This window comes from Streptomyces sp. SID14515, from assembly GCF_010548505.1.
In the GTDB taxonomy this organism is placed as follows: Bacteria; Actinomycetota; Actinomycetes; order Streptomycetales; family Streptomycetaceae; genus Streptomyces; species Streptomyces caviscabies.
Window position 1 is genome coordinate 54487 of sequence record NZ_JAAGMH010000034.1, and the last position, 57671, is coordinate 112157.

The 57671-nt window shown below is 71.5% G+C and carries 48 protein-coding genes and 2 tRNA genes (1 of these 50 running past the window's edge); 12 read left to right on the forward strand and 38 right to left on the reverse strand.

The annotated features are described in order from the left end of the window. Both dnaJ and hrcA read right to left on the reverse strand, forming a co-directional pair. Nucleotides 1-330, reverse strand: the beginning of a protein-coding gene (gene dnaJ, locus G3I54_RS06505; RefSeq protein WP_103510146.1) for a molecular chaperone DnaJ. The gene continues 813 nt to the left of window position 1, outside the view; only the first 330 of its 1143 coding nucleotides appear in the window; its start codon is at nucleotides 328-330; its stop codon lies off the left edge, out of view. Continuing rightward, the gene (gene hrcA, locus G3I54_RS06510) at nucleotides 331-1347 is read right to left on the reverse strand and encodes a heat-inducible transcriptional repressor HrcA (protein ID WP_030585444.1); all 1017 of its coding nucleotides are present in this window, start codon (nucleotides 1345-1347) and stop codon (nucleotides 331-333) included. It abuts the gene before it with no gap. 174 nt (nucleotides 1348-1521) lie between these two features. On the opposite strand from hrcA, the gene G3I54_RS06515 reads away from it, so the two are divergent. From G3I54_RS06515 to G3I54_RS06525, 3 genes are all read left to right on the forward strand, one after another. Continuing rightward, nucleotides 1522-2253: an MBL fold metallo-hydrolase gene (locus G3I54_RS06515; protein ID WP_164612039.1), complete on the forward strand. Its 732-nt coding sequence runs from the start codon at nucleotides 1522-1524 to the stop codon at nucleotides 2251-2253. A gap of 83 nt (nucleotides 2254-2336) precedes the next feature. Continuing rightward, complete coding sequence (locus tag G3I54_RS06520) at nucleotides 2337-3155, forward strand: DUF3097 domain-containing protein (RefSeq protein WP_164612041.1); 819 nt, start codon at nucleotides 2337-2339, stop codon at nucleotides 3153-3155. A gap of 166 nt (nucleotides 3156-3321) precedes the next feature. Next, nucleotides 3322-6198: a hypothetical protein gene (locus G3I54_RS06525; protein WP_164612043.1), complete on the forward strand. Its 2877-nt coding sequence runs from the start codon at nucleotides 3322-3324 to the stop codon at nucleotides 6196-6198. Between the two features lie 15 nt (nucleotides 6199-6213). On the opposite strand, the gene hemW is transcribed toward G3I54_RS06525, so the two are convergent. Then, nucleotides 6214-7455 (reverse strand): radical SAM family heme chaperone HemW, encoded by a 1242-nt coding sequence (hemW, locus tag G3I54_RS06530; RefSeq protein WP_164612045.1) that lies wholly within the window; start codon nucleotides 7453-7455, stop codon nucleotides 6214-6216. Between the two features lie 31 nt (nucleotides 7456-7486). Next, nucleotides 7487-9553, reverse strand: coding sequence for an ATP-binding SpoIIE family protein phosphatase (locus tag G3I54_RS06535; protein WP_164612047.1), 2067 nt, complete (start codon nucleotides 9551-9553; stop codon nucleotides 7487-7489). Between the two features lie 244 nt (nucleotides 9554-9797). Between G3I54_RS06535 and G3I54_RS06540 the strand changes: the two genes are divergently transcribed. Further along, on the forward strand, nucleotides 9798-10436 hold the full coding sequence (locus G3I54_RS06540) for a dihydrofolate reductase family protein (protein WP_164612049.1): 639 nt from the start codon (nucleotides 9798-9800) through the stop codon (nucleotides 10434-10436). Nucleotides 10437-10606: 170 nt separating this feature from the next. On the opposite strand, the gene G3I54_RS06545 is transcribed toward G3I54_RS06540, so the two are convergent. Together G3I54_RS06545 and lepA are read right to left on the reverse strand one after the other, a co-directional pair. Then, nucleotides 10607-12496 carry a long-chain fatty acid--CoA ligase gene (locus tag G3I54_RS06545; protein ID WP_164612051.1) on the reverse strand — a complete coding sequence of 630 codons (1890 nt, stop codon included), beginning with the start codon at nucleotides 12494-12496 and terminating at the stop codon, nucleotides 10607-10609. Between the two features lie 255 nt (nucleotides 12497-12751). Beyond that, nucleotides 12752-14626, reverse strand: coding sequence for a translation elongation factor 4 (gene lepA / locus G3I54_RS06550; RefSeq protein WP_164612054.1), 1875 nt, complete (start codon nucleotides 14624-14626; stop codon nucleotides 12752-12754). Between the two features lie 227 nt (nucleotides 14627-14853). Here lepA and rpsT point away from each other — a divergent pair, with 227 nt between their 5' ends. Further along, the gene (rpsT, locus tag G3I54_RS06555; protein WP_030077886.1) at nucleotides 14854-15120 is read left to right on the forward strand and encodes a 30S ribosomal protein S20; all 267 of its coding nucleotides are present in this window, start codon (nucleotides 14854-14856) and stop codon (nucleotides 15118-15120) included. Nucleotides 15121-15528: 408 nt separating this feature from the next. Here the strand turns inward: rpsT and holA are convergent, their stop codons facing one another. Beyond that, nucleotides 15529-16515: a DNA polymerase III subunit delta gene (holA, locus tag G3I54_RS06560; protein ID WP_164612057.1), complete on the reverse strand. Its 987-nt coding sequence runs from the start codon at nucleotides 16513-16515 to the stop codon at nucleotides 15529-15531. Between the two features lie 83 nt (nucleotides 16516-16598). On the opposite strand from holA, the gene G3I54_RS06565 reads away from it, so the two are divergent. Continuing rightward, nucleotides 16599-16844 carry a hypothetical protein gene (locus G3I54_RS06565; protein ID WP_164612059.1) on the forward strand — a complete coding sequence of 82 codons (246 nt, stop codon included), beginning with the start codon at nucleotides 16599-16601 and terminating at the stop codon, nucleotides 16842-16844. A 66-nt stretch (nucleotides 16845-16910) separates the two neighbouring features. Here the strand turns inward: G3I54_RS06565 and G3I54_RS06570 are convergent, their stop codons facing one another. Then, nucleotides 16911-17792 carry a YceI family protein gene (locus tag G3I54_RS06570; RefSeq protein WP_164612061.1) on the reverse strand — a complete coding sequence of 294 codons (882 nt, stop codon included), beginning with the start codon at nucleotides 17790-17792 and terminating at the stop codon, nucleotides 16911-16913. A 209-nt stretch (nucleotides 17793-18001) separates the two neighbouring features. Then, nucleotides 18002-18901 (reverse strand): arylamine N-acetyltransferase, encoded by a 900-nt coding sequence (locus G3I54_RS06575; protein WP_164612063.1) that lies wholly within the window; start codon nucleotides 18899-18901, stop codon nucleotides 18002-18004. 109 nt (nucleotides 18902-19010) lie between these two features. Between G3I54_RS06575 and G3I54_RS06580 the strand changes: the two genes are divergently transcribed. Beyond that, a complete protein-coding gene (locus G3I54_RS06580) occupies nucleotides 19011-19469 on the forward strand; it encodes a pyridoxamine 5'-phosphate oxidase family protein (protein ID WP_164612065.1) in 459 nt (152 codons plus the stop codon). A 92-nt stretch (nucleotides 19470-19561) separates the two neighbouring features. Here the strand turns inward: G3I54_RS06580 and G3I54_RS06585 are convergent, their stop codons facing one another. The 5 genes from G3I54_RS06585 to leuS all read right to left on the reverse strand — a co-directional run bounded on the left by G3I54_RS06585 (nucleotide 19562) and on the right by leuS (nucleotide 28295). Next, entirely contained in the window at nucleotides 19562-22120 is a 2559-nt protein-coding gene (locus G3I54_RS06585) for a ComEC/Rec2 family competence protein (protein WP_164612124.1), read from the reverse strand. Between the two features lie 47 nt (nucleotides 22121-22167). Further along, a complete protein-coding gene (locus G3I54_RS39320) occupies nucleotides 22168-23358 on the reverse strand; it encodes a ComEA family DNA-binding protein (RefSeq protein WP_239144259.1) in 1191 nt (396 codons plus the stop codon). Between the two features lie 132 nt (nucleotides 23359-23490). Continuing rightward, nucleotides 23491-24336 (reverse strand): DegV family protein, encoded by an 846-nt coding sequence (locus G3I54_RS06595; RefSeq protein ID WP_164612067.1) that lies wholly within the window; start codon nucleotides 24334-24336, stop codon nucleotides 23491-23493. Nucleotides 24337-24466: 130 nt separating this feature from the next. Continuing rightward, complete coding sequence (locus G3I54_RS06600) at nucleotides 24467-25285, reverse strand: hypothetical protein (RefSeq protein WP_164612068.1); 819 nt, start codon at nucleotides 25283-25285, stop codon at nucleotides 24467-24469. 136 nt (nucleotides 25286-25421) lie between these two features. Further along, nucleotides 25422-28295, reverse strand: coding sequence for a leucine--tRNA ligase (gene leuS / locus G3I54_RS06605; RefSeq protein WP_164612070.1), 2874 nt, complete (start codon nucleotides 28293-28295; stop codon nucleotides 25422-25424). Nucleotides 28296-28825: 530 nt separating this feature from the next. Here leuS and G3I54_RS06610 point away from each other — a divergent pair. Together G3I54_RS06610 and G3I54_RS06615 are read left to right on the forward strand one after the other, a co-directional pair. Further along, the gene (locus tag G3I54_RS06610; RefSeq protein ID WP_164612072.1) at nucleotides 28826-30457 is read left to right on the forward strand and encodes a hypothetical protein; all 1632 of its coding nucleotides are present in this window, start codon (nucleotides 28826-28828) and stop codon (nucleotides 30455-30457) included. After that, on the forward strand, nucleotides 30454-32031 hold the full coding sequence (locus G3I54_RS06615) for an NADH-quinone oxidoreductase subunit NuoF family protein (protein ID WP_164612074.1): 1578 nt from the start codon (nucleotides 30454-30456) through the stop codon (nucleotides 32029-32031). Before G3I54_RS06610 ends, G3I54_RS06615 begins: the two co-directional genes overlap by 4 nt. Nucleotides 32032-32127: 96 nt before the next feature. Here the strand turns inward: G3I54_RS06615 and G3I54_RS06620 are convergent. From G3I54_RS06620 to G3I54_RS06640, 5 genes are all read right to left on the reverse strand, one after another. Further along, nucleotides 32128-32200 (reverse strand) — tRNA-Ala (locus tag G3I54_RS06620). A 132-nt stretch (nucleotides 32201-32332) separates the two neighbouring features. Further along, complete coding sequence (locus G3I54_RS06625) at nucleotides 32333-32566, reverse strand: hypothetical protein (RefSeq protein WP_003969224.1); 234 nt, start codon at nucleotides 32564-32566, stop codon at nucleotides 32333-32335. Nucleotides 32567-32569: 3 nt separating this feature from the next. Further along, entirely contained in the window at nucleotides 32570-32758 is a 189-nt protein-coding gene (locus G3I54_RS40125; protein ID WP_343240278.1) for a hypothetical protein, read from the reverse strand. A 205-nt stretch (nucleotides 32759-32963) separates the two neighbouring features. Beyond that, nucleotides 32964-33320, reverse strand: a complete 357-nt coding sequence (locus tag G3I54_RS06635) for a nuclear transport factor 2 family protein (RefSeq protein WP_164612076.1) — start codon at nucleotides 33318-33320, stop codon at nucleotides 32964-32966. A gap of 39 nt (nucleotides 33321-33359) precedes the next feature. Continuing rightward, nucleotides 33360-34106 carry an SDR family oxidoreductase gene (locus tag G3I54_RS06640; RefSeq protein ID WP_164612128.1) on the reverse strand — a complete coding sequence of 249 codons (747 nt, stop codon included), beginning with the start codon at nucleotides 34104-34106 and terminating at the stop codon, nucleotides 33360-33362. Between the two features lie 162 nt (nucleotides 34107-34268). Here G3I54_RS06640 and G3I54_RS06645 point away from each other — a divergent pair, with 162 nt between their 5' ends. After that, complete coding sequence (locus G3I54_RS06645) at nucleotides 34269-34763, forward strand: helix-turn-helix domain-containing protein (protein ID WP_164612078.1); 495 nt, start codon at nucleotides 34269-34271, stop codon at nucleotides 34761-34763. 56 nt (nucleotides 34764-34819) lie between these two features. Here G3I54_RS06645 and G3I54_RS06650 read toward each other — a convergent pair. From G3I54_RS06650 to G3I54_RS38880, 7 genes are all read right to left on the reverse strand, one after another. Then, nucleotides 34820-34892: transfer RNA gene (locus G3I54_RS06650), tRNA-Ala, on the reverse strand. Nucleotides 34893-35053: 161 nt separating this feature from the next. Beyond that, a complete protein-coding gene (locus G3I54_RS06655) occupies nucleotides 35054-35707 on the reverse strand; it encodes a histidine phosphatase family protein (protein ID WP_164612129.1) in 654 nt (217 codons plus the stop codon). Further along, entirely contained in the window at nucleotides 35704-36135 is a 432-nt protein-coding gene (rsfS, locus tag G3I54_RS06660) for a ribosome silencing factor (protein ID WP_006124372.1), read from the reverse strand. The genes G3I54_RS06655 and rsfS overlap by 4 nt, the downstream gene beginning before the upstream one ends. A 137-nt stretch (nucleotides 36136-36272) precedes the next feature. Next, nucleotides 36273-38075, reverse strand: coding sequence for an LCP family protein (locus tag G3I54_RS06665; RefSeq protein ID WP_164612080.1), 1803 nt, complete (start codon nucleotides 38073-38075; stop codon nucleotides 36273-36275). Nucleotides 38076-38094: 19 nt separating this feature from the next. Next, complete coding sequence (gene nadD / locus G3I54_RS06670; RefSeq protein WP_030077827.1) at nucleotides 38095-38712, reverse strand: nicotinate-nucleotide adenylyltransferase; 618 nt, start codon at nucleotides 38710-38712, stop codon at nucleotides 38095-38097. 37 nt (nucleotides 38713-38749) lie between these two features. Further along, complete coding sequence (locus tag G3I54_RS38875; protein WP_032786345.1) at nucleotides 38750-38911, reverse strand: hypothetical protein; 162 nt, start codon at nucleotides 38909-38911, stop codon at nucleotides 38750-38752. An 84-nt stretch (nucleotides 38912-38995) separates the two neighbouring features. After that, on the reverse strand, nucleotides 38996-39148 hold the full coding sequence (locus G3I54_RS38880) for a hypothetical protein (protein WP_003969217.1): 153 nt from the start codon (nucleotides 39146-39148) through the stop codon (nucleotides 38996-38998). Nucleotides 39149-39258: 110 nt separating this feature from the next. Between G3I54_RS38880 and G3I54_RS06675 the strand changes: the two genes are divergently transcribed. Continuing rightward, nucleotides 39259-40407 (forward strand): M48 family metallopeptidase, encoded by a 1149-nt coding sequence (locus G3I54_RS06675; protein WP_164612082.1) that lies wholly within the window; start codon nucleotides 39259-39261, stop codon nucleotides 40405-40407. Here the strand turns inward: G3I54_RS06675 and G3I54_RS06680 are convergent. From G3I54_RS06680 to rplU, 12 genes are all read right to left on the reverse strand, one after another. After that, nucleotides 40328-41470 (reverse strand): hypothetical protein, encoded by a 1143-nt coding sequence (locus G3I54_RS06680; RefSeq protein ID WP_164612084.1) that lies wholly within the window; start codon nucleotides 41468-41470, stop codon nucleotides 40328-40330. The genes G3I54_RS06675 and G3I54_RS06680 overlap by 80 nt on opposite strands. 261 nt (nucleotides 41471-41731) lie before the next feature. After that, nucleotides 41732-42319 (reverse strand): hypothetical protein, encoded by a 588-nt coding sequence (locus tag G3I54_RS06685; RefSeq protein WP_164612086.1) that lies wholly within the window; start codon nucleotides 42317-42319, stop codon nucleotides 41732-41734. 137 nt (nucleotides 42320-42456) lie between these two features. Then, nucleotides 42457-43740, reverse strand: a complete 1284-nt coding sequence (locus tag G3I54_RS06690; protein ID WP_164612087.1) for a glutamate-5-semialdehyde dehydrogenase — start codon at nucleotides 43738-43740, stop codon at nucleotides 42457-42459. Nucleotides 43741-43889: 149 nt separating this feature from the next. Next, the gene (locus G3I54_RS06695; RefSeq protein WP_164612089.1) at nucleotides 43890-44381 is read right to left on the reverse strand and encodes a hypothetical protein; all 492 of its coding nucleotides are present in this window, start codon (nucleotides 44379-44381) and stop codon (nucleotides 43890-43892) included. Nucleotides 44382-44509: 128 nt separating this feature from the next. Next, nucleotides 44510-45664: a glutamate 5-kinase gene (proB, locus tag G3I54_RS06700; RefSeq protein ID WP_343240279.1), complete on the reverse strand. Its 1155-nt coding sequence runs from the start codon at nucleotides 45662-45664 to the stop codon at nucleotides 44510-44512. A 152-nt stretch (nucleotides 45665-45816) separates the two neighbouring features. Next, complete coding sequence (locus G3I54_RS06705) at nucleotides 45817-48585, reverse strand: CDP-glycerol glycerophosphotransferase family protein (RefSeq protein ID WP_164612091.1); 2769 nt, start codon at nucleotides 48583-48585, stop codon at nucleotides 45817-45819. Nucleotides 48586-48766: 181 nt separating this feature from the next. Further along, nucleotides 48767-50005, reverse strand: a complete 1239-nt coding sequence (locus tag G3I54_RS06710; protein ID WP_164612093.1) for a glycosyltransferase family 2 protein — start codon at nucleotides 50003-50005, stop codon at nucleotides 48767-48769. A gap of 177 nt (nucleotides 50006-50182) precedes the next feature. Next, nucleotides 50183-52318, reverse strand: coding sequence for a hypothetical protein (locus G3I54_RS06715; RefSeq protein WP_203685592.1), 2136 nt, complete (start codon nucleotides 52316-52318; stop codon nucleotides 50183-50185). Nucleotides 52319-52543: 225 nt separating this feature from the next. Next, nucleotides 52544-54043: a bifunctional cytidylyltransferase/SDR family oxidoreductase gene (locus G3I54_RS06720; protein WP_137235694.1), complete on the reverse strand. Its 1500-nt coding sequence runs from the start codon at nucleotides 54041-54043 to the stop codon at nucleotides 52544-52546. A gap of 489 nt (nucleotides 54044-54532) precedes the next feature. Further along, complete coding sequence (gene obgE / locus G3I54_RS06725; RefSeq protein WP_103537936.1) at nucleotides 54533-55969, reverse strand: GTPase ObgE; 1437 nt, start codon at nucleotides 55967-55969, stop codon at nucleotides 54533-54535. Nucleotides 55970-56113: 144 nt separating this feature from the next. Beyond that, nucleotides 56114-56371 (reverse strand): 50S ribosomal protein L27, encoded by a 258-nt coding sequence (rpmA, locus tag G3I54_RS06730; RefSeq protein WP_164612097.1) that lies wholly within the window; start codon nucleotides 56369-56371, stop codon nucleotides 56114-56116. A 14-nt stretch (nucleotides 56372-56385) separates the two neighbouring features. After that, complete coding sequence (gene rplU, locus G3I54_RS06735) at nucleotides 56386-56706, reverse strand: 50S ribosomal protein L21 (protein ID WP_003969204.1); 321 nt, start codon at nucleotides 56704-56706, stop codon at nucleotides 56386-56388. A gap of 314 nt (nucleotides 56707-57020) precedes the next feature. On the opposite strand from rplU, the gene G3I54_RS06740 reads away from it, so the two are divergent. Further along, a complete protein-coding gene (locus G3I54_RS06740) occupies nucleotides 57021-57617 on the forward strand; it encodes an acyltransferase (RefSeq protein WP_164612099.1) in 597 nt (198 codons plus the stop codon). The last annotated feature ends 54 nt before the right edge of the window (nucleotides 57618-57671 follow it).

Genomic DNA, 57671 nt, shown 5'->3' on the forward strand with positions numbered 1-57671 from the left:
CGAACGGGGCCCGCGCTGCGCGGCGTTGCCGAAGAACGCGTCCATGATGTCGGAGAAGTTGCCGAAGCCGCCGGCTCCGAAACCGCCCGCACCGCCGCCGCCTCCGCCGTTCGCGGAGAGCGGGTCGCCGCCGAGGTCGTAGACCTGCTTCTTCTGCGGGTCCGAGAGCACCTCGTAAGCGGCGTTGATCTCCTTGAACCGCTCCTGGGTCTTCGGGTCCGGGTTGACATCCGGGTGCAGCTCGCGGGCGAGCCGACGGAATGCCTTCTTGATCTCGTCCTGAGATGCGTCGCGGCGCACGCCGAGTACGGCGTAGTAGTCCGTGGCCACTTACGACTCCGCCAGGATCTGTCCGACGTAACGTGCCACTGCGCGTACCGCTCCCATCGTTCCGGGGTAGTCCATGCGGGTCGGTCCGACCACGCCGAGTTTGGCGACTGCCTCGTCGCCCGAACCGTAGCCGACCGCGACGACGGACGTGGAGTTGAGCCCCTCGTGGGCGTTCTCGTGCCCGATCCGTACGGTCATGCCCGAGTCCGTCGCCTCACCGAGCAGCTTCAGCAGGACGACCTGTTCCTCCAGTGCTTCCAGCACCGGCCGGATCATCACCGGGAAGTCGTGTCCGAAGCGGGTGAGGTTGGAGGTGCCGCCGATCATCAGCCGCTCCTCCGTCTCCTCGACCAGGGTTTCGAGGAGGGTGGAAAGGACGGTGGAGACCGTCCCCCTGTCCTCGCTGTCGAAGGATTCCGGCAGCTCCTGCACCAACCGCGGGACATCCGCGAAGCGGCGTCCGACGACCCGGCTGTTGAGCCGGGCCCGCAGATCCGCGAGCGATGCCTCGCCGAACGGCGCAGGGCAGTCGATCATACGCTGTTCGACCCGGCCGGTGTCCGTGATCAGGACGAGCATCAGCCGGGCGGGGGCGAGCGCCAGCAGCTCCACGTGCCGCACCGTCGAGCGGGTCAGCGAGGGGTACTGCACGACGGCGACCTGCCGGGTCAGCTGCGCGAGCAGCCGCACGGTCCGGCCGACCACGTCGTCGAGGTCGACCGCGCCGTCGAGGAAGTTCTGGATGGCCCGGCGCTCGGGCGAGGACAGCGGCTTGACGCCCGCGAGCTTGTCGACGAAGAGGCGATACCCCTTGTCGGTGGGGATGCGCCCCGCGCTCGTGTGCGGCTGGGCGATGAAGCCCTCGTCCTCCAGCACCGCCATGTCGTTGCGGACGGTGGCCGGAGAGACCCCCAGCCGGTGCCGCTCGGTCAGCGCCTTGGAGCCGACGGGCTCCTCGGTGCCGACATAGTCCTGGACGATGGCGCGCAGCACTTCGAGTCTGCGTTCGCTCAGCATCGCGCACACCTCCAGCTGTGTCTCTCCGGATCTCTCCGGTGTCCGGCTGGCACTCGGTGCGTTCGAGTGCCAGCAATCCCGTCGTCAGTGTACGGGGGTGGGGTGGGGCCGGGGCAAGGGCGACCGGCCACGCTCCCACGAGACCGCGCAGGTCGTTGCCGATAGCGTCGTGGTATGGACGTCGCTTGGGAAGACTTCGGCTGGGAGCGGTTGGGCAACGGTATCGGCAGGCGGCGGCTCCCGGGCTGGGACGCCACCGCCGGGCTGGTCGCCGGGCCGGACGGGGTGCTGCTGTACGACACGGGCGCGACCCTGCGCGAGGGCGTGGAGCTGCGCCGGCAGGCGGAGGCACTGCTCGGGCGGAGGGTGACGCATATCGCACTGAGCCACCCGCACTTCGATCATGTGCTGGGCACCGCCGCGTTCGCCGGGGCGCAGGTGTACGGGGCGGTGGGCGTCGGGGCGCTGCTGCGGGACGGGGCGGAGCAGCTGTGCGCCTCGGCGGTGCGCCACGGGGTCACGGAGGACGAGGCGGCCCGGTCGGCGGACACGCTGGTGGCCCCGCACCACGAGGTGTGCGGCGACTGGACGCTCGATCTGGGCGGCGGCCGTCAGGTGCTGCTGGCGAACGTGGGTCCTGGGCACAGCGGCCATGACCTCGCGGTGCTGGTGCCGGGTTCGGACGGCGGGCCTCCGGTGGTGTTCTGCGGTGATCTGGTGGAGGAGTCGGGCGAGCCGCAGGCCGGCTCGGACGCGATCACCTCGCGCTGGCCGGCCGCGCTGGAGCGGCTGCTGGCGCTGGGCGGCGAGGACGCGCTGTACGTGCCGGGGCACGGGGCCGTGGTGGACGCGGCCTTCGTCCGGGCGCAGCGGGCGTCGCTGGAAGAGCGGTTCGCGGTGGCGTGACGCCTGCGGGTGCGACACCTGCGGGTGTGACACCCGTGACGGGTGACGCCCGCCGGCGCGGGTACGGCGAATATCGTCGTGCCATGCGCAGCTACCAGCCGGACCTGACCCCGCCGTGGAAGAGGTCCGCCCCCGTGCCCGAGGTGCCCGCCGAACCCGATCTGGTCGTGGAGGAGGTCGCCACCGGCTTCTGCGGGGCGGTGATCCGCTGCGAGAAGACGGCCCAGGGTCCGACGGTGACCCTGGAGGACCGGTTCGGCAAGCACCGGGTGTTCCCGATGGAGCCGCGCGGCTTCCTGCTGGAGGGCAAGGTCGTCACGCTGGTGCGCCCGGGCCCCGGCGGTCCCGTGCGCCCCACCCGTACGGCTTCGGGTTCGGTGGCGGTGCCCGGGGCGCGGGCCCGGGTGGCGCGGGCCGGGCGGATCTATGTGGAGGGCCGGCACGACGCGGAGCTGGTGGAGCGGGTGTGGGGCGACGACCTGCGGATCGAGGGCGTGGTCGTGGAGTACCTGGAAGGGGTGGACGACCTTCCGGCGATCGTCGGGGAGTTCGCGCCGGGGCCCGACGCCCGGCTGGGGGTGCTGGTGGACCATCTGGTGCCCGGTTCCAAGGAGTCCCGGATCGCCGAGCGGGTGACCGGTGACCATGTGCTGGTGGTGGGGCATCCGTACATCGACGTGTGGGAGGCGGTGAAGCCGTCCTCGGTGGGGATCGACGCCTGGCCGGTGGTGCCGAGGGGGCAGGACTGGAAGACCGGCGTGTGCCGGGCGCTGGGGTGGCCGGAGAACACCGGGGCGGCCTGGCAGCACATCCTGTCGAAGGTCCGCAGCTACAAGGACCTTGAACCCCAACTGCTGGGCCGGGTGGAGGAATTGATCGACTTCGTCACCCTTCCGGACTGATGTCCCCGGGCTGAGGCCGGCCCATCCCGGATGATCATGTGCCGATCCCTGTGAATGTCTGCGCCCCACACGCACCATCGGTTATTGAGGGGGGAGAACGGGCAGGCGGTTCACGGGCCGAAGGTTCGAGGGAGCCGAAGGGTCCACGGGGGAAGGACGCGGGGCGATGGGGCGCGAGGTCTGGCGGGACAGTGCGGACAACGAGGCGGCCTCGGCCGTCTTCCACCTGATGCAGCAGCTGATCGACCGCTACCGGGTCAACCGGCCGGTGATGCCGCTCGTGGTGGCCCAGGCGGCGGACGCCGGGGCCGGGCCGGAGATCGACGCCCGGGTGGAGCGGGTCGTCCACCAGGTGCACCGGGCCAACGAGTTACGACGGGTGCCGGTGCGGCTGCTGGACGGCGAGGGGGCGACGCCGTACGAGGCGGCGCTCGACATGGTGCGCACGCTCTCCGAGAAGCCGTGGGAGACCCGCGAGAACACCCAGTACAAGACCTTCTCCTTTCCCCGCTCCCGGTTGCTCGGGGCGATCGAGCAGGCCACCGCGGCGGTGGTCGAGCAGTCGCACGGCAACACCTCCGAGGTGCGCGAGGAAAGGATTCTGGAGCAGCTGAGCCGGCTGCGCTGGCGGTCCGGCCGGCCGCGCCGGGGCAGCTGGTGGGAGTCGCTGCGGGAGTCGGTGCGGCCCGAGACGTTCGTCGGCGCGCTCTTCATCGCCCTGCTCAGCGTGCTGCTCGGCGAGATCGACTGGCTGCTGACGGCCCTGGTGGCGGCCGTCGCGCTGCTCGGGCTCGCCGTGGTGGGCCTGGCGAGCCGGGCCGCGCCGCCGCTGCTGTGGCTGCGCCGGGCCAGCCGCTGGTTCGCCACCACCTCGTCCCTTGCCGCCTCCAGCACCGGCTATCCGTCGGACGGCTGGTCGTGGTTCTCGCCGAGCGGTTCCTGGCGGGTGATCCGGGCGCGGGCGGCGGCGGTCGCGGAGCGGGTGGCGGACGCGGGGGCGGGCGACGAGCACGCGCGCCAGTTCCATCTGGAGCTGCGGGTGCAGGCGCTGCTGGAGGACCTGCGGCACAACTACCGCCCGCACTCCCTGGACTGGCGGCGCAGCAAGCGCACGGTCCCGCCGGTGGTGTTCCTGCCCCGGGCCACCCAGGACAACGGCGGCATCCTGCTGATCAACGCGATCAACAACGTACGGTCGCGGCGCAGCGAGGTCGATCCGCTGCTGCTGCTCGCCTCGCTGCCGGCCTCCGAGATCATGCGGCACACCCCGCCGCTGCCCCCGGAGCGGCCGGGTCCGGGGGCGTCGGCCGGTTCCTCCGGGGCGCGGGCCCGCTACGAACGCTGGGTCGACGATCTGAGTCTGGGCCAGTCGCCGGTGGCGGCGGCGACCCTGGCGTGGGTGCTGCTGCTGCCGCTGTCGACGGAGAAGCTGACGCATGAGCACGCGTACGCGCAGCTCGTCACCCACCGGGTGCGGCGGACCTGGGCGTGGTGGGTGATGTCGCGGGCGAGCGTCGCCGTGGTCGTCGTGGGCTCGCTGCTGGGGGCGTTCCTGTGGGCCGGGCACTGGCGCGATACGTACTGCCACGGCCCGCTGACCGACCGCAACACGGACGCGATCTGGGCCGGGGAGGGGGACGACCGGGAGTGCGTGGGGGTGGCGACCGCGCCCGAGGTGCTCTTCGCGCGGGGCAACGACCTGGAGCTGAACGGGGCCGGCAAGGGCATCACCTTCGAGCGGATCGAGCAGGAGATCCGCGCCGAGAACGCCGACATCGCGCCGGGTGACGCCTATGTGACGGTCGTGTACGCCGGTCCGCTGACCGCCACGGGCAAGGACCGGGAGGCGACCCGCAAGGGCCTGGAGGAGCTGACCGGCGTCTACCTCCAGCAGCGGGCGGTGAACAAGACCGTGGGCCGGTCGGTGAAGCTGCGGGTGCTGACCGCCAACGGCGGCGAGGACATGCTGCGGCAGCTCACCGCCGTACGGAAGATCATCGAGGTGGCCCGGCGGGACCCGTCGGTGGTCGGGGTGGTCGGTCTCGGGCGCAACACGTACGAGAGCGACGACGCGACGCGGCTGCTGCGCGACGCCGGGCTGCCGCTGGTGAACACGACGAACTCCAGCGGCGAGCTGCCCCGCCGGTTCCCCAACTACTTCGGCCTGGCGGCGACGGACGCGGAGCAGACGTACGCGCTCGGGCTGGTCGCCCGGCAGGTCGCGAAGGGGCTGGACCGCCCGCACGCGATCGTGCTGTCGCGCGGGGACCGCAACGGGGACCTGGACCGGTACACCGCCGAGCAGCGGGCCGCGGGCAAGGAGATGCTGCGGTCGTCGGGCTTCTCGCTGGGCCGGGACGTGGCTTACGACCTCGCGGGCGGGGCGAGTCTGAACGCCCCGCTGACCACCATCTGCCAGGCCGAGCGGGTGCCGGACGCGCTGTATTTCGCGGGGCGGGTCGAGGACGTGCCGACGCTGATGGCGGGCCTGTCGGGCACCACCGGGTGCTCGGACCGTCGGATGACGGTGTTCACGGGGGACGATCTGACGAAGGGCACCTTCGACGACAGCACGTCGATCGCGGCCAACGTCACGCTCTACCACAGCTCCCTCGCCCCGCTGGACCGGGGAAAGAACCTCGGCTTCTACGGCGACGCGTACCGCACCCTGCGGGCCCTGCACCCGGAAGGGGAGGTCACCGCGCTGGTCTCGGGGCGTCCCGCGTACGAGGACGAGCTGTTCGCCAGCGGGCAGACCGTCATCTCCTACAGCGCGACGGCCGCGCTGTACGACGCCGCGGCGCGCGGCGACAAGCGCCGGAGCGCGGCGGAGACCTGGGCCACGCTGCACACGGTGGACCTCAACAACATGCCCACCGGGACGATCTCGTTCAGCCGGGCGAAGTCCTCGGTCTCGGACAATGTGCACGGTCTCAACATCGTCAAGGTGGTCCGGCCGGGGCCGAGCGCCGAGCGGACCCTGGTGTGCGGCAAGCCGGCCGGGGTCACACCACCGCTGACGGCGAAGGACTGCAAGCCGTGAGGCGGCCCGTCCGGGTCAGTCGACCAGGTCGCGGACGACGGCGTCGGCCAGGAGCCGCCCGCGCAGGGTGAGGACCGCGCGGCCCTCGTCGTACGGTTCCGGGTCCAGCAGCCCGTCGGTCAGGGCGCGGCGGGAGGCGGCGAGGCCGTCGGGTTTGAGGAGGTCCAGCGGGCAGCCGTCGCGCAGCCGCAGCTCCAGCAGGATCCGCTCGACCCGGCGGTCCTCGTCGCTCAGCACCTCGCGGCCCGCGCCGGGCGAGCGGCCCTCGGAGAGCGCCTGGGCGTACGCGCCGGGGTGCTTCACGTTCCACCAGCGCACGCCGCCGACGTGGCTGTGGGCGCCGGGGCCCGCGCCCCACCAGTCGGCGCCGCGCCAGTAGAGCTCGTTGTGCAGGCAGCGGCCGGCCTCGGTGGTGGCCCAGTTGGAGACCTCGTACCAGTCGAAACCGGCGGCGGCGAAGGCCTCGTCCGCGATGAGATAGCGGTCGGCGTGCGCGTCGTCGTCGGTCATCGGGATCTCGCCGCGCCGGATGCGGCGGGCGAGCTGGGTGCCCTCCTCGACGATCAGGGCGTACGCGGAGACATGGTCGGGGCCCGCGCCGATCGCGGCGTCCAGGGTGGCCCGCCAGTCGTCGTCGGACTCGCCGGGGGTGCCGTAGATCAGGTCGAGGTTGACGTGGTCGAAGCCCGCCGCGCGCGCCTCGGCGACACAGGCCTCGGGGCGGCCGGGGGTGTGGGTGCGGTCCAGGATCTTCAGGACGTGCTGCTTGGCGCTCTGCATGCCGAAGGAGACCCGGTTGAAGCCGCCCTCGCGCAGGGCCGCGAGGTAGGCCGGATCGACGGACTCCGGATTGGCCTCGGTGGTGATCTCGGCATCCTCCGCGAGCCCGAACTCCTCCCGGATCGACGCCAGCATCCGTACGAGATCGGCGGCGGGCAGCAGGGTGGGCGTGCCGCCGCCGACGAAGACGGTGCGGACCGGGCGCGGGTCGTCGCCGAGGACCTTGCGGGCCTGGCGGACCTCCTCGATCAGGTGGGCGGCGTAGTTGTCGCGGGAGGCCAGCGCTCCGCCGGAGCCGCGCAGCTCGGTGGCGGTGTAGGTGTTGAAGTCGCAGTAGCCGCAGCGGGTGGCGCAGTACGGCACGTGCAGATAGAAGCCGAGCGGGCGGTCGGCTGCGCCTTCCAGGGCGTGGCGGGGCAGCGCCCCGTCGTCGGGCACGGGCTCACCATCGGGCAGTACGGAAGGCATACCGACCATTGTCGCTCGCCGCGGAAGCGTATTGCTCCGCTCACTCCGCGTGCAGCACCAGCAGGGCCACGTCGTCGTCCGGCGGCTGCTCGGCGAACTCGTGGACCGCCCGCCGGATCCGCTCGGCGGTGGCCTCGGCGGGCAGAGCGGCGCACCCGGCCAGCACCCGGGCCAGCCCGTCCCCGTCGTCGAACATCAGCGGGCCCGACCGCCGCTCGGTCACCCCGTCGGTGACGCAGAGCAGGGTGTCCCCGGGCGCGAGGTCGAAGGTCTGGCTCTCGTACGCCACGTCCTCGACGACCCCGAGCAGCACCTGGGGCTCGGCGGCCGGGCGTACGGAGCCGTCGGGGCGCAGCAGCAGCGGCAGCGGGTGTCCGGCGCTGGCCACCGTGCAGCGGACCCCGCCGTCCGGGAGCGGCACGACCTCCCCGTACAGCAGAGAGAGGAAGCGCGACTGGGTGCCGTCGTGGAGCTGCTGGCCCCCGGCGGCGGCGACCATCAGGGCGGCGGCCTCGGCGGCCTCCATGGCGTCGTCGAGGAGCAGCCGGTTCAGCCGGTCCAGGACCTCTCCGACGCCGAAGCCCTCGCGGGAGAGCAGCCGCAGCCAGGGGCGGGCGAGGCCGGTGACGACGGCGGCCTCGGGGCCCGAGCCCTGGACGTCGCCGAGGACGAAGCACCAGCGGTCGCCGGGGCACGGGAAGATGTCGTAGAAGTCACCGCCGACCACTCCGTCGTCGCTCGGTTCGTAGACGAGGGCGCTGGTGACGCCGGGGATCTCGGCGACCTTGCTGGGGAGCAGGCCGCGCTGGAGGATCCGGCTGATGGTGGCCTGCCGGGTGTAGGCGCGGGCGGCGCCGACGGCGAGCCCGAGGCGGCGGACGAAGTCCTCGATCAGCGAGGCGACGGCCTCCGGCACCTGGGCGACGCCCTCACGGCCGACGAGCACGGTCCCGAGGGCCCGGCCGCCCGCGGTGATCCGGAACGCGAGCGCGGCCCCGTCCCGGCCGCCGGGGTGCGGAGGCGGGGGCGGTGCGGGGTTCCCGTCGGCTTCCGGGGTGCCGGGGTGCGGGTCCGCGGTGCCGGAGGCCGGGCCCGGGGTGCCGGGGTGCGGGCCCGGGGTGCCGGGGTGCGGGTCCTCCTGGCCCTGCTGGGCGGGCCAGGGCACGGGGACGGGCACCGGGCCGGAGCCCGCCCCGGCGGGGAGCTTGAGGGGGGCCTTCTCCAGGGCGGTGCGCAGCGGCTCGGTGCCGGTCTCGTCGCTGTGCCAGACCCGGGCGAGCCGGGGTTCCGCGGCCGGACCGCCGCCCTCGGTCTCCAGCCAGATCGCGCACCAGTCCGCCAGCCGGGGCACCAGCAGCTGGCCCGCTATGGCGGCCACCAGGTCCTCGTCGAGCTGCCCGGCGAGCAGGTCGGAGGCCTCGGCGAGGAAGGCCGGGGCGCCCCGGCTGTCCCAGACCGCGTCGTCGCGCTCGGTGCGCCGGGCGGCGGGGGCGAGGATCTCGGCGGCGCGCAGACCGCGCCGGAGGGCCTCTCCGTCGGGCGGGGAGGGCGGGGCGCTCCAGTCGTCGACGGGGAGGCGGGCCCAGACGGTCTTGAGGCCGGTGCGGTAGGTGATGCCCCAGGAGTCGGCGAGGGTGGCGACGAGCTGGAGGCCCCGGCCGTACTCGGCGGGGTCGGGCAGCTCCCCCGCGACCGCGCCGGCCGGCTCGGCGCCCGGGCCCGGCTCGTCGCCGCTGACCGGGCGGGCCGGGTGGTGGTCGGTGACCTCCAGGACGAGGGCGGCCGTCGGCTCGTCGTCGCCGCCCTCCTCCTCCAGCCTGAGGACCAGGTCGACCGTGGTCCCGGCGTGCACCACGGCGTTGGTGACCAGCTCGTTGGTGACGGTCACGGCGTCATCGGCCAGCCGGTCGCTGAAGCCCACGGCGGCGGGCACCCCGAGCCCGGTCCACTCGGCGAGCGCGGCGCGCACGAAGCGGCGGGCGGCGGACGGGGCGAGGGGTATGCCGGGCAGGCTGGTGCGGCTGGCCAGGCGCGGGCCGTGCGCGTACCCGGCACGGGTGGTGCCAGGACGCTGCACGGTGTCCCGCTGCAAGGGAATGGGCGCCACGGTGCGGCTCCTACGGTCCGACGACACCGACAGAGTGACAGACCGACCGCATCCATAAGCACCGAGTTACCGAAGTGAGCAGAAAATCGAGCAGATTCGAACGCAAGGCTTCGGGAAACTTGACGCTTCGGAAAATCGGAACCGGTGCGGCCGGGCGCGACAGGAACCCTCCGTCGCAGCGATGAGCCCGCGGGCGTCCGCGGGTCTACCCCTTGAGAGACGACCGACTCACCGGGAGCACGCCATGGGCCTCATCCACATCGAGCTGTTCGCGACCCTCGACCTCGTCGGGCAGGCGCCCGGCGGCCCCGACGAGGACCCGGTGGGGTTCCCGTTCGGCGGCTGGCAGGCGCCGCTGCTGGACCAGGTCGCCGGGGCGCAGGTCGGCCAGGCGTACGAGGGTACGGACGCCCTCCTGCTCGGCAGGCGGACATACGACATCTTCGCCGCGTACTGGCCCCACCAGCAGGGCGGCGAGGACGGCGAGATCGCCACGCTCTTCAACGGCGTCCCGAAGTACGTGGCCTCCCGCGGCCGGCCCGACCTCTCGTGGGCCGGGTCCACGCGGCTGGGCCCGGACCTCGCCGCCTCGGTGCGCGAGATCCGTGACCGGCACGAACACGTGAAGGTCGTCGGGAGCCTGAACCTCGTGCAGACCCTCCTGCGCGAGAGGCTCTTCGACCGGCTCGACCTCTGGCTGCATCCGATCGTGCTCGGTGTCGGGAAGAAGGTGTTCGACGGCGGCGCGGTGCCCGCCAACCTCACGCTCCTCGCACCCCCGGCAGCCGGCCCGAAGGGCACCGTGTATCTGCGCTACGGGCTCGCCGAGGGCACCCCCGCGACGGGCGACATGAGCGCGCCCGATCGCGGCGCCGGAAGCTAGCGGCCGCCCTGCCGATCGGGGCCCGGTCACGGCAGGCTCCGCACGGCGAACGGGGCGGCCGGGCACCTGGGTGTCCGACCGCCCCGCCGTGCCGTTCCGGGGCCGAGCCCCCGGAAGGCGACCGTGGCGTCCCGGAGCGAGCCCCGGTGCCGCGGTCGGCGCGCGAAGGCTTACGCCTCGCGCGAGCCCGCGTACATCTCGTCGATCAGGCCCTGGTACTCCCGCTCGACGACCGGCCGCTTCAGCTTGAGGCTCGGGGTCAGCTCGCCGTGCTCGACGTCCAGGTCGCGCGGCAGGAGGCGGAACTTCTTGATGGTCTGCCAGCGCTGGAGGCCCTCGTTGAGGCGCTTGACGTATCCGTCGATCAGCTCGACGGTCTGCGGGGCGGCCACGACCTCCGCGTACGACTTGCCCTCCAGGCCGTTCTCGGCGGCCCAGCCGAGGATGGTGGGCTCGTCGAGGGCGATGAGCGCGGTGCAGAAGTTACGGTCCGCGCCGTGCACCAGGATGTTGGAGACGAACGGGCAGACCGCCTTGAACTGGCCCTCGACCTCCGCCGGGGCGACGTACTTGCCGCCGGACGTCTTGATCAGGTCCTTCTTGCGGTCGGTGATGCGCAGGTAGCCGTCGACCGACAGCTCGCCGATGTCCCCGGTGTGGATCCAGCCGTCCGACTCCAGGACCTCCGCGGTCTTGTCGGGCAGCTTGTGGTAGCCGTCCATGACGCCGGGGCCGCGCAGCAGGATCTCGCCGTCGTCCGCGATGCGCACCTCGGTGCCGGGGAGCGGCTTGCCGACGGTGCCGGTGCGGTAGGCCTCGCCCGGGTTCACGAAGGAAGCGGCGCTGGTCTCGGTGAGGCCGTAGCCCTCCAGGATGTGGACGCCGGCGCCCGCGAAGAAGTAGCCGATGTCCGGGGCGAGGGCGGCGGAGCCGGAGATGCAGGCGCGCAGCCGGCCGCCGAAGGCGTCGCGGATCTTGGAGTAGACGAGGGTGTCGGCGACCTTGTGCTTGGCGCCGAGCGCGAAGGGCACGGAGGCCTTGCCGGTACGGCGGAAGTTGTCCTGGGAGACCTTGGCGTACTCGCGGGCCACCCCGGCCGCCCACTGGAAGATCTTGTATTTGGCGCCGCCGCCCGCGCGGGCCTTGGAGGCGACCCCGTTGTAGACCTTCTCGAAGATCCGGGGCACGGCGGCCATATAGGTCGGCTGGACGACCGGCAGGTTCTCGATGATCTTGTCGATGCGGCCGTCGACCGCGGTGACGTGGCCGACCTCGATCTGCCCGGAGGTGAGGACCTTGCCGAAGACATGGGCGAGCGGCAGCCAGAGGTACTGCACGTCCTCCGATGTGATCAGGCCGGTCGCGACGGTGGCCTTGGCCATGTACGACCAGTTGTCGTGCGGCAGCCGTACGCCCTTGGGGCGGCCGGTGGTGCCCGAGGTGTAGATGAGGGTGGCGAGCTGGTCGGCGGTGATCGCGGCGACCCGCTCGGTGACCGCGTCCGGGGTCTTGGCGAGGAGCTCGGCGCCCTGGGCCTCCAGCTCCGCGAGGGTGATGATCCAGCCCTCCGGGTCGCCCTCGGCGGGCTCGACGCCGGCCGGGTCGATGACGACGACATGGGCGAGATCCGGCAGGTCGGCGCGGGTCTCCCGGGCCTTGGCCAGCTGCTCGGCGTCCTCCGCGATGAGGATCCGGCTCTCGGAGTCGGCCAGGATGAACGCGGATTCCTCGGCGTTCGTGGAGGGGTAGATCGTGGTGGTCGCGGCGCCCGCGCACATCACCCCGAGGTCGATGAGGATCCACTCCACCCGGGTGGCCGAGGAGAGGGCGACCCGCTCCTCCGGCCGTACGCCGAGCGCGATCAGCCCGGCGGCGATCGCGTAGACCCGCTCGGCGGCCTGGCCCCAGCTCAGCGACTTCCAGTCGTCGGGCCCCTCGCCCGAGGCGGAGGGCACCGGATAGCGGTAGGCCTCCCCGTCCGGGGTCGCCGCCACGCGGTCGATGAAGAGGGCCGCCACGGACGGCGGCCGGTTATCGATCAAGGTCTGTGTGTCGCTCACGACGTCCTCCGGGCCTGCGGCATTGCTACGACCGGCTTCTTTGATACGGCGACTTGCTCTGTACGTCCTGCTCTGCAACCTGCTTGTTCGGCTTGTTTAACTGGCCAGTAACCATCGAGTCGTGATCAGAGTAGAGCGCACTTGTCCGCCACGTAAGAGGCAACGGGCCGCCGCTTTCATAACGAAAGGGCCCCCATGCCGATGCTGCGGCACGGGGGCCCTCCGGACTGCTCATCGACAGGCGGCGGCGTGGGGCTACTTCTTGCCCTTGCTCTCGCCCGCGGACTCGTCGGTCGACAGGACGGAGATGAAGGCGTCCTGCGGAACCTCCACATTGCCGACCATCTTCATCCGCTTCTTGCCCTCCTTCTGCTTCTCCAGCAGCTTCCGCTTACGGGAGATGTCACCGCCGTAGCACTTGGCGAGGACGTCCTTGCGGATGGCGCGGACGGTCTCACGGGCGATGACCCGGGCGCCGATGGCCGCCTGGATCGGCACCTCGAAGTTCTGCCGGGGGATGAGCTTCTGGAGTTTGGCGACGAGCCGGACGCCGTACGCGTACGCCTTGTCCTTGTGGGTGACCGCGGAGAACGCGTCCACCTTGTCGCCGTGCAGCAGGATGTCGACCTTGACGAGCTGGGCGGACTGCTCGCCGGTGGGCTCGTAGTCGAGGGAGGCGTAACCCCGGGTCTTGGACTTCAGCTGGTCGAAGAAGTCGAAGACGATCTCCGCGAGCGGCAGGGTGTAGCGGATCTCGACCCGGTCCTCGGAGAGGTAGTCCATGCCGAGCAGGGTGCCGCGCCGGTTCTGGCAGAGCTCCATGATCGCGCCGATGAACTCGCTCGGGGCCAGCACCGTGGCGCGCACCACGGGCTCGTGCACCTTGTCGATCTTGCCCTCGGGGAACTCGCTCGGGTTGGTGACGGTGTGCTCGGTGCCGTCCTCCATCTCGACGCGGTAGACCACGTTGGGGGCGGTGGCGATCAGGTCGAGGCCGAACTCGCGCTCCAGCCGCTCGCGGACCACGTCCAGGTGGAGCAGGCCGAGGAAGCCGACGCGGAAGCCGAAGCCGAGCGCGGCGGAGGTCTCCGGCTCGTAGACCAGGGCGGCGTCGTTGAGCTGGAGCTTGTCCAGCGCCTCGCGCAGGTCCGGGTAGTCGGAGCCGTCCAGCGGATACAGCCCCGAGAACACCATCGGCTTCGGGTCCTTGTAGCCGCCGAGCGCCTCGGTCGCCCCGTTCTGCAGGGAGGTGATCGTGTCACCGACCTTGGACTGCCGGACGTCCTTCACCCCGGTGATGATGTAGCCGACCTCGCCCACGCCGATGCCGTCGGCCGGGGTCATCTCCGGGGAGGACACCCCGATCTCCAGCAGCTCGTGGGTGGCGCCGGTGGACATCATGCGGATGCGCTCGCGCTTGTTGAGCTGACCGTCGACGACACGGACGTAGGTGACGACACCGCGGTACGAGTCGTAGACCGAGTCGAAGATCATCGCGCGGGCGGGGGCGTCCGCGACGCCGACCGGGGCCGGCACGTCCCGCACGACCCGGTCGAGCAGCGCGTCCACGCCGACGCCGGTCTTGGCGGAGACCTTGAGCACGTCCTCGGGCTGGCAGCCGATGAGGTTGGCCAGCTCCTCGGAGAACTTCTCCGGCTGGGCGGCCGGGAGGTCGATCTTGTTGAGCACCGGGACGATGGTGAGGTCGTTCTCCATCGCGAGATAGAGGTTGGCCAGCGTCTGGGCCTCGATGCCCTGCGCGGCGTCGACCAGCAGGATCGTGCCCTCGCAGGCGGCGAGCGAACGGGAGACCTCGTAGGTGAAGTCCACGTGGCCCGGGGTGTCGATCATGTTGAGGACATGGGTGGTGCCCGTGTCCTCGCCCGTGTTGGGCGCCCAGGGCAGTCGGACCGCCTGGGACTTGATGGTGATGCCGCGCTCGCGCTCGATGTCCATCCGGTCGAGGTACTGAGCACGCATCTGCCGCTGGTCGACCACTCCGGTCAGCTGAAGCATCCGGTCGGCGAGGGTCGACTTGCCGTGGTCGATGTGCGCGATGATGCAGAAATTGCGGATCAGCGCCGGGTCGGTACGGCTCGGCTCGGGCACGTTGGAAGGAGTCGCGGGCACGCAGGGTCCTGATTCTTGAGACGCCGAACGCCGTGTCTCGGGTCGATGTCGGGTCGGTCGGATCGTCGGTCGGATCGATACGTAGGCTCCATCGTCCCACGCCTGCGGGGCAGCGACCGGTTTGGGCCGGTCGGAGGGTGACTGCTACCGTGGACAGCTGTGCCTCGTGGCTCTCACGAGCGGCGTGGCTCACCTAGAAGATCCAACGAACCTGAAAAGGCTCTTTCGTGGCGAACATCAAGTCCCAGATCAAGCGGAACAAGACCAACGAGAAGGCGCGCCTGCGCAACAAGGCCGTCAAGTCGTCGCTCAAGACCGCGATCCGCAAGGCCCGCGAGGCCGCCGCTGCCGGTGACGTCGAGAAGGCCACCACGGCCGTCCGCGACGCCTCCCGTCAGCTCGACAAGGCTGTCTCGAAGGGTGTCATCCACAAGAACGCCGCCGCCAACAAGAAGTCGGCGCTGGCGTCCAAGGTTGCCGCCCTGCAGGCCTGAGCTTCTTCCCGAAGCTCACTGATGTGATCGCCGGAACGGACCAGCGGGCCCTCTCTCCCGCCCCTGCCCGGCACCCCGCGCCGCACACCGAACCTGCGTTCGCCACGCGGGTGCGGCGCACCCAAGCATGACGCGAAAGCCCCGGTCACCCGATCTCCCCAGATCGAGCCCGGGGCTTCCGCACGTACGGACCCGCTCCAGCCCATCCGGGCGCACGAGGCCCACTCCAGCCCGTCCGGCGTTTGAGGACGGAACCGGTGATCACGAGGGCCCGCACACCCTGGCAAGCCCGCCCCCGCGCACACCCAGCCCGTCCGGCGCTTGAGGACGGAACCGGCGACCACAGGCCCCCGCACCAGCGGCGAGCGGCGGGCAACGGGCAACGGGCCAAGGCGCCCCGGAAACCGCCTACCGCCCAGCCCGCGCGGCCCGCGCAACAACGACGACGGCCTTCTCCAAGGCGTACTCAGGATCGTCCCCCCCGCCCTTCACCCCCGCATCCGCCGCAGCCACGGCCCGCAGGGCCACCGCGACCCCGTCCGGCGTCCACCCCCGCATCTGCTGCCGCACCCGGTCGATCTTCCACGGCGGCATCCCCAGCTCCCGCGCCAGATCGGCCGGCCGCCCGCCCCGCGCGGAGGACAGCTTCCCGATCGCCCGCACGCCCTGCGCCAGCGCACTGGTGATCAGGACGGGCGCGACCCCGGTCGACAACGACCACCGCAGCGCCTCCAGCGCCTCCGCCGCACGCCCCTCGACCGCCCGGTCGGCGACGGTGAACGACGAGGCTTCGGCCCGCCCGGTGTAATAGCGCCCGACGACCGCCTCGTCGATCGTGCCCTCGACGTCCGCGATCAGCTGGGACACCGCACTGGCCAGCTCCCGCAGATCGCTGCCGATGGAGTCGACCAGCGCCTGGCAGGCCTCCGGCGTCGCGGACCGCCCGTGGGTCCGGAACTCCGACCGTACGAAGGAGAGCCGCTCGGCCGGCTTGGTGGTCTTCGGGCAGGCGACCTCCCGCGCCCCGGCCTTGCGCGCCGCGTCCAGCAGCCCCTTGCCCTTGGCCCCGCCCGCGTGCAGCAGGACGAGTGTGATCTCCTCGACCGGCGCGCCGAGATACGCCTTGACGTCCTTGACCGTGTCGGCCGAGAGATCCTGCGCGTTGCGCACGATCACGACCTTGCGCTCGGCGAAGAGCGAGGGGCTGGTGAGCTCGGCGAGCGTGCCGGGCTGCAACTGGTCGGACGCCAGATCACGTACGTCCGTGTCGGCGTCGGCAGCACGAGCGGCCGCCACCACCTGCTGCACCGCACGGTCCAGGAGGAGGTCCTCCTGGCCCACGGCGAGGGTGAGGGGGGCGAGCGGATCGTCGGTGGAATTCTTCCTGGTGGCCATCGCGATCCAGCATCCCACGCCCCACTGACAGCCCGCACGGCCCAGGGCGCGGGCCACGGACCCCCGTACCGGAGAATGTCCGGGTGAGCGATGTGAGACATGTACTGGTGCTGCCCGACCGCGACTCCGCGGAGGAGGTGGCCGAGGAGCTGGCGGACCGCTTCGGGGTCGCCGAGGAGCCCCAGCTCGTACGGGACGCGCTGGCCGGCGAGGACGACGCCGAGGACGCCCAGTGGCTGGTGGTCGTGGAGGACGGGACCGGACGCCTGGACCCGGTCGCGCTCGACGCGTTCGCGGCCGAGTACGAAGGCTGGCTGGAGAAACCGTAGCGCCCGGCCGACCTGGCGCCAAGGGAACGATCCGGCGGCCCGGCTCCCGGCGACGACCGGGTCTGCTCAGCCCTTGGGAACGATCTGGATGTCCAGGTCGATGACGATGCTGGGCCCCACCACCGCGATCCCGCGCGCCAGCATCGTCTGCCAGGTGAGGGTGAAGTCCTCGCGGTGCAGTTCGGTGGTGGCCCGGCAGGCGGCGCGCGTCTCGCCCTCCAGGCCGCTGCCGATCCCGAGGTACTGGGTGTCCAGCGTCACGGTACGGCTGACGCCGTGCAGGGTCAGCGCTCCGGTGACGCCCCAGCGGCTGCCGCCCCGGTGGACGAAGCGCTCGCTGTAGAACTCCATCGTCGGGTAGCGGCCGACGTCGAGGAAGTCGCCGGAGCGCAGATGGTCGTCGCGCATCTGCACATTGGTGTCGATCGACGCCGCGTCGATGACCACGTGCATGGCGGAGTCCTCCATGCGGTCGGCGATCCGGACCGCCCCGGCGAAGGTGTTGAACCTGCCGTGGATCCGGGCCAGCCCGATGTGCCGGGCGGTGAAGCCGATCTGCGAGTGGTTCGGTTCGATGTCCCAGTCGCCGGGGTCGGGCAGCTGCGGGGGCTGCGCCACCTGGAGTGTCACGTCGCCCAGGGTGGCGTGCGCCCCCTCGGCCACCGTCGCCGCCCCGTGGAACGGGGTGAAGCCCTCGGCCGTGATCGCCAGCCGGTAGTCACCGGCCGGGACCGTGGCGAGAACGCCGCCGAAGGGGTCCGTCTCGCCGCCCGTCACCCTGCGGCCCGCGCTGTCGGTCACGACGAACTCGGCCTGCTGGACCGGTTCGTTGACCGGGTCCAGCACCCGGCAGCTGAGCACGCCCGCGGTACGGGGTACCTGGAATCCGGCGAGGGCCCCACCGCGCCCACCCGCCTGGCCTCTGCTTCCCAGCCAACGGCCGAACATCTCTTACGTACCCCCAGGGGCGCTTCGCACTTCGGGGCCCTGACAGATGGACGTCTTCGTCGGATCAGCGGCCCGCCGACGAGCATGCATTCGATCACTGTTGCGGCGTTCGAGGCAAACGGAGGGCCTGGGAGGGTCTTGTACGGAGGTGTGACGAGCTGTGCACAGGTGTTACCGAAGGTCCGAATTACCTGTTCCGGTGGTACGGATCACTCGTCCGGGACGTTCGCGTCGGCACCGGCGGGTGCGGCGCTCCCCGGCACGCCGACCGCCTTCCGGACCTCGGGAACCCGCGAGAGCCGTATCCCGAAGTGGTCCCGGTAGGCGGCGAGCACCTCCTCGTCCGTGGCCAGTTCCGTACGGTGGTGCTCTCCGCCGACCGTGGTGACCAGGGCCCGTCCGCTCAGCGTCACCCGCCCGGTCTCGGTGTACCGGGAGCACACCAGGGACCGGGTGAACGACGAGTCCGGCGACGTGCGGTGGTACCAGGCCCCGCCCCGGAACTCCGGCAGCGTCCGCGCCCTCAGGTCGAGCCGGAACTGCCGCGAGCCCCCGCGCAGCAGATCCAGGTCCCCCTGCGGCGCCTCGCGGAGCCGGAACACACCCCGGGGATCCTCCTGCTCCGTCCGGACGTCGAGTGCCAGCGGCCGCAGCGCGTTGTCGCCGAATCCGACATCCGCCAGCCACGGACCCGTGCTGTCCTCGGTCTCCACCCGCAGCGCCATGTGGTCGAACGGAATGCCCAGCCGGCCGCCGTCGCCGAAGACCCGGGCCTGGAGCAGGTCCACCCGGAAGCCGAGCGCGCGCAGCAACGCCCCGAACGCGCCGTTCAGTTCGTAGCAGAAGCCGCCGCGCCCGCCGGTCACCTTGTCCATGAGCGCCCGTTCCTCCAGGACGACGTCCTCGCCCCGATGGACCGAGAGGTTCTCGAAGGGAACGGCGAGCAGATGCCGGTGCTGGAGTTCGCGCAGCGCTTCGCCGTCGGCGCGCACCGGCCGGTGCGCGCCGATCCGGGTGAGATAGGCGTCGACGGCGGCGGTGATGCCGCCGTCGCCCCTGCCGGGTTCCGGGACGGAGGCACCGGGCGTCGTGGGTGTCTGCGAGGTCATGGCCCAAGTCTGCGCCCGCTCCGGGCGCGAGGACCGCAGGTCCTAGGACTCCTGCCCGAGGCCCCTTGCCCGAGGCACTGTGCGGTGATCGCCCTCTAGCGTGTCGGGCATGACCGACTACGATCCCCCGCGCAGCCGCGAACAGCGCAAGCAGGACGCCATGGACCACCTGCGACAGGACGAGGACGCATGGGTGGCCACGGCGTCCCGGGACGGCCTGCCCACCCTGGTGCCGCTGTCGTTCCTCTGGGAGGACGACATCGGCACTCTGCTGATGTGCACCCGGCGGACCAATCCGACGGCCGTCAACGTGACTCCCTCCGGACCGATCCGGATCACCCTCGGCCCCACCCGCGATGTGGTGCTGATCGAGGGCGACGCGAGGATCCTGGAGGAAACGGACCTGCCCACCGCGACGAGAGACGCCTTCGTCGCGAAGTTCGGATGGAACCCGCCCGCCCCCACCTGGGTGTTCATGCGCATCACCCCCCACACCGTGCGCGCCTGGCGCGAGTCGAACGAGATCGCCGGCCGCGACCTGATGCTCGCCGGGGAGTGGCTGGCCTGACCCGCGCGATCCGGCCGCCGCCGGGCAAGGCGGCCGGCAGGGCGCGGACGGGGTGGCGGGCAGGGCGGCGAGCGGGGCGGATTTCGGCGGTGTCATGACCGACCCACCGCCCGCAGCTCCTTCCCGGTGCCCGTCACCGCGATCGGGCCGTCGGTGTCGGTGCGCAGGACCCGGGCCCCGGCCGCCCTGAGGGCGCCCACCGTGCGGGCCGAGGGGTGGCCGTACGGGTTGTCCGCGCCGCAGGAGATGAGCGCCAGCCTCGGCCGTACGCTGTGGAGCAACGCGGCGTCCTGGAAGGCCGAGCCGTGGTGGGCCACCTTGAGGACGTCCACCGGACCCAACCCCTCCCGACCGCGCAGCAACTCCCGCTGGGCCGGGGGTTCGAGGTCCCCGAGGAGCAGCAGCGTCAGCCCTCCGGCCGCCCGTACGCGCAGGGTGACGCTGGAGTCGTTCGGCTCGCGCACCGCCGCCGCCCCCGCTCCCCCGGGCCCGTCGCGCGGCCAGAGGACCTGCCAGTCGACCGGGCCCGCCCGGCGGTGTTCACCGGCCACGGCCCGCACGGTCGGAACCCGCGCCGCGGCCGCCGTCCGCCGCACGAACGCGGCCTGCTCCGGGGGCTCTTGAAGGCTCGTCGTCTGGATCGCCCCCACCGCCCTGCCCCGGAGCACGCCCGGCAGCCCGCGCACATGGTCGGCGTGGAAGTGGCTGAGGACGACGAGCGGGACCCGGGTCACCGCGAGATCGCGCAGGCACCGGTCGACGGCGCGAGGGTCGGGCCCGGCATCGACGACCACGCCCGTGCCCTCCCCCGCCGCGAGCACCATCGCATCGCCCTGCCCCACATCGCAGAGCGCGAACGCCCAGTCCGGCGGCGGCCATCCGGTCATGATCCGGGTCAGCGGAACCGGCCGCAGCACCGCCAGCACGAGGAGCAGCCCGGTGGCCGCGCAGATCCAGGGGCGTCGGGCCAGCCTCGGGGCGAGAAGCACGCACGCCACCGTGAGACAGGCCAGCAGCGCCGCACCGGTCCACCCTCCGGGCCACTGCGCCTCCGCCCCGGGAAGGCCCGCCCCCGTGCGGGCGACCGCGGCGATCCACCGGACCGGCCAGCTCGCGATCCAGGCCAGCAGGCCGGCCACCGGCGGGGCGATCGGGGCGACGGCGAGGGCCGCGAACCCGAGCACCGTCGCCGGCGCCACCGCGAACTCCGCCAGCAGATTGCACGGCACCGCCACCAGGCTGACCCGCGAGGCCAGGACCACCACCACGGGTGCGCACACGGCCTGCGCGGCCGCCGCCGCGGCCAGCACCTCGGCGAGCCTGCCCGGCACCCGCCGCGCCCGCAGAGCGAGACTCCAGCGCGGCGCGAGCGTCAGCAGCGCACCGGTGGCCAGGACCGACAGCACGAAGCCGTAACTCCGGGCGAGCCAGGGGTCGTAGAGCACCAGGAGGACGACCGCCGCCGCCAGGGCGGGGATCAGGGATCTCCGGCGGCCCGTCCCGATGGCGAGGAGCGTGATGAGACCGCAGGCCGCCGCGCGGAGCACGCTCGGATCCGGACGGCACACGACGACGAAGGCGAGCGTCAGCGCACCGCCGATCACCGCGGTCCCCCGCAGGGAAAGCCCCAACATGGGTGCCAGGCCGCGTCGTTCGGCGCTCAGCGCCGCCCCCGGAGGCCCGACGAGCAGGAAGAGAATCACCGACAGATTGGCACCGGAAACGCTCAACAAGTGCGTCAGGTCAGTCGCCTTGAAAGCGTCGTGGAGCTCGGACGGGACCCTGGAGGTGTCACCGACCACCAGCCCCGGCAACAGCGCCCGAGCATCCGCGTGCAGACCGCCCGTCGCCTCCCGCAACCCGGCGCGCAGCTCCCCTGCCGTGCGCTGGATCCACGTCGGGGGCCCTGTGATCCGGGGCGCCCCCTTGTCGTCCACCCGCAGGACCGCCGCGATGCGCTCGCCCTCGTGCGCCGGAGGTGAGAGCCTGCCACTGAGCCGGAGCCGGGTGGACGGCAGCAACTTCTGCCACTCCGCCCGGTGATCGCCCGCCGCGACCATGAGCAGCACCGGCGTACGGACCCGGGTGCCCGGGCCGTCCGACGTCCGCACTCCCCTGACTTCCATGACTTCGGCGTCGATCAGGAGCAGAGCCGGAGTGCTGTGGTTGCCGCGTACCGCCGGGCGGGTCGTCCGGGGATCCGAGGTCACCCGTACATCGGCGTCGATCCGCGCGTACTCCCGAGCCAGCCCGGGAACGGGACCGCGCCGCACATCGGCCCCATGAAGCCCGGCCACCGCCGCGCCCGCAGCCGCGCACAGCAGCACGGCTCCCACGGCGGCGACAACCCGGGCCCGTCCGGCAGCGGCAACGCCCTGGGGCCGCCCAGCAGCGGCGACACTCCCGGCCCGCCCGGCGGCGGCAACACCCCGGGGTCGTCCGGCGGCCCTCGCCTCCCGGGAGGTGCGCGCGGCCGCCACCAGCAGGACGAGCGCCGGAACCGCACAGGCGACGGTCACGGCGGCCGCCCACCGCCCCGGCAGCCCCAAGGTCACCGCGGCCGCAGCCCAGACCGCCAGGGCGGGCGGGACGAGCCGCAGATCCGTGGGCCCCTCCCGACGCGAGCCGACATCGCCTCCGGCGACGCCCATGTCCACCGCCCCCGCGCCCCGGGTGGCGAGCCGGGCCTCGGGGCCGCTCATGGCCGTACGAGTGGCTGAAGGTCGGCGAAGCGGCGGTCGCCGATCCCGTTGACCTGCCGGAGTTCGTCGACGGACCGGAAGCCGCCGTTCTCCGTGCGGTAGTCGATCATGTGCTGGGCCAGCACCGGCCCGACCCCCGGCAGGGTTTCGAGCTGCTCCGCGGTCGCCGTGTTCAGGCTCAGCGGCGCCGAGGGCCCGGGCCCGCCCGGCGCACCGGCCGGCCCATCGGCCCCGGCTCCTCCGGTGCCTCCACCACCGGCCGCCCCGAAGGCCGACGGGCCGGGTGGCAGCCCCACGACGACCTGCTCACCGTCCATCAGGACCCGCGCCCGATTGAGTCCGGTCATATCCGTGCCGGCCCGCACACCGCCCGCCGCCTCGAGCGCGTCCGCCACCCGCGAGCCCGCCGGAAGCCGACGGACGCCCGGCCGGCGCACCTTGCCGCTCACATCGACGACGATCTGCGCACCCTCGCCCGCGACGGGCGACGCCCCGGCGGCCGGACGTGGGACCGGATCGGGGACGCCGGACCGTAACGGATCCGGTGGCGACGCGGGGGCCGCCGCCTCGTCCGCGACCGGTTCCGGCGCACGCACGGCCTGAGGGCGCGCGGACCAGAAGTGGAACGCGGCGAGGGTCACGGCGGCGAGCAGCACCAGGCCGAGCACCACCGGCGTACGCGGTGCCATCCCGCACCGGAGCCGCACCCACAGCGGCAACCGCTCCCGGACACCCGAGACGGCACGGCGCACCCTCGACGCACCACCGGACACCTCCCCCACGATCTCGGGTGCGGGCGTGGGCACGGATACGGGTGCGGGCTCACGTACCGGTGGCGCGGATGCGGCATCGCTCCCCAGCGCGGAGGCGCCCGCCATCAGCGCATCCGCCCGACGACGCGCGGCCGCCGCGGCAAGCGCGGAACGCCCCCGCGCGGACGGCCGCCCACCGTGGCGTGGCGCACCGGAACGAGCACCAGGACCGGCACCCGCCCGTCCGCTCGGGCGCGTACCGGCACCGCGCCGCACCCGCAGGGGCCTCCGCCCCGACAACGGGTCAGGCGGAGACGGGACCGTAGGCGCAGACGTGGGCGTGGATGTAGGCGTGGACGAAGTCGATGAGTCGGACGACAGGACAGTGGCGGAGAGGACATCGGGAGCCGATGCCCGAGGAGATCGGAGGGCCATGCCTCACGACGTTAGGCACATCCGCCCGAACCCGCTGAGCAGCACCGATTCCTGTGGACAGCCCGGCAGTTGTGGACAACTCGGCCACTCCACGGAGTGAAGATCGGCAGCACAGGAGCTCAGCGCGCGAGCTCACCGCAGCGAGATCACCGCGCCGAGCAGCCCCGGCCCCGTGTGCGCCCCGATCACCGCGCCGACCTCGCTGACATGGAGGTCGACCAGACCGGGCACGCGTTCGCGCAGCCGCTCGGCCAGGCGCTCCGCGCGCTCCGGGGCGGCGAGGTGGTGGACGGCGATGTCCACCGCGGCCGTGCCCGCCCGATCGGCGACGATCTCCTCCAGCCGGGCGATGGCCTTGGAGGCCGTCCGTACCTTCTCCAGCATCTCGATCCGCCCTCCGTCGAGCTCCAGGATCGGCTTCACCGCCAGCGCGGACCCCAGGAGGGCCTGTGCCGTGCCGATGCGACCGCCCCGGCGGAGATAGTCGAGCGTGTCGACATAGAAATACGCCGAGGTACCCGCGGCCCGCTTCTCCGCGGCCGTCACCGCTTCGTCCAGGCCGCCGCCCGCCTCGGCGGTCTCCGCCGCGGCGAGAGCACAGAATCCCAGGGCCATGGCGACCATGCCGGTGTCCACCACGCGCACCGGGACGGGGGCGTCCTTCGCCGCGAGCAGCGCGGCGTCGTACGTGCCGGAGAACTCCGACGACAGGTGCAGCGAAACCACCGCGTCGGCCCCGCCCGCGGCAGCCGCCCGGTAGGCCTCGGCGAAGACCTCGGGGCTGGGGCGGGACGTGGTCACGGAGTGGCGTTTCTGCAGAGCCAGGGCGAGCGAGCGGGCCGAGATCTCCGTGCCCTCCTCCAGCGCCTGATCGCCCAGGACGACGGTCAGCGGCACTGCGGTGATGCCGTGCCGTTCCATCGTCGGGCGCGGCAGGTAGGCCGTTGAATCGGTGACGATAGCGACATGGCGGGACATGAGCCGGAGGTTACCTGGCGTGGTGGGAGTGCGGCAGCCCGGCCCCGGTCCTCTGATCGTTCATGGCCGCTTCGGAACGTATCCGGCCGGTTCGTACGGTCGTACGTGTGCCGGGAGTCGGCGAAGGTGCTCAGTTCGTCGTTTCGGGCCGGGTCGACTTCTGCCAGGGGTAGGTCGTGCGCGACCGGGGGTCCGGTGCGGTGATGGCCTGCGGGCTCTCCTCGCGGGCCGGTCCGGCCCAGGCCTCGTCCGCCGTGCTGCTGTTCCCGGCCGAGGGGCCCGCCGAGGCGGCCGGCTCGGGCCAGTCCGTCCCGCCGGGGCCATGGCCCGACGTCGTGCCGTCGGCCCCGGTGCGGGAGGCCCCGGCACCGGGCGTCCCCGTGCCGGACGCCTGCGACGGCTCGTCCACGGTCCAGTGCCGCAGCGCGCCGGCCTCGATGTCGATCTGCGCGTTCAGCGCGTCCAGGTCGTCGTCGGCGAACTGCCGCGCCCGGTCGCGGGCCGCCCAGCGCAGCGAGTCGGCCGAGTGCGTGATCCGCTGCGTGCGCTCCCTCAGCTTGGGCAGCAGGCCGGCGACCGTCGCCCGGTCCGGCTCGCGCTCCAGCCTCTTCAGCTCGTCGTCCAGCTCGAGGCCGTGCGCGCTGAGCCGCCGGAAGAGGCCCACCGACTCCGCCAGGGAAGCGTCCTCGGCGACACCGGCGTGCAGGGCGTCCTGGGTGGCCCGCATCGAGGTGCGCAGAGCGAGCCGGAGCTGTGCGAGCTCGCCCGCGACACCCGGCTGACCGAAGCTCTTCGCCCGCAGCGTGGTGTCCTCCACGGTGCGACGGGCCTGGGTGATCGTGCGGTCCACGCCTCGCTTGGCGGCGCCGACGGCCTTCACCGTCACGAAGACGCCCAACGCGACGAACGCGACGAAGAGCAGCGCCAGGATCGTGATCGCGGCTGTCATGAGTGCCCCTCGGTGTCTCGATGCGGCTGCCGGTACCGGTCGCCCCCTCCACCGTAAACGGAGCGGGCAGGCCGAGGGTTCCTTCGGAACCCCCAACCTGCCCGTAGGGGATGGCCCTAACCGCGTACGAGAGGGGTCACGCGGGGACGATGTTCACCAGCTTCGGCGCGCGCACGATCACCTTGCGGATCCCGGCCCCGCCCAGCGCCGCGACGACCGCCTCGTCGGCCAGGGCCAGCTTCTCCAGCTCCTCGTCCGTGATGGACGGCGAGATCTCCAGGCGGGCCCGGACCTTGCCCTTGATCTGGACGACGCAGGTGACGGTCTCGTCCACGACGTACGCCGGGTCCGCCACCGGGAAGTCCTGGTGGACGACCGACTCGGTGTGGCCCAGCCGCCGCCACAGCTCCTCCGCGATGTGCGGGGCCAGCGGGGCGATCAGCAGGACCAGCCGCTCCGCGACCGAGCGCGACAGCGGGCCGCCGGCCTTCGTCAGGTGGTTGTTCAGCTCGGTGATCTTGGCGATGGCGGTGTTGAACCGCATCCCCTCCAGGTCCCGGCCGACCCCGTCGATGGCCTTGTGCAGGGCGCGCAGCGTGTCCTCGCCGGGCTCCGTGTCGACGACCGTGACCTCGCCGGTCTCCTCGTCGACCACGTTGCGCCACAGGCGCTGCAGCAGCCGGTACTGGCCGACCACGGCCCGGGTGTCCCAGGGGCGCGACACGTCCAGAGGGCCCATCGCCATCTCGTACAGGCGCAGGGTGTCCGCGCCGTACTCCGCGCAGATCTTGTCCGGCGTGATCGCGTTCTTCAGGGACTTGCCCATCTTGCCCAGGACGCGGCTGACCTTTTCGCCCTCGTAGTAGAACGCGCCGTCGCGCTCCTCCACCTCGGCGGCGGGAACGGGGATGGCCCGGCTGTCGTAGTAGACGAAGGCCTGGATCATGCCCTGGTTGTACAGCTTGTGGAACGGCTCGGCGGAGGAGATGTGCCCCAGGTCGTGCAGCACCTTGGACCAGAAACGCGCGTACAGCAGGTGCAGAACGGCGTGCTCCGCGCCGCCGACGTACAGGTCGACACCGCCGGTGGGCTGGCCCTCGCGCGGGCCCATCCAGTACTGCTCGATCTCCGGGTCGACCAGCTGACGGTCGTTGGTCGGGTCCAGGTAGCGCAGCTCGTACCAGCAGGAACCGGCCCAGTTGGGCATGGTGTTGGTCTCGCGACGGTAATTCCGCGGACCAGCACCGTCGCCCAGGTCCAGCGTGACGTTGACCCAGTCGGCGTTGCGCGACAGCGGGGTCTCGGGCTGGGCGGTCGCGTCCTCCGGGTCGAAGGTGCGCGGGGAGTAGTCCTCGACCTCGGGCAGCTCCAGCGGCAGCATCGACTCGGGCAGCGGGTGGGCGATGCCCTCCTCGTCGTACACGATCGGGAAGGGCTCGCCCCAGTAGCGCTGCCGGCTGAACAGCCAGTCGCGCAGCCGGAAGTTGACGGTGCCCTCGCCGACGCCGTGCTCCTGCAGCCAGTCGGTGATCCTGGCCTTGGCCTCGACGACGCCCAGGCCGTCCAGCGAGATCTCCTCGTTCGCGGAGTTGACCAGCTTCGCGTCGTACGAGCCGAAGGCGTCGTCCCACGTGGCGGGGTCGGTGCCACGGTCGTCGGACGGCTGGACGACACAGCGCATCGGCAGCTCGAAGGCGCGCGCGAAGGCGAAGTCGCGTGCGTCGTGCGCCGGTACGGCCATGATCGCGCCGGTGCCGTAGCCCATCAGGACGTAGTCGGCGATGAAGACGGGGACCTTCTCGCCGCTGACCGGGTTGGTCGCGTACGCGCCGGTGAAGACACCGGTCTTGTCCTTGGCCTCGGCCTGCCGCTCGACATCGGACTTGGCGGCGGCCTGCTTGCGGTACGCGGTGACGGCCTCGGCCGGGCTCGCGTGGCCGCCGGTCCACACCGGGTGGGTGCCCTCGGGCCAGGCGGCCGGAATGATCCGCTCGACCATGTCGTGCTCGGGCGCCAGCACCATGTAGGTCGCGCCGAACAGGGTGTCCTGGCGGGTGGTGAAGACGGTGATGCCGCCCGCGGTGTCCACCGGGAACTCGACCCGGGCGCCCTCGGAGCGGCCGATCCAGTTGCGCTGCTGCAGCTTGATGGCCTCGGGCCAGTCCAGCGCGTCCAGGTCGTTCAGCAGCCGGTCGGCGTAGGCGGTGATGCGCATGTTCCACTGGCGCAGCTTGGCCTTGAAGACGGGGAAGTTGCCGCGCTCGGAACGGCCGTCGGCGGTGACCTCCTCGTTGGCCAGGACGGTGCCCAGACCCGGCGACCAGTTGACGGGTGCGTCGGAGGCGTACGCCAGGCGGTACTGGCTCAGCAGGTCGGCGCGCTCGGTGGCGCTCAGCGCGCTCCACTCACGGCCGTCGGGGGTCGCGCGCGTGCCGCTCTCGAACTGCTCGACCAGCTCGGCGATCGGGCGGGCCCGGTCGGCCTCGGTGTCGTACCAGGAGTTGAAGATCTGCAGGAAGATCCACTGCGTCCACTTGTAGTACTCGGCCTCGATCGTCGCGAAGGAGCGGCGGTTGTCGTGGCCCAGACCCAGCCGGCGCAGCTGGACCTTCATGTTCTCCATGTTGGCCTCGGTGGAGACCCGGGGGTGTGTGCCGGTCTGGACGGCGTACTGCTCGGCGGGCAGGCCGAACGCGTCGAAGCCCAGGGTGTGCAGCACGTTGTGGCCGGTCATCCGCTGGTGGCGGGCGTAGACATCGGTGGCGATGTAGCCCAGCGGGTGTCCGACGTGCAGGCCCGAACCCGAGGGGTACGGGAACATGTCCATGATGAACTTCTTCGGCTTGGCGGCCAGCTCCGGGTCGCCCGCCAGATCACCGGTGGGGTTCGGCGCCTCGTACGTCCCCTCCGCGTCCCAGAAGTCCTGCCAGCGTGCCTCGATGTCGGCGGCCATCGCCGCCGTGTAGCGGTGCGGCGCGGCCGTCTCGGCTGCGGAATTCGTCTCGCTCATGATCCTCAAAGCTCCATCGATCGTCATCTGCCGGGAAACGAAAAATCCCCTCGCACAGGAGGGGACGCCGCGCTGACTCCGACCAGGCGTTCTCACCGGTCGGTGTTGTTCAGCGCGGCTCGCTAAGCAGAAGGCGTACGGCACGCATGGCGTCAGGGTACCGCACGAGCCCGGAAGGCAGCGGGGAGTAACCGGAGTGCGGTCATCGCGCGCGCGGGCCGGAATCTCATCGCCTATTCGTCGCTCTCCGTAGCTGAAACATGATGTTTCTGTGGGTGAGCGATGTGCTTTCGGCGGACCTCCGATGAGGTTTCCGCGAAGCCCTGGGGCGACGGACGGGACGACGGGAACGCCCGGGAAGCGGGGTTACTCCGCGTACCGACCTCTATCGGGGCAACCGAGCAAAGCCCGTACTGGTTGGTATGGGGCGTCCTAGCATGCGGCAACGGGACCGCTTTGCCGAACTATTCGGAGTCGCCCCCATGAACCCTCATCGCAAGATCCGCGTATCCACCGGCATGAACCCCGCAATGAGTCGGCCGGTACAGGGCGGCCTGACCGTCACCGCCTTGGTTTTCGTCCCTCTTCTTGCCGTCGCAGGGAGCGACGAGCTGCGCGCCACCTTGGATTTCACCACCGGCGTCCTGTCGCTGGTGTCGCTCAGCGCGGCCGTCGCCTGGGGCCTGTTGGCCACCGACCGGCTGTTCCTCTCCACCCGCCAGCGGATCGTCTGCCAGGGCATCCACCGGGCCACCGCCGTGGCCTCGCTCGGCTTCCTGCTGCTGCACGGAACCGTGAAGGTGGCCCTCGGGCATGTGGCCCTGATCGGCGCCCTCATACCCTTCGGCCTCGGCGTCACCGGCACGGCGGGGCTGATCGGCTTCGGCTCGCTGGCCGGGCTGCTGATGGTCGTCACGGCCGCGACCGGCGCCCTGCGCAGCGCCTTCGCCCAACCCTCCCCCAAGGCCGCCCGGCTCGGGCAGTCGCTGGCCTCGCCCCGGGACACGGGCGGAATCGCGGGCCGGTGGCGCGCCCTGCACGCGCTGGCCTATCCGGCCTGGTGCGCCGCGCTGATCCACGGCCTGTACGCGGGCCGTGCGCCCGCCACCTGGGTCGTCGTGATGTACGGCCTCTGCCTCGCCGGAGTCGCCGGCGCACTGTGTCTGCGGCTGCTGCCACGCCCGACGAAGCGGCGGATCGCCGACCGGATCTCCGAACTGCTGGGCCAAGGCCCGCCGACCGCCCCGGATCCGGTCCTGCGGGAGTCCTCACCGGCCGGCGCGGAGCCCTGGTCCGACCCGGCCGCCTGGAGCGAACCGGACCGGGACGTACGGGGTACGCCGGTGCGCCCGCGCACCCTGTCGGCGCCGATACCCCCGGCCTCGCCTCCTCCTACGGCGATCCCCGGCGGGCTGCACGAGGCGCCGACGGAGACGCTGTACGGGTCGCGGTCGCCGCTGTACGAGCCTCCGCCCCGCAGCGCCGACCGCATCGCCTTCGGTCCTCCGGACGACCCCGAAGACCTGCCGACCCTGTCGGACCTGTCGGACCTGCCGGGCCCGGCAGCCCCGTCGGGCCGAGGGCGGAGGAAGACGCCGGGGCAAGGACGGGGGCCGGGCCCGGGTCCGGGCATAGCGGCCGGATACCGCGCCGTCTCGCTCGGCGGCGGCCCCTCGCTCCCCCCGGAGAGCCGCTGGCCCTCACCGTCCCCCGCGCCCCCCGCGCAGGCGCACCACGGCCCGCCCCCGCAGGAGCCACCCACGTACACCCCGCAGGAACACACGTACGCGACGCCTTCTTACGGCACACCGGAATACGGCACGCCCGAATACGGCACTCCGGAGCACGGGACACCGAAGTACGAGGCTTCGGAGTACGGAACACCGACGTACGGGGCTCCGGAGCGCGGCAGCACGTCGGAGTACGGCAGCGCCCCGGCCGCGTACACCCAGCCCGCCCCGCCACCGCCCTCCTCCGGGGCCTCCCACGAAACGGCGTCCGCCGCCGGGCCGGACAGCACCACCACCGCTCCCTTCACCTCCCCCGCTCCCACACCCTCCCCGTCCCCCTTCGCCGCGCCCCGCGCCGAGCCGGAGGCCGGGCCGTTCACCGCGCCCCCGGCCGGCGAACCCTGGCACGCACCCGCAGGAGACCGACCGTGAACGTCCCCCTCCCCGATGTGCCCGAGGTCCGCGTCGTCGGACTGCCGCAACTGACCACCGGGTTCGACCTGGTGGAGCGGCTCGACCTCGCCATGCACCTCAAGGTGCACGGGCCGCTGGAGCCGATGACCGGCGAGCGGCTGGCCGAACTGGCCGAAGCGATCTCCCTGCGCGGAAGGGGCGGCGCCGGTTTCCCGTTCGGCAAGAAGCTGCGGGCGGTGGCGAAAGCGTCCATCCGGCGCGGGGTGCGGCCGGTCGTGGTGATCAACGGCAGCGAGGGCGAACCCGCCTGCCGCAAGGACACCGTCCTGCTCAACCGCGCCCCGCACCTGATCCTGGACGGTGCACTGCTGGCCGCCGAGGCCCTGGGCGCGCGCACCTTGGTCGTCGCCGTCACCCGAAACTCCACGGAGATCTCCGTACGGGCCGCCCTCGCCGAACGCGGCCTCTCCGACCGGCGCGGCCAGCAGTTGCGCGCCCGTGTGGTCCGCACCCCGGAGCGCATGGTCTCGGGCGAGGCGTCCTCGGTGATCCGGGCGGCGAACGGCGGACCGGCCCTGCCACCGGGCCGGCGCGAGCGGGCGGCGGAGACCGGGGTCGGCGGCGCCCCGACTCTGCTGTCGAACGCGGAGACGTACGCCCAGCTCGCCGTCGCCGCCCGGATAGGACCCCGCCGCTACGGGCACACCGGCCTGCCGGGCGAACCGGGCACCGTCCTGCTCACCGTCTCCGGCGCCGTGGCCCGGCCGATGGTCATCGAGGTGCCGACCGGGGTGCCGCTGCGGTACGTCCTGCAACTGGCCGGGGCCCCGCCGCTCCCCCAGGGAGTGCTGACCGGCGGCTACCACGGCAACTGGATCGACGCGGTCTCCTCGCACAACGCCGTCGTCTCCCGCGAGTCCCTGGCCACCGTGGGAGGAGCGCTCGGCGCGGGGGCCATCCTGCCGATCGGGCCGGACACCTGCCCGCTCGGCGAGTCCCTCCGGATAGCCAACTGGCTGGCCGCCGAGACCGCCGGGCAGTGCGGTCCGTGCAAGCTGGGACTCCCCGCCGCGGCGGGCGGGCTCTCCGACGTACTGAACGGCGGCGGGCCCGCCGCCCTGGAGGCCCTGCGCGAGGTCACCCAGGCCGTGAAGGGCCGCGGGGCGTGCAAACACCCGGACGGTTCCGCGCGGTTCCTGCTCTCGACCCTGTCGGCGTTCACGGACGACCTCGCCGCACACGTCCTGGACGGCGGCTGCGGCCGGGAGACGGTCGGGGTGCTGCCGCTGCCCGCACCCGGCTACCAGGACCTGGAGGAGTCGATTCCGAGCGGCGAGAAGCTCGCGGTCGACTGGACGCTCTGCCAGGGCCACGGCCTGTGCGCGGACATCGTCCCCGAGCTCATCCGGCTGGGCCCGGACGGCTATCCGACGCTGGCGGACGCCGCCGTTCCGATGCATCTGCGCGGGCGCGCCCAGCGGGCCGTACGGCGCTGCCCCGCCCTGGCGCTCCGTATCGAGCAACCGCCGGCCGAACAGCGACCCGCCCTGCCGCCCACGGGCCGGCGCGCACTGGGCAGCGGCCGCGCCTGACCTTCGACCGGCTCCGACCGATCAGGTCGGAGCCGGTGCGGACAAAAGAAGCGGGCCACCCGATCCGGGTGGCCCGCTTCTTCACTGTCGATCCTGTGGAGCTAAGGAGAATTGAACTCCTGACCTCCTGCATGCCATGCAGGCGCTCTACCAACTGAGCTATAGCCCCTCGCTGTGTGCCGCCCGGTTTCCCTTGGCGACATCGAGAACATTACACGGTCCCCCTGGTGCTTCACCAAATCGTTTCCGGTCCGCACCGTTATGCCCGAATCGTCCCGGACAATTGACCGTCAGCCGCAGGTCAGGCGGTTGCGAAGGAGTAGAAGCGCTTGAGCGTGCAGTGCTCCTCCAGAAGCCGCCCGTAGATCGGCTCCCCCTCCAGCTCCCGATAGGTCTCGATGGGGTCGCCTTTTATGATCAGCGCCCGTGCGCATTCCTCGCACCAATACTGGTACTCCGCGTTGACCGGGTCCATGTCCCTGACGATGGGCGTACCGCTGCCGCACCAGTCGCACTTACGCCTGTGTGCACCCATCAGTCAGCTCCAGCTGTGGCCGCAGGCCGTGCACACGTAGGAGACCCCTCCGTTGTCACCCAGAACCTGGGCCACATGGGACGAACCGCAGGACGGACAGCCGAGACGGGGTCGATCTTCGGACGGTACGGAACCGGGGAGCGGGGCGGCGACAAGGGGCTGGTCGGGGACGTGTTCGCGACTCGCAGGCATCGCGCTCCCTCCCGATCGGTACGTCGCCCCCTCCGGCGTTCCGATTCTGCCATGACCCCGCAAGGGGGTCAGCCCGCTCACCGCCACCTGTCCGGGTATCGACCGCGGAAGGTTCGCGCTCAGGGCGCGAGGACCAGGCCACCGAGGACCGGTTCTGGGGCCAAGGCCTGTCCGGACAGCCCCTGGGGCCGCACGGACAAGGTGTTCAGACCTCGATCGCCAGGTCGTCGATGAGCCCGGCATCGAGCGCGAACCGGTAGCGGAGGGTGACCGTGCCACCGGGGAAGTTCCCGTCCAGCCTCACCCGCACGACCACATGGCCGTCGTCGGCGATCCGCTGGCCGATGCGGGTGCTGGTGTAGGTGAACTCGGTCGAGGACTTCTCGATCCAGGCACGGATCTCCTCGATGCCCTCATAGGTCTTCCCGTCGTCGAGGACGGTCGCGTCCGCCGCGAACACGGCCGCGACGTCGGCGTAGCGGTTCTCGTCCCGCGCGTCGAGGTAGGCGACCACCGGCGCGGGCAGGGTCGCGGGGTCGTAGGCGGTGAAGGAGTCGTTCATCGGAATCTCCGTTTCGATGGGGTCGGACGGTGCGGGCGGTCAGATCGTGCGGATGGTGCCGCCGTCGACGACGACCTCGGCCCCGAGAACGCTGGCCGCGGCATCCGACGCCAGGAACGCGATGACGCCGGCGACTTCGTCCGGGGTGGCGAAGCGGCCCAGCGGCACGCCGCCCAAGGAGGCGACGAGCGAATTCCAGGCGGCATCGCGGTCGCCGTCGAAGCTCTCGGTGAGCCGGTCGACGAGGTGGTCCGCGCCCTCGGTCCGAATGCCGCCCGGGGAGACGGTGTTGACGCGGATGCCGTGCGGGGCGAGCTGGCCGGCCAGGCCCTTGCTGTAGGTGCGCAGAGCCGCCTTGGCCGCCGCGTACGCCAAGGTGCCGTCCCACAACGGCATGCGCGCCTGGATCGACGTCACGTGGATGATCGCGCCCCGGCCCCTCTCGATCATCGCCGGGACCAGTGCGCGGTCCAGGCGCACCGCGGACAGCAGGTTCAGGTTCAGCTCCTGCGCCCATTCCGCCTCACCCAGGACGCCGAAGCCGCCGGACGGTGACTGCGACCCGCCCGCGACGTGGACGACCACGTCCGGCACGCCCTCGGCGAGGACCAGCCGCGCCGCCTCCCCGGCCGCTACGGGGTCGGTCAGATCGGCAGGCACGAAACGCACATCACCATCACCGTCACCGCCGCCCTGCGTACGTGCCACCACGGTGACGTCCATGCCCGCTTCCCGCAGGTGGCGGACCACCGCCGCACCGGTGCCCCGGGTTCCGCCCGTGACCATCGCCCGGGGCGCCGACGGGGCGCGCTCCACGTCGGAGGTAGTCACTTCTATTTTCGCAGTCATCATGGCTGCTAGATTAGCAGTGAGGGGCTGGGGCGTCGAACGCCGACAGTCCGACCGGCCGACAATCCGACCGGTCGACCGATCCGAGGAGGATTTCGAGTGCCCGCACGCATCCGGGTCGAGGACCGGGAGTGCCCGCTGTCGACGGCGATGTCGTACGTCGGGGAGTGGTGGACGATCCTGCTCCTGCACGACTGCTTCGACGGATACACCCGCTTCGACCAGTTCCAGGCCAACATCGGGCTGTCCTCCAGCATGCTCACCACGCGGCTCAAGACGCTGGTCGAGAACGGCATCCTGAGCAAGCGCGTCTACCAGGAACGACCGGTCCGGCACGAGTACGTGCTCACCGACTTCGGCCGCTCACTGCGGCCGATCCTGGTGGCGATGGCCGCGTGGCGGAACGAGCAGTTGGCGCCGTCCGAGCGCGCGATGGTGCTCGTCGACACCGACACCGGCCGCGAGGTGGAGCCGGTGACGGTCGACCCCGTCACGGGCCTGTCGGTGTCGGACCCGCGATTCGCGTTCCGTTCCGGCCCTGCGGCGGGCGAGCAGATGCGGGCGCGCTACGCAGCCCCTGGGCGACCCGCCTGAACTGGGCGGAGAACGAGGAAAGCCGGGCACGATGTGCCCGGCTTTCCTGTCTTGAGTGGAGCTAAGGAGAATTGAACTCCTGACCTCCTGCATGCCATGCAGGCGCTCTACCAACTGAGCTATAGCCCCGCTGTCCGCTGTGTTTCCCTGCGTTTCCGCGCTGCGAACAAGAAGAACTTTAGCCTGTGACCTGCCGGAAAGTGAAATCCGGCCCGGGCCGCCCGAAGACGGCCCGCGAACGGCCTCTCAACGGCCTCCCGGCGGCGGGCGGCCGGCCCGGCCCGCGCCGACTAGTCGTCGTCGCCGAGCACCGGCTCCGGGAGCGTGCCGGCGTTGTGTTCCAGCAGACGCCAGCCGCGCGCACCCTCCCCGAGGACGGACCAGCAGCAGTTGGACAGTCCGCCGAGCCCTTCCCAGTGGTGCGCCTCCAGGCCCAGCAGGCGGCCGATCGTCGTCCTGATCGTGCCGCCGTGGCTGACCACGACGAGCGTGCCGTTGTCCGGAAGCTTCTCGGCGTGCTCCAGGACGACCGGGGCCGCCCGGTCGGCGACCTCGGTCTCCAGCTCGCCGCCGCCCCGGCGCACGGGCTCTCCGCGCTTCCAAGCCGCGTACTGCTCACCGAAGCGTTCGACGATCTCCTGGTGGGTCAGACCCTGCCAGGCGCCCGCGTACGTCTCACGGAGCGCGGCGTCATGGGCGACGGTGAGGCCGCTGACGGCGGACAGCTCGGCAGCCGTGGCCGCCGCCCGCCGCAGATCGGAGGCCACGATGGCGTCCGGCTTCAGCGAGGCGAGCAGCCGGGCGGCGCGGCGGGCCTGCCCGACGCCCACCTCGGTGAGCTCGATGTCCGTGGAGCCCTGGAAGCGGCGCTCCAGGTTCCATGCCGTCTGGCCGTGCCGCCAGAGGACGATCCTGCGGCCCCTGCCGCTGCTGCTGCCGTTCAGCTCTGGTCACCTTCCGTGCCGCCGTTGAGCTGTGCGTGCTCCTCGGCCTTGCCACGGGTCTTGACCGCGTCCTCGGGGAGGGCGATCTCCGGGCAGTCCTTCCACAGACGCTCCAGCGCGTAGAAGACGCGCTCCTCGCTGTGCTGGACGTGGATGACGATGTCGACGTAGTCGAGGAGGATCCAGCGGGCGTCGCGGTCGCCCTCACGGCGCACCGGCTTGGCGCCGAGCTCCTTCTGGAGCCGCTCCTCGATCTCGTCGACGATCGACTTGACCTGGCGGTCGTTGGGGGCCGAGGCCAGCAGGAAGGCGTCGGTGATCGACAGCACGTCGCTGACGTCGTAGGCGATGATGTCGTGCGCGAGCCGGTCGGCGGCCGCCTGAGCGGCGGCGTTGATGAGCTCGATGGAGCGGTCCGTGGCGGTCACATGCAGGCTTTCGTCGGCGGTCGGATGCAACCTCTAGGGTCTCACGGACCGCCGACAGCGCCTTACTGCGTTTCGCCGGCCGCCTTCGCGGCGGTCACCGGCCGACATCGGAGCGTCGGCCGGTGACCCAGGACCGGCTACTGGACCTTGTAGTCCTGGCCGAGGACCGCGGACACATCGGCGTTGGCGGCCGGCTCGCCCTTCTTCACATCGCCCGCGGAGAGACCCAGGGTCTTGGCCACCTCGACGGCCTTCACCTTGTCCTCGGCGGACCGGTAGAGCACCACGGACGACGCCTCGGCCTCGGCCTTGCCGCTGTCCACGAAGGCGTAACCGCCGTTGACCAGCTGGACCCGGGCGGCCTCCGCGGCCTTCTGGTCGCCGGTGGCGTTGCGTACGGCGACCCGGAGCGGTGCGCCCGCCTCGGGGGCCTTCACCGTGCCGCCGAGGATGTCCTTGACGACGCCGCGGGTGTCCGCCTCGGTGAGGGTGCCGTCCTCCTGGACCGGCAGCAGGGCCGTCTTGTAGTCGCCGACCTTGGCCCGCGAGGCCAGCTTGGCGAGCGAAGCGCCGAGGTCCTTCTCGGGCAGTGACGGGTCGAGCACCTGGAGCAGCGTCTCGATGGTGACGGTGGCGGCCTTGGGGTCCTCGGAGATCTTGCGCAGGGTGGCCCGCATGACCTCGCCGAACCGCGTCAGCTGCTTGGCCTCGGGCTCGCCCGGTGCGCGGTACGTGGCGTACGCGACGGCCATCGGACCGCTGAGCGTCTGGCCCTCACCCTTGTTCACCAGGGGCGATTCGCCCTTCTTCGCGCCGGGCACCTCGGTGTCGGTGTCGACCTCGATGTTGCCGACCAGCTCGACGAGGTTCTCCAGGTACGGGGTGTCCAGCCGCCAGGTTCCGGTGATCCGGGTGCCCAGGAGGGTGTCGATCGACTCCCGGGTGCCGGTCCTGCCGTCGTCCTCGACGGACTTGCCGAGCGTGGTGGTGGTTCCGTCGTCGCCCGCGACGGCGAGGGAGTTGGGCAGCAGGACGGTGGTGCCCTGCTTGGTGGTGGCGTTGTCGACGAGCAGCGCCGTCGAGGTGCCGCCCTTCTTCGTGTCGTGCAGGTGCACCACGATCATGTCGCGCTGCTGGGCGCCTGCGGCCACGGCCTTCTTCTCGTCCGAGCCGGAAAGGCCCGGGATCATGTCGGCGGACCACAGATAGCCGACCCCGCCGACGACGACGAGGACGGCGACGACGATCAGGGCGACCATCCGGTTGCGGCCCTTGCGCCGCGCCTCCTCGCGCCGCTCGCTGCGGCTCTCGGTGAACTTCAGCCAGTCGATGACGTCTTCGGAGTCCTCGTCGGGCTCCTCGATGAACGAGAACTGCTCGGTGCGGTAGTCGGGGGCGGGCTTGCGCTGCCCCGGAAGCGCGGGCTCCGCCTCCGCCTCCGCTGCCTGCGGCGACTGCGGCGACTGCGGCGACTGCGGTACGGGAGCCTGCTGCGGGGCCTGTTCCGGTGCGGGGGCGGCGCCCTGCTGCGGGATGGTCCAGTGCTGCCCGGTGTCGACCGCGGCGGGCTGCTGCCCGGTGCCGTAGCCGTAGTCGGTGTAGGAGCCGTAGCCGTACCCCTGGTCGGCGCCCTGGCCGTGCTGCGTCGGGGGGGCCTGGGGCGCCTGGCCCTGGTGCTGACCGGCGTAGGGGTCGTAACTCTGGTGCTGCTGCTGGGGGTTGCCGTACGCGTCGTAGCCGTAACCGGCGTCCTGGGCCTGGTGCTCCTGGCCCTGCTGGGCGGCGTAGGGGTCGTAGCCCTGCCCCTGCTGCCCCTGCTGACCCTGCGGGTCGTACTGCTGCTGACCCTGCTGCTGGTAGACCGGCTGCCCGTACGCGTCGTAGCCGATGATCTGCGGCTCTTGGTAGTACGGGTCGTACGGGTTCTGTCGGTCGTTCACCGGTGCCCCTCTCCGTGGCTCATTCGCCGCGGTACAGCTGGCGCTTGTCGATGTAGCGGACCACGCCGTCCGGCACCAGGTACCAGACCGGCTCCCCCTGCGCGACCCTCTCACGACAGTCCGTGGACGAGATCGCCAGCGCGGGCACCTCCACGAGGGAGACGCCGCCCTCGGGCAGCCCGTCGTCCGTGAGCACGTGACCCGGGCGGGTCACACCGATGAAGTGGGAGAGCGAGAACAGCTCCTCCGCGTCGCGCCAGGTGAGGATCTGAGACAACGCGTCGGCGCCGGTGATGAAGAAGAGGTCCGCCTCGCCGTGGACCTCGCGCAGATCCCGCAGGGTATCGATGGTGTACGTCGGTCCGCCACGGTCGATGTCACTGCGGCTGACGGAGAACTGCGGGTTGGACGCGGTGGCGATGACCGTCATCAGATAGCGGTCCTCGGCCGGGGAGACCTTTTTGTGGCTTTTCTGCCACGGCTGCCCGGTCGGGACGAAGACGACCTCGTCGAGATGGAACTGGGCGGCCACTTCACTGGCCGCCACCAGGTGTCCATGGTGGATCGGGTCGAATGTCCCGCCCATCACGCCGATACGGCGCTTGCCGGGGCCGGTAGGCACTTCCTGCTCTCCCATGCGTGCAGAGCCTACTGGCACAGCTGTACGCCTCGACTCAGCGATCGCGGTTGAAGCGGGTGGTGACCCACAGCAGGAACATCAGCGCGAGGAAGGCCAGGCCGCCGACGAGGTAGGGGTTGAGGCTTTCGTGGTTGCCGCCGCCCTCCCCTCCGGAGGCGAGGGTGGCCAGCTCGTGTGCGGTGCTCGTGAGGCTCATCTTCGGCAGGACCTATCGATCGTGAGGCGGAAGGAAGACGTCAGGCACATCGTATGCGGGACCCTCGGGCACGCTCACGGCGACTCAGTCGTTGTTGTCGTCGTTGCGGTATCCACGCAGCAGGAACCAGGCGAGCAGCACCGCTCCGAGGATCGAGACGAGCAGCACGATCCGGAGGGTGTCGCCCGGTCCCTGCTCCTCGGACGCGGCGGCGAGCAGTACGGCGGTGTGCGGCATTCGGGCGCTCCTCAAAGTTATCCACAGCCCCCCGCACACCGTAGCGCCAGCGCATACGCTGGGTTTTGTCCGGGGGACGAGCAACGTCTCGTACGAACAGGGGGCCATCCATGACCGACAGCAGTCACGAGAACGTGCCGAGCAGGCAGCGCCGGCGATTCCCCGGGATCTCCTCCCGGGCCTACGAGCACCCCGCCGACCGCTCGGCCTTGGTGGCCCTGCGCAAGCTGACCGGGTTCGACACGGTGTTCAAGGCGCTCAGCGGGCTGCTCCCGGAGCGCAGCCTGCGGCTGCTCTTCCTCTCCGACTCCGTCCGGGTGAGCGACGCGCAGTTCGCCCACCTCAACGACATGCTGCGGGACGCGTGTTACATCCTGGACCTGGAGAAGGTCCCGCCGATGTACGTGAAGCAGGACCCGCAGCCCAACGCCATGTGCATCGGACTGGACGAGCCGATCATCGTGGTCACCACGGGCCTGGTCGAGCTGCTCGACGAGGAGGAGATGCGGGCGGTGGTGGGCCACGAGGTGGGCCACGCGCTCTCCGGCCACTCGGTGTACCGGACGATACTGCTCTTCCTCACCAACCTCGCCGTGAAGGTCGCCTGGATCCCGCTGGGCAATGTGGCGATCATGGCGATAGTGACGGCGCTGCGCGAGTGGTTCCGCAAGTCGGAGCTGTCCGCGGACCGGGCCGGGCTGCTGGTCGGCCAGGACATCACGGCCTCGATGCGCGGTCTGATGAAGATCGCGGGCGGCAATCACCTCCACGAGATGAACGTGGACGCCTTCCTCGCCCAGGCCGACGAGTACGAGAAGGGCGGCGACCTCCGCGACTCCGTCCTCAAGATCCTCAATGTGCTGCCCCGGACCCACCCGTTCACCACGGTGCGGGCCGCCGAGCTGAAGAAGTGGTCGGAGACCCGCGACTTCCAGCGGATCATGGACGGCCACTACCCGCGGCGCGACGAGGACAAGGACACCTCGGTGACCGACTCCTTCCGGGAGTCCGCCTCGCACTACGCGGACACGGTGCGCACCAGCAAGGACCCGCTGATGAAGCTCGTGGGCGACATCGCCGGCGGCGCGGGAGACCTGGGCGGCAAGCTGCGCGACAAGTTCACCGGTTCCGGAGCCGGCGGCGCGAAGGGCGGGCCGCAGGACCCGTCCGGCGGTTCCGCTACGGGCGGGGACGGGACGTCCGGTCGGCCTCAGGACCCGGAGGAGGGCTCGGGGAGCTCGGGGCCGTCGGGGAGCTGACGCCCGACAGGGTCCCGCACAGCGCCGCCGTGGGCCGGCCCGTGGCGTACGGGTCGGTGGCGGCGGGGCCACGGGCGTCCGCCCGCTCCCCGGCCAGGAGCGGGCGGAGCATCCCGGTCGCGTCGGCCGAGCAGGACTGCGGCCCTGCCTGGACATAGGCGGTGCGCACCTCCAGGCGGTGCAGGCGCAGGTCCTCGCGGTCGAAGCGGAAGTGCAGCTCGCGCCGCACGGTGAACAGCGACGCGCCGTCCTCCCGGTGGGGCCCGTCCGCCGGGCGCAGGGCGTAGGTGAAGGTGTGGTCCGAGACGACGCCGAGGACGCCCGCCGCCTCCTCCTCGTAGCGGAGGGTGCCCCGGACCCGGATCTGCGGGTCCGCGAGCTCCACTCGCTCCGGGTCGAAGCGCACCAGCCAGCCGGTGGCGGCGTGGCTCCCGTCGTCCGCCGGGTCGCTCATGCTCTGTTCGAACTGGGCGCGCTGGTCCGGGTCGAGGAGGTGCTCGACGGGCCGGCGTACGGAGCCGGTGAGGACGTCGGGGTTCAGGGACGACTCCACCAGGTAGTCCTTGACGGTGGCGAGGGCGGCGGTGATCTGGCTGTCGGAGAAGTTCTGGGTGCGCTCCACCGAGGGGAAGTTGATCCCTGCCGCGCCGGTGCGGTGTCCGGAGACCGGCTCGGCCCGGTACAGCCGCTCGGGTGATCCGCCCGGGACGGCGCCCCGGGGGGCCAGCGGGACGACGGTGGTCCGCAGGGGTTCGGCGCGGCGGGTGGCCGGTTGGGGGTACGGGCTGCGGAAGCCGATGTAGACGGCCACGGCGAAGGCCAGGGCGATGAGGACGACCAGGGCTATGGCGGCCCGGGAGCCGCCGCCGCTGCGGACGGTGACCTGTGCTTCGGGCAGGGTGCGGACGGCGCGGGCGTGCTCGCCCATCCGTTCCTGCGCGGAGTACTCCTGCATCCGGGCAGCCTGGATGAACGATTCGTCGAAGACGAGCGAGCGGTATTCGTCCTCGCCGCCCGCGGGGTTCTCGGGCGGGCCGTCCGGCGGTTCTGAGCGGCCTGTCATGACTTCTCTCCCGATCTCCACACCGGCTCTTTCGGTGCGCAACGGTCTGCTTCGGCCGAGCGGCGTCCGGCAGCGAGAAGCCCCCCTGGGAACGAGGGGTCACATCTTCAGGGTAGGTCGATTGCGGTCCGCGTAAACGCGGAGACAGCCGGGAACTGCGTGGGCGGCCGGACAGGCGGGGGCCGAACGTCGGCGAACGGGTGACGCGAGGGGGCAGGGGGGCAGGGGGCCGGGGGGGGCGGGCCCCACGAGGAGGCGAGCTCAGGGCACGCGGGGCTCGGCGGACACCGCGGGGCGGGAGTAATCCGCGGAGGCCGACGGGGCGGCGCCCGGCTTGTCCACGCCGCTGGTGACAGGCGGCGGCACCTGGTCCTGGCGGTTGTTCGAGGCACCCCGGTAGACCGCGGTGAAGGCGAGGGAGACCATGCCGACGCCCATCACCAGCGCCAGCAGCCAGGCGACCGGCCGGTGCCAGCGGGCGGAGTTGCGGTAGGGGCGCAGGGAGCCGCCGTGGCGGCCGTAGGGCCCGGGGGCGAGGTCGTCGTCGTCCCCGTGGCCGTGGTCCGGGTCGTAGTCGAGGTCCTGGGGGTCGTGGTAGCCCCGGGAGTGGCCGTAGGGGCCGTATTCGTCGTCATCGCGACGGCTCCGGCGGGCGCGGGCCGCGTCCGCCTCGGCGCGGGCCTCGGCGGCGGCGAGCAGCCGCTCCACGGCGGTGGGTTCATGGACGGGCGCCGACCGGACGAAGTCCTCGTCGAACACCACGGAGGCGAAGTCCTCGTCCGCGCCCCCGCGGTCGTCGTCGGGCTCCCAGCCGTCCGAAAACGGCTTGCCCCCCACGTCGTCCGGCACGGTTTCAGCGTAGCCCCGTCGGGACCTTTTGGGCAGGGACCCCGCAAACTCCCCCGGATCGACGCGGGCGAACACGCGGTCGGCCCCTCCCGGCGGGAGGGGCCGACCTCAGGGGCGCGGAAGGGCCGGGAGGGCGTCTAGCGGATGTGCCCGTCCCCCGTGACGATGTACTTCGTCGAGGTCAGCTCGGGCAGGCCCATCGGACCGCGGGCGTGCAGCTTCTGCGTGGAGATGCCGATCTCGGCGCCGAAGCCGAACTGCCCGCCGTCCGTGAAACGGGTGGAGGCGTTCACGGCGACCGTGGTCGAATCGACCAATTGGGTGAACCGGCGGGCGGCGGCCTGCGAGGTGGTGACGATCGCCTCGGTGTGGCCGGAGGTCCAGAGCCGGATGTGGGCGACCGCCGCGTCCAGGGAGTCGACGACCGCCGCCGCGATGTCGTAGGAGAGGTATTCGGTCTCCCAGTCCTCCGTCGTCGCCGGGACCACCGTGGCCTTGGTGGAGTCCGCGTGGGCGAGCACCCGCTCGTCGCCGTGGACGGTGACCCCGGCCTCGGCGAGCGCGTCCAGGGCGAGCGGCAGGAAGTCGTCCGCCACGTCCTTGTGGACGAGCAGGGTCTCGGCGGCGTTGCAGACGCTGGGGCGCTGGGCCTTGGAGTTGATCAGGATGTCGACCGCCATGGCCAGGTCGGTCTGCGCGTCGACGTAGACGTGGCAGTTGCCGGTGCCCGTCTCGATGACGGGGACGGTGGACTGCTCGACGACCGTGCGGATCAGCGAGGCGCCGCCGCGCGGGATGAGGACGTCGACGAGGCCGCGGGCCCGCATCAGCTCCGTCACGGAGTCGCGGCTCTCGCCCGGGACGAGCTGCACCGCGTCGGCCGGCAGGCCGGAGCCGCCGACCGCGTCGCGCAGGACCCGGACGAGGGCGGTGTTGGAGGCGTAGGCGGAGGAGGAGCCGCGCAGCAGGACCGCGTTGCCGGACTTCAGGCAGAGGGCCGCGGCGTCGACGGTGACATTGGGCCGGGCCTCGTAGATGATGCCGACCACGCCGAGCGGGACGCGCACCTGGCGGAGGTCGATGCCGTTGGGCAGGGTCGAGCCGCGCACCACTTCGCCGACCGGGTCGGGCAGCGCGGCCACGTCCCGTACGTCGGCGGCGATGGCGCGGATGCGTTCCGGGGTGAGGGTGAGGCGGTCGATGATGCCTTCGCTCGTCCCGGCCTCGCGGGCGCGCTCGACGTCCTTCGCGTTGGCCTCGACGATCTCGCTCGTACGCACTTCGAGGGCGTCGGCGATGGCCAGCAGCGCGTCGTCCTTGGCCGCGCGCGGAAGTGGCGCGATGTCGGCGGCGGCGGCACGGGCCCGGTAGGCGGTCTGCGCGACCGGGGAGAGGTTGTCGTAGGGCGAGAGCGTGGTCATGCCCGCAGAGTAATGCGCGCTCTGCGGGCATCCGTCACGTATCCCGTGATGCGAGACGGCCGACCCGAGGGGCGGACTGCCCCGGATCGACCCCGGATCGACCCCGGATCGGCCCGGATCGCCCGGGATCGACCCCGGATCGGCCCGGATCAGTAGGGGTGCACGCCCACGGGGGCCGCGGGCGGCGGTCCGTATCCCTCGGCGATCCGCAGATGGTAGGTCTCGCGGTCGATGACTTCGAGGCCGACGATCTCCCAGGGCGGGAGCTGCGCGCTGGAGCGGTGCTCGCCCCACAGCCGCAGCGCCACCGCGGCCGCGTCGTGCAGATCGCGGGCCTCTTCCCAGTAGCGGATCTCCGCGTGGTCGCCTGCGTAGCGGCTGGTCAGCAGGAAGGGATGGTCGTGGGCGAGCTGTTCCAGGCCGCGTCTGACCTCCCCCAGCGGAGTCTCGGTGCCCGAGACGCTGAGGGTGATGTGCCAGAGCTTCGACTGCGGGGACTCCTCCTTCGCCGTCGTGACCGGCTCCCGTCCGACGGTGTCCGTCGGGAGCGGATTCCGGTCGAAATCCGCCCCCGCTCCGACACTCGTCAGGGCGCGGTTGGCCGTGCCTCGGGGCGGCGCCCCCGGGCGCGCTCGTCTCACCGGCGGCCTCCTGTGGTGTGTTGCTGTGCGGTACCCCTGTTTCCCCACTACAAAGTGGACCAGTCCACAGCCTGGCGTGGGGTGGTTTTGCGGAAGGTCCCTGCTGGAGAGCGGGACTTTCAGCCGATTCAGGAGGTGAGGCGCGGTGCGAGGAGGACCAGATCGTCCCTGTGTACGACCTCGCGTTCGTAGGCGGGGCCCAGTTCACGGGCCAGATCCCGGGTGGATCGGCCGAGCAGCTGGGGGATCTCCTTCGCGTCGAAGTTGACGAGTCCGCGGGCGATCGGGGTGCCGCGCGGATCGCGCAGTTCGACGGGGTCGCCGGCGCTGAACTCGCCCTCGACAGCGGAGATTCCGGCGGGCAGCAGCGAGGTGCGCCGCTCCACCACGGCCCGTACGGCGCCGTCGTCGAGGGTGAGCGAGCCCTGCGGGGTGGAGGCGTGGGCCAGCCACAGGAGCCGGTCGGCGGAGCGGCGTCCGGTGCGGTGGAAGTACGTGCCGGTGTCGCGTCCCGCGAGTGCGTCGGCGGCCCGGCTGGCGGAGGTGAGGACGACGGGGACGCCGGCGGCGGTGGCGATGCGGGCGGCCTCGACCTTGGTGACCATGCCGCCGGTGCCCACGCCCGCCTTGCCGGCGCTGCCGATAGTGACGCCCGCCAGGTCCTCGGGGCCGGTGACCTCGGCGATCCGGGAGGCGCCGGGGGTGCCGGGCGGTCCGTCGTAGAGGCCGTCCACATCGGAGAGGAGGACCAGCAGGTCGGCGTGGACGAGGTGGGCGACGAGGGCGGCGAGCCGGTCGTTGTCGCCGAAGCGGATCTCGTCGGTGGCGACGGTGTCGTTCTCGTTGACGACGGGGACGGCGCCCATCTCCAGAAGCTTGTCCAGGGTGCTGTAGGCGTTGCGGTAGTGGCCGCGGCGGCTGGTGTCGTCGGCGGTGAGGAGCACCTGGCCGACGCGAACGCCGTAGCGCGCGAACGAGGCGGTGTAGCGGGCCACGAGGAGGCCCTGCCCGACGCTGGCGGCGGCCTGCTGGCGGGCGAGGTCCTTGGGCCTGCGGACGAGGCCGAGCGGGGCGAGTCCGGCGGCGATGGCTCCGCTGGATACGAGGACGACCTCGCGTTCGCCGCCGTCCCTGACCTTGGCCAGAACGTCGACGAGGGCGTCGACCCGGTCGGCGTCGAGGCCGCCGGAGGCCGTGGTGAGCGAGGAGGAGCCGACCTTGACGACGACCCTGCGAGCGCCGGTCACTGCCGGCTCGCGGCCCAACGGCCTCTGCTCTGCCACGTGCTTCCTCGCTCTGGATCGCCCCGGTGTCCGACGGGGGCCCTGGAGCCAGTCGGCCCCGGTGCCGCCCCCGGCACGCACAGTACGCGAGCGGCCGCCCCCGGCGCCCACCGGTTTCGGCCGGTGGACAGCGGCGGGGGCGGCCGGTGGGCTCAGCTCTGCTGCTCGTCCTTGACGGCGAGCATCCGGTCCACGACCCGGGCGGCGGCGCGGCCGTCGGAGGGCTCGCAGAAGTCGACCCGGAACTGGGCGTACTTCTCCTTGTACTCCTCGCTGACCGCGTCGATGTTCCGGATCGCGGAGACCAGGTCCTCGGAGGTCTTGATCAGCGGCCCGGGGGCGCGGGAGGTGAAGTCGAAGTAGAAGCCGCGCAGGGTGTCGCGGTAGTGCTCCAGGTCGTACGTGAAGAAGAGCATCGGACGCCCGGAGTGCGCGAAGTCGAACAGCACCGAGGAGTAGTCCGTGATCAGCACGTCGGCGATCAGGTAGAGGTCGGCGATGTCCGGGTAGTACGTGACGTCGTAGACGAAGCCCTGTCCGGCGCCGGGGATGGAGTCGAGGACCTTGTGGTGCTTGCGGTAGAGCAGCACGTGGTCGTCGCCGAGCTCCCGCTTCGCGGCCTCGACGTCGATCTGGTTGTCCAGCTTGAAGCGGCGTCCGCCGTAGCGCTGGTCGTCGCGCCAGGTGGGGGCGTACAGCACGACCTTCTTGCCCGCGGGGATGCCGAGCTTCTCGCGTACGGCCGCGGCGCGCTTGACGCGGTCGGGTGCGTGGAAGACGTCATTGCGCGGGTAGCCCGCCTCCAGGACCTCGCACTGGAGGCGGAAGGAGTTGGTCATGATCGGGGTGGTGAAGGCGTTCGGCGTGATGAACAGGCTGTACTGGCGCGAGCGCTGCGGGAGGCTCGCGATGTAGGCCAGGTTCGCCTTGGGGGTGCCGAGGAGGTCGGCGCCGATGCGCTTGAGCGGGGTGCCGTGCCAGGTCTGGACGACGACCTGGCCCTCGCGGCGGACGAACCACTCGCGGATGCCGCCGTTGGTGACGACGTACCGGCTGCGGGCCAGTGCCTCGTACCACTCCTTGCTGCCCCACTCGACGCCGCGGACGCCGGGCGGCAGCACGACCTGCTGGTCGTGGACCATCGCGATGTGCTCGACCTCGGTGCCGCGGCGCTTGAGCTCCTCGTAGACCGCGCGGGGCGAGTCGGAGAACTGCTTGCCGCCGAAGCTGTTGTAGAGCACGGCCTCGCGCAGCGGCAGCTTGCGCTGCTCGGGGGTGTAGACGTCGCGCATCAGGCGCTGGCGGTAGGCGCCGCGCAGCTCCGGGTCCAGGACCGGGCCGGACTCCACGAAGATCCGGTCGAAGTCGAGCCGCTCGACGGTGTACGTGCGGTGCTCGCCCCGGTGGGCCAGCGGCAGCGTGCCGACGAGGTCGGGGCGGATCGTGACGGGCAGGTCGCGGGTGTGGTCCCACTCGGTGCGCAGCCGCAGGCGCGGCATCCAGCGGCCGGCGCGCAGCGGCACGGTGCCCTCGTAGGTGGGCATGGTGTCCGGGCGCAGCCGGGCGGTGAAGCGGCCGTCGGCGAACTCGACGGGCAGCGGGCGGTCCTCGTTGCGGCCGGTGTGGCGCAGGACCATCTTCATCTGCTCGGCGGGGCCGGTGTAGACGCCGGAGAGGACCAGCTCGCCGTCGGCGCTCCACTCGACGCTGTCGACGAGCGGCTGGACCGTGCGCACCTGCGGGGTGAAGTTGCCCGCGCCGTCGGTGAGGATCGCGAACTCGCGTCCCTCGGGCAGCGGGTGGACGCCGGTGACGGGCTCGGCTCCGTTGGTGGCTCGGCGGGTGGTGCCGTCGGCGAAGACGATCAGGGCGCGGTACTTGACGGCCTTGCCGGGCCGTACGCCGTCGACGGGCAGGTCCGCGAAGTCCAGGCGGGCGGTGTGGCGGAGCCAGCCGTCGGCGCCGGTCTCGCCCTGCTGGAGCGGGAGGTCGGTGACGAAGCCGCTCGGCTCGTGGTCGATCCGCAGGGCGGTGGGGTACTTGCCCGCGGGGGTGGTGACGCGGGAGCGCAGGGTGACGGTGAGGGTGTCGCCGTCGGCTTCCTGGGCGATGATCTCGGCGGGGACGACGTCCACCGAGAGCTTGAGCCGGTTGCGGTCGAAGCCGGCGACGAGGCGGACGCCGTCGTCGAGGATCCGGGTGGCACTGTGGCCGGCCGCGCCCGCGTTGTTCTTGGTGATGCTGCCGACCGACATGCCGCCGGGGCGCGGGATGCCGATGCCCAGCCGCCAGGTGCCGGGCTGCCACTGGCCGCGTACGCGCAGCCGGGACGGGTCGATGCCGATCTCGAAGCCGGACCAGTCGTAGTTGTGCAGGGCGCCCTTGGCCTCGGCGGTGGCGCGGGGCTCCAGGACCGTGCGCAGCCGCAGCGGGAGGGTGGAGCGGCTGCCCTGGCGGCGGAGCACGGCGACGCGCAGCGAGCGCTTGCCGGTGGCCGAGGGGACGTTGGGGATGTAGGCGTAGCCCTTGACGAGGAGCTTGCCGTCCTCCCAGCCGAGGTCCAGGAGCTTGCCGCGTACGGGAAGTTCGCTGCGGTTGAAGTTGCGCACGGAGGAGGGGAGCGAGGAGCTCTCGACGCCGGGCAGCTCGATGCGGGCGCGCCGCAGGCCGCGGACGGAGAAGGCTCCCGGGTTCTCGCGCTCGTAGTGCAGCAGGTCGACCAGCTCGTCGCCGCGGCCGCTGGCCGCGAGGTGCCACTTGACCCGGGCCATCGGGGAGAACTGCCGTACGACCTTGGGGGCGGCACGGGCCAGGAAGTCCTTGGCCGCTCGGTGGAATTCGGGGCGCTCCTCGACCGGAGTCTCCGGGAAGTACTTCATGAGCCGACTGAGCTCGTCGGGGATCGCTTCGAGGGACGCCACGGGGGGAGGGCCTTTCCGGGGGGACGTGCAGATGATGAACCCCAGGAGGACGGGGCGTTAATGAGACCTCTCCAACGGTCTCATGGTTGCCCAACAGTATGACGTGACACCCCTCACAGGACGAACCCGCCCCGGTCGTCGCCGGGGCGGGCGGCAGCGTCCGGGGCTCCCCCGGGATCCGTCAGACGCGGTGCGCGCGCGGGGCGCGCAGGGCGCTGAGCACGGTGCGGCGGGCCTTGCGGACCACGCGGCGGGCGAAGGAGACGCGGGGTCCGGCCTTCGGGGCCTCGATCCGCCGTCCGCCGACCCATTCGGTGACGGTCACCTCGTACGCCCGGTCGGGAAGCACGGAGCTCTCGCCGAAGTGCGGGTAGGCGAGGTGGAGACGGGGCGGGTTCCCCCGGCGGACGAGCTCGGGCTCCTTCTTGTCGCGCAGGAAGGCCGCGATGTCCAGGAGCAGGTCGAGCCGGCCCTCGGCGAGGCACATCAGCCGCAGCCGTTCGTTCACCTTGAGGTTGCGGCCGAGCTCCGGCGTCCAGTACGCCTTCATCAGGGGGGCGGCGAGCTCCATCTTCCGCGCGCGGACCTCGTCCTTCTGCTTCACCAGGCCGGGGCCGAACTGGGGCAGCAGCGTGATGACGAAGGGCCGCACCATCAGGGCGTCGCGGCGGGGGCCCGGGGGCACGTGCTCGGCGATGAGCCCCATGAGGGCGCGGGCCGAGTCGAAGCGGCGCTTGTAGCCGCCCTTCTTGGTCATCTGGTTGCGGTCCTCGCGGCCCACCAGGTAGTAGCAGGTGTAGTCGGCGACGACGGAGATCCCGTTGCCGCGCAGATACGCCTCCATCGTGAACAGGGCGTCCTCGCCCGTCTTCAGCTTCTCGTCGAAGGTCATGCCGAGGCGTACGAGGAGGTCGCGCCGGAACAGCTTCTGCGCGCTCAAGGTGAATTTGACGTTGGAGGAATACAGGTCGGCGCGCTCGACCGTCTCCTTCCACATCGACTTCGCGGCACCGCGATTGACGCCGACGATCTTTCCGAGCACCACGTCGGTGCCCGCCCGGTCGCCCATGGCGACCATGCGCTCCAGGGCTTCCTCGCCGAAATAGTCGTCCGCGTCGAGAAAGAAGACGTACCGCCCGCGGGCGAGATCGAGGCCGCGATTGCGCGGTCCGCTGGGTCCGCCGGAATTCTCCTGTCGGACGACCCGCATGGGGATCGCGGTCCGGGCGGCGAATTCCTCCAGGTACGCGCCGGTGCCGTCGGTGGAGCCGTCGTCGATCGCGACGATCTCCATGCGGTCCGCGCCGATGGTCTGTGCCTCGACGGACTCCAGGCACCGGACCAGGTAGGGCATCGCGTCATAGGCTCCGATGATCACACTGACATCGGGCTCGTCGTTCGTCCTGGGCATGTCGGGCATGTGCACCTGTCGATTTGATCACGAAAGAAGGCGGATTGCCCGACTCTGCACTTTTTGTGCATCGACATGCCGAACGACCCGTACATCCCTCCCTCAGGAGAGACGTACGGGTCGCGATCGGGGTTGCCTGCTTTTCAGCCAGTTCGATCAGTTGTGCGGCGTCCGGCCGTATGTCGCTCAGCGCACGGACGAGGAACCCTCGGTGACGGCGGTTTCCGCCGCCGCCTCCGCCGCTGCCTCGGCTTCGGCCTCGGCGTCCGGCGCGGCCGGAGCGTCCGGGTCCGCCGTGGCGTCGGCCGCGGCGGCCGCCTGCGGGTCGTCCGCGCCGACCCCACTGGAGACGGCCTCCTCGTCCGGCACCGCGACGGCCTGGTCGCCGAGCCGCTGGGCGACGCCCTGGTTACGGGCCTCAGCCTTGGCGGCAAGCGCCCGTACGGCCGCGTTGAACTGCTCCATGGAGGTCGGCTCGTCCGGCCCCAGGAGGTAGGTCTTCAGCTCACGGCGGGCGTCCGCCAGCGTGTCCGCCGCCGGGTCGGCCACCGCGGCCAGCAGCTCGTCGAGCTCCTCGGCCCCGTTGGACAGGATGACCGCGGCGCGCACCGCGGTGTTCTGCCGCTTGAACTCCTCGGCCCCGAGGGCGGCGGAGTCGGTCACCGCGTACGGCTTGCCGCTCGCGATGAAGTCGGAGACCACACTGGAAATGTCCGAAACCATTGCGTCGGACTCGTTGAAGCAGTCGTACAGCTTGGGCTGCGCGCCGGTCACCGTACGGTGCTCCCACCAGCCGAAGGAGCGCCAGTAGGCGTCGTTCCACTCGGCCCGCAGCCGGGCGGTCTCCGCCTCGCGGGCGGGGTCGGCGAGCGAGAGCCGCGACTCCTCCGCGTCGTCGCCGCCCGAGCGGCCGGTGGACGCGAGCTGGGCGAGCCGCGCCTCGATCCGGACCAGCTCGGCCTTGGCGGCGCTCTGCCCGGCGGCGGCCGAGGAGGCCTCCTTCGCCCAACGGGGCTCGGCGGCGCGCTCGGCGGCGGCCTTGTCCAGCATCGCCCGGATCCGGGCGTTGACGGCCTTGGCCTTGGCACTGCGGATGCCGGTGAAGGGGTGCGGCTTGTAGATGATCCGGACCGGGTCGGCGGCGTTCAGCAGCCGGCGCACGATGTTCTCGCCCGCCAGCAGCAGCGAGGTGTTGCCCGGGTTGTCGTCCCAGCCCTCCCAGGTGGGCGCGTACAGCACGGTCGGGATGGGGTTCTTGACGGCGCCCGTCCAGCTCTTGATGGGCTCCAGCTGCGGACGGCCGACCTCGACGATGTCCTGGTCGAGGACGCCCACGTCGGCCAGCGCGTAGCGGTCGCGGCCGGCCCGGCCCGCGGTCCAGACCTCGTCGTAGACCTTGGAGTACGGGTTGACGCTGGCGAGCTTGTCGCTGTCGCCGTGGCCGATGAAGACGTGCTTCATCGTCGGGACCCGCAGGATGTGGATGTTCTTGCCGACGTTGGCGGGATACAGGCAGACCCGGACGGTCGAGAGGTCCAGGTTCATCAGGTGGGTGCCGGCCGGGACGCAGATGACCGGGACGGAGGTCTCGGCCAGCTGCGGGACGAGACCGCGCTCGCGCATGATGATCAGCGGCCGGCCCTCGACCCGGGCCATGGTCTCCAGCCACATGTTGCCCTGGTAGGCGGACTCGTTGGAGCCGGAGAAGTAGAGCACCACGGTCGGCTGGTACTCGCGCAGCCAGCTGTCGACGGCCTTCAGCACGGCGGGGGCCGGAGGCGCCAGCCGGCCGCGGCGCATGTAGGGCACGAGCGCCACGAGGTAGAGCAGTGCCAGCAGCAGCGTCACGCCGATGCCCACGTAACCGATGACGTCCTCGCCGGTACCGGCGGCGATCAGGATGCCGACCACGGCCGGGATGTCGAGGTGCAGCATCTTCTCGGCGGAGCGCCGCAGCAGCGCGCCGGGCGGGGCGTCGGGGATGCGGACCGCGTGCAGGTCGACGTTGCGGGTGACGACCGGCATGGTGCGGCGGAGCCGGATCAGGGTCGTCAGGGCGCCGTGCGGGGCCTGGAGCCCGTAGAAGAGCAGGAAACAGGCCACCGCCGAGTAGAACAGCGGCTGCTCGGCGAGATCCAGGCGGGCGAGCAGCAGGATGACCATCAGCTGCCGCAGCAGGAAGCGGATCGACAGCCCGGCGCGCACCTTGCCCAGGCGGTTGACCAGATAACTCCCCCGCTGGTGCAGATACCAGTCGGCGGCATACGTGACAGCGGTGGCCGCCGCGAAGAACCAGATGTGGGGAATGAGCGCGGCAAGCATGACGCAGGGATATCCCAGCCCCATCAACAACGCTGCCGCCAGTTCCGACCTGCTGCCCACACGGGCCAGGCGAATGGCTGTCGAGATCACGAAGAACCTGCTCCAGGGGGTGCTGGTTGATTCACGTATTGGCGGAAATGTGAAGGTGCGGCTTCACGCATTCGGGCCTCTGCCATCGCAGAAAGCGACAACAGAGGCCCGGAAAAGCACATTTGTCAAGAATTATTACACATCTGCTTGACGGTCCAGCACGGAGGCCAGCGCCTGCTCGAAACCGGAGGAGTCGGCGGCGCCCGCCGTCGGGTCCTGCTGCCGTACGTCGATGACGTGACCGGTCAGCGCGGAGAGCAGGACGTCCAGCGAGGTGCGCGCCACGGCCTCCGAGGAGAGCAGCGAGCCCTCGGGCTCCTGGCCGAACGCCTTGGTGCGCATCGGGGTCGCGGTGCGCTCCGGGTTCACGCAGTTGACCCGGATGCCCTCGCCCGCCCACTCGTCGGCGAGCGCCTGGGTGAGGTTGACCATGGCGGCCTTGGTGGAGGAGTAGAGGCTGTACTCGGCGCGGCCCCGGGTGTAGCTGCTGGAGGTGTAGAGCAGCAACTGGCCCTGGGTCTCGGCGAGGTACTTGTACGAGGCGCGGGCGATCTGGACGGGCGCCAGGTAGTTGACGTTCAGCGCTTCCTGGATCGTCGTGTTGTCGGTCTCGGCCAGCTTGCCGATCCGCAGCACGCCCGCGGTGTTGATGACGTAGTCGACCCGGCCGGTCTCGGCGTACGCCTTGGAGAGCGCGTCGTCCACGTGCTCCGGGTTCTCCACGTGCGTACCGGTGGTGGAACGGCCCAGCGCGTAGACCTTCGCGCCGTAGCTCTCGGCCAGGGTCGCGATGTCGGCGCCGATGCCGTACGAACCACCGAAGACGACAAGGGTCTTGCCGGTCAGGAGCTCCCGGTACGCGGCCTCGTCGGCCTGGCGCGGGGCGGCGGTGGAGGCCAGCTGGAAGAGCTTGTCGGTGATGAAGACGTCGACCGGCTGGGTCACCTTCATGTTGTACTCGTCGCCCGCGACCACGTAGATCGGCACGTCGGGGAGGTACTTGAGGACCACCGAACAGTCGTCGGTGGCCTGGAAGTTGGGGTCTCCCGCCGCGACCTCGTACGCCCTGCGGATGGTGGAGAGCTTGAAGGCCTGCGGCGTCTGGCCGCGGCGCAGCCGGGAGCGGTCGGGCACCTCGGTGATGAACTCGCCGTCCTCGCCGTGCGTACGGGTCACGATGATCGTGTCCGCGGACGGGATGGCGACGTCGACGGCCTGGTAGCGCTCCAGCGCTTCGACGCAGTCCGTGATCACACGCTGTGACAGCAGGGGGCGCACCGCGTCATGGAAGAGGACGTTGCGGTCCTCGCCCTCGGCGAGGCCCTCGCCGAGGGCCGCGATGGCACGCTCGGTGGTCTCGTTGCGGGTGTTGCCGCCCTCGATGATCCGGGTGACCTTGGTCAGTCCGGCCTTCGCGACGATCTTCTCGACGTCGGGCACGAAACCGGGCGCCATCAGCACGATGACGTCGTCGATGCCCTCGGCGTTCTCGAAGATGGTCAGCGTGTGCTCGATGACGGCCTTGCCGGCGATCTTCAGCAACTGCTTGGGGATCGACAGGCCCACGCGCTGGCCGGTCCCACCGGCGAGCACGACCGCTGTGGTCCGGGGCTTGGCTTCGTGCGGCACAGACACAGACGACCTACCTTGCTATGACGGGGGAACAGTGTGATGGTCGCACTCTCCGTGACCGTCTCGCAAGGTGGACGTCGTCCGCCGCTCGTCCCGCGGATACCCGCAGTTCACCCTCTGGCCAGGGAGGTTGGGCGCTGCCGGGTGGTCGCCCGGGGTGACCGACCCCACAGATGTGTTGCTCAATCCGCACATCTGCAGCACGTGCACCCGGCGCGCACCCGGCGTGACCGGCGGAAACCGCCGACGCCCGGGCCCGAGGCTACCGGACGGCCCGCCTCCGCAGAGACGGGCCGTCCGGCAGTCCTCCTCCCGACAGTCCGGGAGGACCTAGGGGGTGTCTTGGCGATCAGGCCGGGCTCGCGTGCCCTGGCACCGCGCCTCGCCGCGTTGTCGTCGGTCGGCATGGCTCCGCCATGACTCCCTCCTCCGCCTTGCGACGCACGGCACCAGACCACGCTCCCTGATCCGGCCTGATCGACAAGACACCCCCTAGAACGGGTCGAACTCGTCGTACTCCTTCTCCGCGTCGTCGCGCTCGGCGTCGCGGTCCCGGCGGCGCTGCGCGGCGGGGCGCGGCTCCTCCAGGCGGTGGTCCTCGCCGCGGCGGCCGAGCATCTCGGCGCCGGCGCTCACGGTCGGCTCCCAGTCGAAGACGACCGCGTTCTCCTCGGGGCCGATCGCGACGCCGTCGCCGGCCCGGGCGCCCGCCTTCATCAGGGAGTCCTCGACGCCCAGGCGGTTGAGCCGGTCCGCGAGGTAGCCGACGGCCTCGTCGTTGTTGAAGTCGGTCTGGCGCACCCAGCGCTCGGGCTTCTCGCCGCGTACGCGGTAGATGCCCTCGTCGTCCAGGGTGACGGTGAAGCCCGCGTCGTCGACCGCCTTGGGACGGATGACGATGCGGGTCGCCTCCTCCTTCGGCTTGGTGGCACGCGCCTCGGCGATGATCCCGGCGAGCGCGAAGCTCAGCTCCTTGAGGCCCTTGTGCGCGATGGCGGAGACCTCGAAGACCTGGTAGCCGCGGGCCTCCAGGTCGGGGCGGATCATGTCGGCGAGGTCCTGGCCGTCCGGGATGTCGACCTTGTTGAGGGCGACGATGCGGGGCCGGTTCTCCAGGCCGCCGTAGAGCCGCAGCTCCTCCTCGATCATGTCGAGGTCGGAGACGGGGTCGCGGTCGGACTCCAGGGTGGCGGTGTCCAGGACGTGCACGAGCACCGAGCAGCGCTCGACGTGCCGCAGGAACTCCAGGCCGAGGCCCTTGCCCTGGCTGGCGCCGGGGATGAGCCCGGGGACATCGGCGATGGTGTAGACGGTCGAGCCGGCGGTGACGACGCCGAGGTTCGGTACGAGGGTGGTGAACGGGTAGTCCGCGATCTTCGGCTTGGCCGCGGAGAGCACCGAGATCAGCGAGGACTTGCCCGCGCTCGGGTATCCCACGAGGGCCACGTCGGCGACGGTCTTGAGCTCCAGGACGATGTCCCGGCTCTCCCCCGGCTCGCCGAGCAGCGCGAAGCCCGGGGCCTTGCGGCGGGCCGAGGCCAGCGCCGCGTTGCCGAGGCCGCCGCGGCCGCCCTGACCGGCCACGAAGGTGGTGCCCTGGCCGACGAGGTCGGCGAGCACGTTCCCGGCCTTGTCGAGCACCACGGTGCCGTCCGGCACGGGCAGGACCAGGTCCTGGCCGTCCTTGCCGGAGCGGTTGTCGCCGGCGCCGGGCTGGCCGTTGGTGGCCTTGCGGTGGGGGCTGTGGTGGTAGTCCAGCAGCGTGGTCACGGACTGCTCGACGACGAGGATCACATCGCCGCCGCGTCCGCCGTTGCCCCCGTCGGGGCCTCCCAGCGGCTTGAACTTCTCACGGTGGACGGAGGCGCAGCCGTGGCCTCCGTTACCCGCGGCGGCATGCAGCTCGACGCGGTCCACGAAGGTGGTCATGGTTGGTGCCTCCAGGTACAGCAGGAAAATACGGAATTGTCTCTGTCGTAACACGCCGAGGGCGGACCCGCTTCCCCGTTCGCCGGGAAAGCTGAGATCCGCCCTCGGAAGGTGCTGTGTGTCGTTCTGCGCGCGTCGGGAAACTCAGACGGCGAGCGGAACGATGTTCACGACCTTGCGGCCACGGTGCGTACCGAACTCCACCGCACCGGCGGTCAGCGCGAACAGCGTGTCGTCGCCGCCACGGCCGACGCCCGAGCCGGGGTGGAAGTGGGTGCCGCGCTGGCGGACCAGGATCTCACCGGCGTTGACGGCCTGACCGCCGAAGCGCTTCACGCCGAGCCGCTGAGCATTGGAATCGCGCCCGTTCCGAGTGGAAGATGCGCCCTTCTTGTGTGCCATGTGTTCTCAGTCCCTTACTTCGCAGCCGCGGGGATACCGGTGACCTTGATCGCCGTGTACTGCTGGCGGTGACCCTGGCGACGGCGGTAGCCGGTCTTGTTCTTGTAGCGAAGGATGTCGATCTTCGCGCCCTTGTGGTGGTCCACGATCTCGGCCGTGACCTTGATGCCGTCCAGCACCCACGGGTCGCTGGTGACCGCGTCACCGTCGACAACGAGCAGGGTCGAGAGCTCGACCGTGTCGCCAACCTTGGCAGTGGAAATCTTGTCAACCTCAACGATGTCGCCGACAGCTACCTTGTGCTGGCGACCACCGCTGCGCACGATGGCGTACACGCGGATCTCTCTCTCGCTCGGAACGGATCCCCTGATGCCAGCCGCTCGCACGGGCCGGGGCCCGGGACGATCCGGAAGGATGAGCGGCCTCTCCTGGCGGACGGCGCGAACACCGACCGTTACCGGGAGGGATGTGCTCAGGGGTAGGCGCGTTAAGGAAACACACCGAGGGTCAAGGTTACGGGGCGGGGGTGTGGGGGTCAAACCGGGTCGAGGGCCGGGCCGAGGGGCCGGGGACGCGCCTGCCGCCCGGAAGCCCGCGGGCCCGCCCGCCTTATGCTTTCCGGGCGCATCAGCTCTCCGAAAGGCATGCCGTGAACTACAGGGTCCAGCCCACCGCCCAGGTCGACGAGACCGCCGAGATCGGAGCAGGCAGCAGCGTCTGGGAGCTGGCGCAGATCCGTGAGGGGGCCCGGCTCGGCGAGGGCTGTGTCGTCGGCCGCGGCGCTTACGTCGGCACCGGTGTGCGCATCGGCGACAACGTGAAGCTGCAGAACTACGCCCTCGTGTACGAGCCCGCCGAGCTCGGCGACGGCGTCTTCGTCGGCCCCGCCGTCGTCCTCACCAACGACCACAACCCCCGCTCGGTCGACCCGGACGGCAAGCAGAAGCGCGGCGGCGACTGGGAGGCCGTCGGCGTGAAGGTCGCCGAGGGCGCCTCGCTCGGCGCCCGCTCGGTCTGTGTCGCGCCGGTCCGGATCGGCCGGTGGGCGATGGTCGCGGCCGGCGCCGTGGTCACCAAGGACGTGCCGGACTTCGCCCTGGTCGTCGGTGTGCCGGCCCGGCGGATCGGCTGGGTCGGGCGGGCCGGGGTGCGGCTGACCGAGCGCACGGGCGAGCCGGGGGTGTGGGAGTGCCCGCAGAGCGGGGCGCTGTACGAGGAGAAGGACGGGGCGCTCGCGGAGCGCTGAGCGAGCCGTCCTCGGGCCGGGCGCACGCTCGGCGCGCGGGCAGGACCGGCGAGG

Excerpts from the sequence above, each read along its gene's own strand:
- hrcA (WP_030585444.1), bottom strand. The coding sequence starts at position 1,347 with ATGCTGAGCGAACGCAGACTCGAAGTGCTGCGCGCCATCGTCCAGGAC.
- G3I54_RS06515 (WP_164612039.1), top strand. The coding sequence starts at position 1,522 with ATGGACGTCGCTTGGGAAGACTTCGGCTGGGAGCGGTTGGGCAACGGT.
- G3I54_RS06520 (WP_164612041.1), top strand. The coding sequence starts at position 2,337 with ATGCGCAGCTACCAGCCGGACCTGACCCCGCCGTGGAAGAGGTCCGCC.
- G3I54_RS06525 (WP_164612043.1), top strand. The coding sequence starts at position 3,322 with ATGGGGCGCGAGGTCTGGCGGGACAGTGCGGACAACGAGGCGGCCTCG.
- hemW (WP_164612045.1), bottom strand. The coding sequence starts at position 7,455 with ATGGTCGGTATGCCTTCCGTACTGCCCGATGGTGAGCCCGTGCCCGAC.
- G3I54_RS06540 (WP_164612049.1), top strand. The coding sequence starts at position 9,798 with ATGGGCCTCATCCACATCGAGCTGTTCGCGACCCTCGACCTCGTCGGG.
- holA (WP_164612057.1), bottom strand. The coding sequence starts at position 16,515 with ATGGCCACCAGGAAGAATTCCACCGACGATCCGCTCGCCCCCCTCACC.
- G3I54_RS06570 (WP_164612061.1), bottom strand. The coding sequence starts at position 17,792 with ATGTTCGGCCGTTGGCTGGGAAGCAGAGGCCAGGCGGGTGGGCGCGGT.
- G3I54_RS06575 (WP_164612063.1), bottom strand. The coding sequence starts at position 18,901 with ATGACCTCGCAGACACCCACGACGCCCGGTGCCTCCGTCCCGGAACCC.
- G3I54_RS06580 (WP_164612065.1), top strand. The coding sequence starts at position 19,011 with ATGACCGACTACGATCCCCCGCGCAGCCGCGAACAGCGCAAGCAGGAC.
- G3I54_RS06585 (WP_164612124.1), bottom strand. The coding sequence starts at position 22,120 with ATGGGCGTCGCCGGAGGCGATGTCGGCTCGCGTCGGGAGGGGCCCACG.
- G3I54_RS39320 (WP_239144259.1), bottom strand. The coding sequence starts at position 23,358 with ATGGCCCTCCGATCTCCTCGGGCATCGGCTCCCGATGTCCTCTCCGCC.
- G3I54_RS06595 (WP_164612067.1), bottom strand. The coding sequence starts at position 24,336 with ATGTCCCGCCATGTCGCTATCGTCACCGATTCAACGGCCTACCTGCCG.
- G3I54_RS06600 (WP_164612068.1), bottom strand. The coding sequence starts at position 25,285 with ATGACAGCCGCGATCACGATCCTGGCGCTGCTCTTCGTCGCGTTCGTC.
- leuS (WP_164612070.1), bottom strand. The coding sequence starts at position 28,295 with ATGAGCGAGACGAATTCCGCAGCCGAGACGGCCGCGCCGCACCGCTAC.
- G3I54_RS06610 (WP_164612072.1), top strand. The coding sequence starts at position 28,826 with ATGAGTCGGCCGGTACAGGGCGGCCTGACCGTCACCGCCTTGGTTTTC.
- G3I54_RS06625 (WP_003969224.1), bottom strand. The coding sequence starts at position 32,566 with ATGGGTGCACACAGGCGTAAGTGCGACTGGTGCGGCAGCGGTACGCCC.
- G3I54_RS40125 (WP_343240278.1), bottom strand. The coding sequence starts at position 32,758 with ATGCCTGCGAGTCGCGAACACGTCCCCGACCAGCCCCTTGTCGCCGCC.
- G3I54_RS06635 (WP_164612076.1), bottom strand. The coding sequence starts at position 33,320 with ATGAACGACTCCTTCACCGCCTACGACCCCGCGACCCTGCCCGCGCCG.
- G3I54_RS06640 (WP_164612128.1), bottom strand. The coding sequence starts at position 34,106 with ATGGTCACGGGCGGAACCCGGGGCACCGGTGCGGCGGTGGTCCGCCAC.
- nadD (WP_030077827.1), bottom strand. The coding sequence starts at position 38,712 with ATGGGAGAGCAGGAAGTGCCTACCGGCCCCGGCAAGCGCCGTATCGGC.
- G3I54_RS38875 (WP_032786345.1), bottom strand. The coding sequence starts at position 38,911 with ATGAGCCTCACGAGCACCGCACACGAGCTGGCCACCCTCGCCTCCGGA.
- G3I54_RS38880 (WP_003969217.1), bottom strand. The coding sequence starts at position 39,148 with ATGCCGCACACCGCCGTACTGCTCGCCGCCGCGTCCGAGGAGCAGGGA.
- G3I54_RS06675 (WP_164612082.1), top strand. The coding sequence starts at position 39,259 with ATGACCGACAGCAGTCACGAGAACGTGCCGAGCAGGCAGCGCCGGCGA.
- G3I54_RS06680 (WP_164612084.1), bottom strand. The coding sequence starts at position 41,470 with ATGACAGGCCGCTCAGAACCGCCGGACGGCCCGCCCGAGAACCCCGCG.
- G3I54_RS06690 (WP_164612087.1), bottom strand. The coding sequence starts at position 43,740 with ATGACCACGCTCTCGCCCTACGACAACCTCTCCCCGGTCGCGCAGACC.
- G3I54_RS06710 (WP_164612093.1), bottom strand. The coding sequence starts at position 50,005 with ATGCCCGACATGCCCAGGACGAACGACGAGCCCGATGTCAGTGTGATC.
- G3I54_RS06715 (WP_203685592.1), bottom strand. The coding sequence starts at position 52,318 with ATGCTTGCCGCGCTCATTCCCCACATCTGGTTCTTCGCGGCGGCCACC.
- obgE (WP_103537936.1), bottom strand. The coding sequence starts at position 55,969 with ATGACCACCTTCGTGGACCGCGTCGAGCTGCATGCCGCCGCGGGTAAC.
- rpmA (WP_164612097.1), bottom strand. The coding sequence starts at position 56,371 with ATGGCACACAAGAAGGGCGCATCTTCCACTCGGAACGGGCGCGATTCC.